At 60.2% G+C, this 55,073-nt stretch carries 59 protein-coding genes and 1 tRNA gene (2 of these 60 only partly in view); 32 read left to right on the plus strand and 28 right to left on the minus strand.

Translation table 11 applies throughout. From position 1 onward, the window contains the following. From HGP14_RS01695 to HGP14_RS01715, 5 genes are all read right to left on the minus strand, one after another. Positions 1-143 carry the beginning of a GNAT family N-acetyltransferase gene (locus tag HGP14_RS01695; protein ID WP_168828115.1) on the minus strand. The gene continues 733 nt to the left of window position 1, outside the view, so only the first 143 of its 876 coding nucleotides appear in the window; its start codon is at positions 141-143; the stop codon falls past the left edge of the window. A 102-nt stretch (positions 144-245) separates the two neighbouring features. Further along, a complete protein-coding gene (locus HGP14_RS01700) occupies positions 246-2,483 on the minus strand; it encodes a hybrid sensor histidine kinase/response regulator (protein WP_168828116.1) in 2,238 nt (745 codons plus the stop codon). A 55-nt stretch (positions 2,484-2,538) separates the two neighbouring features. Further along, on the minus strand, positions 2,539-3,042 hold the full coding sequence (gene lspA / locus HGP14_RS01705; RefSeq protein ID WP_168828117.1) for a signal peptidase II: 504 nt from the start codon (positions 3,040-3,042) through the stop codon (positions 2,539-2,541). Next, positions 3,039-3,899 (minus strand): TrmH family RNA methyltransferase, encoded by an 861-nt coding sequence (locus HGP14_RS01710; RefSeq protein ID WP_168828118.1) that lies wholly within the window; start codon positions 3,897-3,899, stop codon positions 3,039-3,041. Before HGP14_RS01710 ends, lspA begins: the two co-directional genes overlap by 4 nt. Then, complete coding sequence (locus HGP14_RS01715) at positions 3,896-4,993, minus strand: class I SAM-dependent methyltransferase (protein WP_168828119.1); 1,098 nt, start codon at positions 4,991-4,993, stop codon at positions 3,896-3,898. The genes HGP14_RS01710 and HGP14_RS01715 overlap by 4 nt, the downstream gene beginning before the upstream one ends. Before the next feature lie 116 nt (positions 4,994-5,109). On the opposite strand from HGP14_RS01715, the gene HGP14_RS01720 reads away from it, so the two are divergent. After that, complete coding sequence (locus HGP14_RS01720) at positions 5,110-5,562, plus strand: SRPBCC family protein (RefSeq protein WP_168828120.1); 453 nt, start codon at positions 5,110-5,112, stop codon at positions 5,560-5,562. Positions 5,563-5,583: 21 nt separating this feature from the next. Then, complete coding sequence (locus HGP14_RS01725) at positions 5,584-6,042, plus strand: N-acetyltransferase family protein (RefSeq protein WP_409527055.1); 459 nt, start codon at positions 5,584-5,586, stop codon at positions 6,040-6,042. A 10-nt stretch (positions 6,043-6,052) separates the two neighbouring features. On the opposite strand, the gene HGP14_RS01730 is transcribed toward HGP14_RS01725, so the two are convergent. From HGP14_RS01730 to sppA, 3 genes are all read right to left on the minus strand, one after another. Continuing rightward, positions 6,053-6,385 (minus strand): LapA family protein, encoded by a 333-nt coding sequence (locus HGP14_RS01730; RefSeq protein WP_168828121.1) that lies wholly within the window; start codon positions 6,383-6,385, stop codon positions 6,053-6,055. A 110-nt stretch (positions 6,386-6,495) separates the two neighbouring features. Then, positions 6,496-6,795 carry an integration host factor subunit beta gene (locus HGP14_RS01735; protein ID WP_160007056.1) on the minus strand — a complete coding sequence of 100 codons (300 nt, stop codon included), beginning with the start codon at positions 6,793-6,795 and terminating at the stop codon, positions 6,496-6,498. Between the two features lie 29 nt (positions 6,796-6,824). Continuing rightward, a complete protein-coding gene (gene sppA / locus HGP14_RS01740) occupies positions 6,825-7,775 on the minus strand; it encodes a signal peptide peptidase SppA (RefSeq protein WP_168828122.1) in 951 nt (316 codons plus the stop codon). 217 nt (positions 7,776-7,992) lie between these two features. Between sppA and lptC the strand changes: the two genes are divergently transcribed. The 6 genes from lptC to ptsN all read left to right on the plus strand — a co-directional run bounded on the left by lptC (position 7,993) and on the right by ptsN (position 13,166). Continuing rightward, positions 7,993-8,658 carry an LPS export ABC transporter periplasmic protein LptC gene (lptC, locus tag HGP14_RS01745; protein WP_168828123.1) on the plus strand — a complete coding sequence of 222 codons (666 nt, stop codon included), beginning with the start codon at positions 7,993-7,995 and terminating at the stop codon, positions 8,656-8,658. Positions 8,659-8,672: 14 nt separating this feature from the next. Then, positions 8,673-9,284, plus strand: coding sequence for an LptA/OstA family protein (locus HGP14_RS01750; protein ID WP_168828124.1), 612 nt, complete (start codon positions 8,673-8,675; stop codon positions 9,282-9,284). A 15-nt stretch (positions 9,285-9,299) separates the two neighbouring features. Then, positions 9,300-10,112 carry an LPS export ABC transporter ATP-binding protein gene (lptB, locus tag HGP14_RS01755; RefSeq protein WP_168828125.1) on the plus strand — a complete coding sequence of 271 codons (813 nt, stop codon included), beginning with the start codon at positions 9,300-9,302 and terminating at the stop codon, positions 10,110-10,112. A 155-nt stretch (positions 10,113-10,267) separates the two neighbouring features. Then, complete coding sequence (rpoN, locus tag HGP14_RS01760; protein ID WP_168828126.1) at positions 10,268-11,800, plus strand: RNA polymerase factor sigma-54; 1,533 nt, start codon at positions 10,268-10,270, stop codon at positions 11,798-11,800. Between the two features lie 253 nt (positions 11,801-12,053). Then, complete coding sequence (gene hpf, locus HGP14_RS01765) at positions 12,054-12,629, plus strand: ribosome hibernation-promoting factor, HPF/YfiA family (RefSeq protein WP_168828127.1); 576 nt, start codon at positions 12,054-12,056, stop codon at positions 12,627-12,629. A gap of 72 nt (positions 12,630-12,701) precedes the next feature. Then, the gene (gene ptsN, locus HGP14_RS01770; RefSeq protein ID WP_168828128.1) at positions 12,702-13,166 is read left to right on the plus strand and encodes a PTS IIA-like nitrogen regulatory protein PtsN; all 465 of its coding nucleotides are present in this window, start codon (positions 12,702-12,704) and stop codon (positions 13,164-13,166) included. 74 nt (positions 13,167-13,240) lie between these two features. On the opposite strand, the gene HGP14_RS01775 is transcribed toward ptsN, so the two are convergent. The 3 genes from HGP14_RS01775 to HGP14_RS01785 all read right to left on the minus strand — a co-directional run bounded on the left by HGP14_RS01775 (position 13,241) and on the right by HGP14_RS01785 (position 17,983). After that, positions 13,241-15,583, minus strand: a complete 2,343-nt coding sequence (locus HGP14_RS01775; protein ID WP_168828129.1) for a methyl-accepting chemotaxis protein — start codon at positions 15,581-15,583, stop codon at positions 13,241-13,243. Positions 15,584-15,809: 226 nt separating this feature from the next. After that, the gene (locus HGP14_RS01780; RefSeq protein WP_168828130.1) at positions 15,810-16,709 is read right to left on the minus strand and encodes a ribokinase; all 900 of its coding nucleotides are present in this window, start codon (positions 16,707-16,709) and stop codon (positions 15,810-15,812) included. Positions 16,710-16,759: 50 nt separating this feature from the next. Beyond that, positions 16,760-17,983: a DNA recombination protein RmuC gene (locus HGP14_RS01785; RefSeq protein WP_168828131.1), complete on the minus strand. Its 1,224-nt coding sequence runs from the start codon at positions 17,981-17,983 to the stop codon at positions 16,760-16,762. A gap of 206 nt (positions 17,984-18,189) precedes the next feature. On the opposite strand from HGP14_RS01785, the gene HGP14_RS01790 reads away from it, so the two are divergent. The 4 genes from HGP14_RS01790 (at position 18,190) to truA (ending at position 22,127) form a co-directional block, all read left to right on the plus strand. Next, positions 18,190-19,686 carry a globin-coupled sensor protein gene (locus HGP14_RS01790; RefSeq protein ID WP_168828132.1) on the plus strand — a complete coding sequence of 499 codons (1,497 nt, stop codon included), beginning with the start codon at positions 18,190-18,192 and terminating at the stop codon, positions 19,684-19,686. A 97-nt stretch (positions 19,687-19,783) separates the two neighbouring features. Beyond that, on the plus strand, positions 19,784-20,299 hold the full coding sequence (gene def / locus HGP14_RS01795; RefSeq protein WP_168828133.1) for a peptide deformylase: 516 nt from the start codon (positions 19,784-19,786) through the stop codon (positions 20,297-20,299). Between the two features lie 86 nt (positions 20,300-20,385). Then, positions 20,386-21,321: a methionyl-tRNA formyltransferase gene (fmt, locus tag HGP14_RS01800; RefSeq protein WP_168828134.1), complete on the plus strand. Its 936-nt coding sequence runs from the start codon at positions 20,386-20,388 to the stop codon at positions 21,319-21,321. Next, positions 21,321-22,127 (plus strand): tRNA pseudouridine(38-40) synthase TruA, encoded by an 807-nt coding sequence (gene truA / locus HGP14_RS01805; protein WP_168828135.1) that lies wholly within the window; start codon positions 21,321-21,323, stop codon positions 22,125-22,127. The genes fmt and truA overlap by 1 nt, the downstream gene beginning before the upstream one ends. 23 nt (positions 22,128-22,150) lie before the next feature. Here the strand turns inward: truA and HGP14_RS01810 are convergent, their stop codons facing one another. From HGP14_RS01810 to dapD, 3 genes are all read right to left on the minus strand, one after another. Further along, entirely contained in the window at positions 22,151-22,747 is a 597-nt protein-coding gene (locus tag HGP14_RS01810; protein WP_168828136.1) for a hypothetical protein, read from the minus strand. After that, entirely contained in the window at positions 22,734-23,927 is a 1,194-nt protein-coding gene (dapE, locus tag HGP14_RS01815) for a succinyl-diaminopimelate desuccinylase (RefSeq protein ID WP_168828137.1), read from the minus strand. Before dapE ends, HGP14_RS01810 begins: the two co-directional genes overlap by 14 nt. Positions 23,928-24,028: 101 nt before the next feature. Continuing rightward, positions 24,029-24,889, minus strand: a complete 861-nt coding sequence (gene dapD, locus HGP14_RS01820) for a 2,3,4,5-tetrahydropyridine-2,6-dicarboxylate N-succinyltransferase (protein WP_168828138.1) — start codon at positions 24,887-24,889, stop codon at positions 24,029-24,031. A gap of 189 nt (positions 24,890-25,078) precedes the next feature. Here dapD and HGP14_RS01825 point away from each other — a divergent pair, with 189 nt between their 5' ends. Then, the gene (locus tag HGP14_RS01825) at positions 25,079-25,945 is read left to right on the plus strand and encodes an LOG family protein (protein ID WP_168828139.1); all 867 of its coding nucleotides are present in this window, start codon (positions 25,079-25,081) and stop codon (positions 25,943-25,945) included. 47 nt (positions 25,946-25,992) lie between these two features. Here the strand turns inward: HGP14_RS01825 and HGP14_RS01830 are convergent, their stop codons facing one another. Continuing rightward, positions 25,993-26,637 (minus strand): EF-hand domain-containing protein, encoded by a 645-nt coding sequence (locus HGP14_RS01830; RefSeq protein ID WP_168828140.1) that lies wholly within the window; start codon positions 26,635-26,637, stop codon positions 25,993-25,995. A gap of 110 nt (positions 26,638-26,747) precedes the next feature. Then, positions 26,748-27,455 (minus strand): pyrimidine 5'-nucleotidase, encoded by a 708-nt coding sequence (locus HGP14_RS01835; protein ID WP_168828141.1) that lies wholly within the window; start codon positions 27,453-27,455, stop codon positions 26,748-26,750. A gap of 102 nt (positions 27,456-27,557) precedes the next feature. On the opposite strand from HGP14_RS01835, the gene HGP14_RS01840 reads away from it, so the two are divergent. Both HGP14_RS01840 and HGP14_RS01845 read left to right on the plus strand, forming a co-directional pair. Then, positions 27,558-28,637 (plus strand): bifunctional transcriptional activator/DNA repair enzyme AdaA, encoded by a 1,080-nt coding sequence (locus tag HGP14_RS01840; RefSeq protein ID WP_168828142.1) that lies wholly within the window; start codon positions 27,558-27,560, stop codon positions 28,635-28,637. Continuing rightward, positions 28,634-29,407, plus strand: coding sequence for an isocitrate lyase/phosphoenolpyruvate mutase family protein (locus HGP14_RS01845; RefSeq protein ID WP_168828143.1), 774 nt, complete (start codon positions 28,634-28,636; stop codon positions 29,405-29,407). The genes HGP14_RS01840 and HGP14_RS01845 overlap by 4 nt, the downstream gene beginning before the upstream one ends. A 6-nt stretch (positions 29,408-29,413) precedes the next feature. Here the strand turns inward: HGP14_RS01845 and argB are convergent, their stop codons facing one another. Beyond that, positions 29,414-30,301 (minus strand): acetylglutamate kinase, encoded by an 888-nt coding sequence (gene argB / locus HGP14_RS01850; protein ID WP_168828144.1) that lies wholly within the window; start codon positions 30,299-30,301, stop codon positions 29,414-29,416. Between the two features lie 144 nt (positions 30,302-30,445). On the opposite strand from argB, the gene HGP14_RS01855 reads away from it, so the two are divergent. From HGP14_RS01855 to HGP14_RS01865, 3 genes are all read left to right on the plus strand, one after another. Beyond that, positions 30,446-30,985 carry a sigma-70 family RNA polymerase sigma factor gene (locus HGP14_RS01855; RefSeq protein WP_168828145.1) on the plus strand — a complete coding sequence of 180 codons (540 nt, stop codon included), beginning with the start codon at positions 30,446-30,448 and terminating at the stop codon, positions 30,983-30,985. Beyond that, entirely contained in the window at positions 30,982-31,701 is a 720-nt protein-coding gene (locus tag HGP14_RS01860; RefSeq protein ID WP_168828146.1) for an anti-sigma factor domain-containing protein, read from the plus strand. Before HGP14_RS01855 ends, HGP14_RS01860 begins: the two co-directional genes overlap by 4 nt. A 107-nt stretch (positions 31,702-31,808) precedes the next feature. Continuing rightward, on the plus strand, positions 31,809-32,363 hold the full coding sequence (locus HGP14_RS01865) for a fasciclin domain-containing protein (RefSeq protein ID WP_168828147.1): 555 nt from the start codon (positions 31,809-31,811) through the stop codon (positions 32,361-32,363). 47 nt (positions 32,364-32,410) lie between these two features. Here the strand turns inward: HGP14_RS01865 and yihA are convergent, their stop codons facing one another. From yihA to rpmH, 5 genes are all read right to left on the minus strand, one after another. Beyond that, positions 32,411-33,076 carry a ribosome biogenesis GTP-binding protein YihA/YsxC gene (gene yihA / locus HGP14_RS01870; RefSeq protein ID WP_168828148.1) on the minus strand — a complete coding sequence of 222 codons (666 nt, stop codon included), beginning with the start codon at positions 33,074-33,076 and terminating at the stop codon, positions 32,411-32,413. A 31-nt stretch (positions 33,077-33,107) separates the two neighbouring features. Further along, complete coding sequence (locus HGP14_RS01875) at positions 33,108-34,019, minus strand: DMT family transporter (RefSeq protein ID WP_168828149.1); 912 nt, start codon at positions 34,017-34,019, stop codon at positions 33,108-33,110. 128 nt (positions 34,020-34,147) lie between these two features. Further along, positions 34,148-35,935, minus strand: a complete 1,788-nt coding sequence (gene yidC / locus HGP14_RS01880) for a membrane protein insertase YidC (protein ID WP_168828150.1) — start codon at positions 35,933-35,935, stop codon at positions 34,148-34,150. Beyond that, on the minus strand, positions 35,935-36,333 hold the full coding sequence (rnpA, locus tag HGP14_RS01885) for a ribonuclease P protein component (RefSeq protein WP_168828151.1): 399 nt from the start codon (positions 36,331-36,333) through the stop codon (positions 35,935-35,937). The genes yidC and rnpA overlap by 1 nt, the downstream gene beginning before the upstream one ends. 21 nt (positions 36,334-36,354) lie before the next feature. Continuing rightward, complete coding sequence (gene rpmH / locus HGP14_RS01890) at positions 36,355-36,489, minus strand: 50S ribosomal protein L34 (RefSeq protein WP_168828152.1); 135 nt, start codon at positions 36,487-36,489, stop codon at positions 36,355-36,357. 453 nt (positions 36,490-36,942) lie between these two features. On the opposite strand from rpmH, the gene HGP14_RS01895 reads away from it, so the two are divergent. From HGP14_RS01895 to HGP14_RS01905, 3 genes are all read left to right on the plus strand, one after another. Continuing rightward, entirely contained in the window at positions 36,943-38,943 is a 2,001-nt protein-coding gene (locus HGP14_RS01895; protein WP_168828153.1) for a methyl-accepting chemotaxis protein, read from the plus strand. A 147-nt stretch (positions 38,944-39,090) separates the two neighbouring features. Beyond that, the gene (locus HGP14_RS01900) at positions 39,091-40,599 is read left to right on the plus strand and encodes a HAMP domain-containing sensor histidine kinase (RefSeq protein ID WP_168828154.1); all 1,509 of its coding nucleotides are present in this window, start codon (positions 39,091-39,093) and stop codon (positions 40,597-40,599) included. Positions 40,600-40,720: 121 nt separating this feature from the next. Next, positions 40,721-40,797: transfer RNA gene (locus tag HGP14_RS01905), tRNA-Arg, on the plus strand. A 172-nt stretch (positions 40,798-40,969) separates the two neighbouring features. Here HGP14_RS01905 and HGP14_RS01910 read toward each other — a convergent pair. The 3 genes from HGP14_RS01910 to HGP14_RS01920 form a co-directional block, all read right to left on the minus strand. After that, the gene (locus tag HGP14_RS01910; RefSeq protein WP_168828155.1) at positions 40,970-42,166 is read right to left on the minus strand and encodes a succinylglutamate desuccinylase/aspartoacylase family protein; all 1,197 of its coding nucleotides are present in this window, start codon (positions 42,164-42,166) and stop codon (positions 40,970-40,972) included. Between the two features lie 310 nt (positions 42,167-42,476). Beyond that, complete coding sequence (locus HGP14_RS01915; protein ID WP_168828156.1) at positions 42,477-42,947, minus strand: aminoacyl-tRNA deacylase; 471 nt, start codon at positions 42,945-42,947, stop codon at positions 42,477-42,479. Between the two features lie 180 nt (positions 42,948-43,127). Beyond that, positions 43,128-43,541, minus strand: coding sequence for a MerR family transcriptional regulator (locus HGP14_RS01920; RefSeq protein WP_168828157.1), 414 nt, complete (start codon positions 43,539-43,541; stop codon positions 43,128-43,130). A 76-nt stretch (positions 43,542-43,617) separates the two neighbouring features. Here HGP14_RS01920 and HGP14_RS01925 point away from each other — a divergent pair, with 76 nt between their 5' ends. The 4 genes from HGP14_RS01925 (at position 43,618) to HGP14_RS01935 (ending at position 45,068) form a co-directional block, all read left to right on the plus strand. After that, positions 43,618-44,022 carry a mercuric transporter MerT family protein gene (locus tag HGP14_RS01925; RefSeq protein ID WP_168828158.1) on the plus strand — a complete coding sequence of 135 codons (405 nt, stop codon included), beginning with the start codon at positions 43,618-43,620 and terminating at the stop codon, positions 44,020-44,022. A gap of 14 nt (positions 44,023-44,036) precedes the next feature. Continuing rightward, the gene (locus HGP14_RS01930; RefSeq protein ID WP_281408066.1) at positions 44,037-44,381 is read left to right on the plus strand and encodes a heavy-metal-associated domain-containing protein; all 345 of its coding nucleotides are present in this window, start codon (positions 44,037-44,039) and stop codon (positions 44,379-44,381) included. Continuing rightward, positions 44,378-44,611 (plus strand): GDCCVxC domain-containing (seleno)protein, encoded by a 234-nt coding sequence (locus tag HGP14_RS35380; RefSeq protein ID WP_246704339.1) that lies wholly within the window; start codon positions 44,378-44,380, stop codon positions 44,609-44,611. The genes HGP14_RS01930 and HGP14_RS35380 overlap by 4 nt, the downstream gene beginning before the upstream one ends. A gap of 142 nt (positions 44,612-44,753) precedes the next feature. Further along, the gene (locus tag HGP14_RS01935) at positions 44,754-45,068 is read left to right on the plus strand and encodes a hypothetical protein (protein WP_168828159.1); all 315 of its coding nucleotides are present in this window, start codon (positions 44,754-44,756) and stop codon (positions 45,066-45,068) included. A 47-nt stretch (positions 45,069-45,115) separates the two neighbouring features. Here HGP14_RS01935 and HGP14_RS01940 read toward each other — a convergent pair whose 3' ends face one another. Continuing rightward, a complete protein-coding gene (locus tag HGP14_RS01940; protein ID WP_168828160.1) occupies positions 45,116-46,027 on the minus strand; it encodes an SDR family NAD(P)-dependent oxidoreductase in 912 nt (303 codons plus the stop codon). Positions 46,028-46,244: 217 nt separating this feature from the next. Here HGP14_RS01940 and HGP14_RS01945 point away from each other — a divergent pair, with 217 nt between their 5' ends. From HGP14_RS01945 to HGP14_RS01975, 7 genes are all read left to right on the plus strand, one after another. Next, positions 46,245-46,913: a class I SAM-dependent methyltransferase gene (locus HGP14_RS01945; RefSeq protein WP_168828161.1), complete on the plus strand. Its 669-nt coding sequence runs from the start codon at positions 46,245-46,247 to the stop codon at positions 46,911-46,913. Between the two features lie 15 nt (positions 46,914-46,928). After that, entirely contained in the window at positions 46,929-47,564 is a 636-nt protein-coding gene (locus HGP14_RS01950; RefSeq protein ID WP_168828162.1) for a TetR family transcriptional regulator, read from the plus strand. Positions 47,565-47,736: 172 nt separating this feature from the next. Continuing rightward, positions 47,737-48,615: an aldo/keto reductase gene (locus tag HGP14_RS01955; RefSeq protein ID WP_168828163.1), complete on the plus strand. Its 879-nt coding sequence runs from the start codon at positions 47,737-47,739 to the stop codon at positions 48,613-48,615. Between the two features lie 536 nt (positions 48,616-49,151). Further along, positions 49,152-50,405 carry an alpha/beta hydrolase gene (locus tag HGP14_RS01960; protein ID WP_205926995.1) on the plus strand — a complete coding sequence of 418 codons (1,254 nt, stop codon included), beginning with the start codon at positions 49,152-49,154 and terminating at the stop codon, positions 50,403-50,405. A 73-nt stretch (positions 50,406-50,478) separates the two neighbouring features. Beyond that, the gene (locus HGP14_RS01965) at positions 50,479-51,729 is read left to right on the plus strand and encodes an FAD-binding oxidoreductase (RefSeq protein ID WP_168828165.1); all 1,251 of its coding nucleotides are present in this window, start codon (positions 50,479-50,481) and stop codon (positions 51,727-51,729) included. 10 nt (positions 51,730-51,739) lie between these two features. After that, complete coding sequence (locus HGP14_RS01970; RefSeq protein WP_168828166.1) at positions 51,740-52,450, plus strand: SDR family oxidoreductase; 711 nt, start codon at positions 51,740-51,742, stop codon at positions 52,448-52,450. A gap of 16 nt (positions 52,451-52,466) precedes the next feature. Further along, the gene (locus tag HGP14_RS01975; RefSeq protein ID WP_168828167.1) at positions 52,467-53,504 is read left to right on the plus strand and encodes a 4-hydroxyproline epimerase; all 1,038 of its coding nucleotides are present in this window, start codon (positions 52,467-52,469) and stop codon (positions 53,502-53,504) included. 106 nt (positions 53,505-53,610) lie between these two features. On the opposite strand, the gene HGP14_RS01980 is transcribed toward HGP14_RS01975, so the two are convergent. Both HGP14_RS01980 and HGP14_RS01985 read right to left on the minus strand, forming a co-directional pair. Next, the gene (locus tag HGP14_RS01980; protein ID WP_168828168.1) at positions 53,611-54,087 is read right to left on the minus strand and encodes an RbsD/FucU family protein; all 477 of its coding nucleotides are present in this window, start codon (positions 54,085-54,087) and stop codon (positions 53,611-53,613) included. After that, positions 54,071-55,073: the 3' portion of an ROK family transcriptional regulator gene (locus tag HGP14_RS01985; protein WP_168828169.1), read on the minus strand. 245 nt of this gene lie beyond the right edge of the window; only the last 1,003 of its 1,248 coding nucleotides appear in the window; its start codon lies off the right edge, out of view; its stop codon occupies positions 54,071-54,073. The genes HGP14_RS01980 and HGP14_RS01985 overlap by 17 nt, the downstream gene beginning before the upstream one ends.

Genomic DNA, 55,073 nt, shown 5'->3' on the forward strand with positions numbered 1-55,073 from the left:
GCATCGATCTCGCGCGCGTTGCGGGCGAGGCGGGTTTCGAGGTTGCCGATGCGGCCCATGACGTCGCCTTCCTTTGGCGCGACAGGCGTTGCAGGCGGAGCAGCCTCCGCCGTCGTGTCGCGATTAAGGATGTCGATAGACATGCTGATTCTCCGGTTGCCGGCTCATGGCGTGTCATAAAACACTTCTATGCGACAGGAAAGTGACATGGAGTTTACGGAAAAACGTCGTTTTTGTCACCCCGCTCAGAGCGCTTCGGCACGGCGGGCGGAAAGGGCTGCGACGGCATGGATTTCCGTCAATAGCCGGATTGGGTCGACAGGTTTCAGCATCACACGATTTGCACCGGCCAGCAGTACTTGGCGGCGCGACTCGTCCCGGCTATCGGCAGTCAGCACGATCACCGGCACCGGAACGACCTGCAGCCGCCGTTCGTGACCTCGCAACCGGCCGATCATTTCAACGCCTTCGCCGCCGGGCATCGTGAGATCGCTGATGATAATGTCCGGCCGGGTGCTGCCTTCGGCAAGGGCGCAGTCGAGCAGCGTTTCGAAATCTTCGACGTGGTGAACGCGGTGTCCGCCCTTTTCCAGCATGGCACGGATGAGCATCGCATTGATCGGATCGTCCTCGCCGAACAGGACACTCAGCCCTCCTTGCACATTCGGCTCGGGAACGGCAGCCGCGAAGCCGGGCTGGTTGTCGTTCAGCGCGTCGCGCTTCTCCATTCCGCGCATGCGGCCGCGCAGCACGTCGATCAGCGATTGCTCACGAAGCGGCCGGATGAGCCAGGCATCGAAAAGATCAAGCGGGTGGGCATTGCGCTCTTCCGGGTTGACGAGAAGGGTCTTGCGCAGACCGAGATCAGCAATTTCGACCCGGTCGGCGAGGTGCCTGGTAAATTCCGCAGACATGCGGTGATCGACAATAATGTCCGTCGGGCGGTGGCCTCTCGCGGCGATCGCGAGAAGCGTTTGCCGCGCCTCTTCGCCATCGCCCACCAAATGACATTCGCCGCCAAGTGCGACGATCGTCTCGGCGATGGCGGCGCGCGCCGCACCGGCTGGCGCCAGAAGCAGGACAATATTGCCGGCAAGCAGCAATTTGCGCCGGCCACGGCCGTCTTCCGGGATTCCGGCGGGAAAGCGGATCGTGAATTCACTGCCCTTGCCCTTTTCGCTGGCGACGGTGAGCGATCCCCCGAACTCACGCATGATGCGGGCGGAAATGGTTAGGCCGAGCCCGGTGCCGGCGCTCTTTTCCATCATGGTTCCTCCCTGCTCGAACTCACCGAAGATCCGCGCCTGCTCGTCCGCCGTCATACCCGGACCGCTGTCCGACACGGTGGTCATCAGGTCGTCGCCGTCCAAGGACACGCGGATGAACACGCCGCCGGCCTGAGTGAATTTCACTGCATTGCCGATGACGTTGAAAAGCACCTGGCGCAGCCGGGCAGGGTCGAAACTCATGAATTCCGGCACGTCGGAGGAAACCGTCGCGCCGATCTCGATGCCCTTCTCATGGGCGCGGTGGGCGAGCATCTCGACGACACTTTCGAGAAGCTGCCGCAGCGATTCGCTACGAGGACGAAGCTGGAAGCGGCCGACCTCGATGGTTGAGAAGTCGAGGAGGTCTTCGACGAGCTGGACCAGCGCGTGACCGGACTGGCGGATGCCGCCAACATAATTCTGCTGCTCCTGGGTCATCTGGGCCTGCTCCAGCAGGTGCGTCATCCCGAGAATGCCCGATAGCGGCGTTCGGATTTCATGGCTGACGGTCGCAAGCAAGCGGGATTTGGCGGCGCTGTTATATTCGGCCTTTTGGCGTGCCTCCTCGCGTGCCTGCGTAGAAAGGCGCTCCGCAGTCACATCGCTGGCGACGCTTTGAATCAGCAGGCGGCCGTCTGCGGGATCGCGCGTGACAACGTCATGCCAGACGAAGACGCGCTGTCCTTCCGGCGTCGAAATCTCGACATCGAAGCGGTGCGGATCGGCGCTCGGGCGAAAGGCAATGCCGATTTCCTCGCATGTCTGTCCTTTAGGCTTCGGACGTCCTGTCAGGCGGCAAAAGGTGGCGTTGGCGCCGACGATCCGCCGGTCGATCGTGCGGGTTACGGTGATGTCGCCAAGTGCGTCGTGAACATTGGCGAAGAGCTCCGCCGCGTGGCTTGCCTGCAGCGGATTGCCGCTCCCTTGCCGAGGCTTTGTCCGGCGGCCTGCCGCGTAACCGAAGAGGGCCATAGTGAGAACGGCGAAGCCGATGGCGAACAGTTCGAGCCCACCGGCCTGCCCGAGCATGACCAGCGCGATAGCCACGCAAAAGCCGAAGCCACCGAGCCAGTAGGAGAGAAGGATGCGGAGCGGCCGCCTTCGGTTTGCAGTCACAGGCTGTGCAGCATCATCTGCTGCCCGCGGATCATGCGGCTTGGCAGCAGCGCCAAATGCGGCGGCAAGTCGTTCCTGCATCTGAGCCAGACTGTGCATAATCTCTGGCTAACATAGCCGCCGTTCCGAATGCCTTCAGGAAAAGCGTAAAGTTTTAGCCTTTCGCCTTTTTCGGCTGCAGAAGCTCGTCCAGGATGACGCAGCCGGCACCAACCGTGATGAAACTGTCGGCAAGGTTGAAGACCGCGAAGGACCAGGTCTGGGTGTGAAAGAGAATATAATCGATCACGTGCCCGTAAAGAAAGCGGTCGACCAGATTGCCTAACGCGCCGGCAATAATCAGCGCAAAGCCTGTATGCGCGATCCATCGATCGTTCGAGGTGCGATGCCAAAGCCAGATCACGAAGGCAACGATGATGAGCCGCATGCCGACGATGAACCAGCCGTCCATGCCCGACAGCATCGAAAAGGCGACGCCGAGATTGTAGGTGCGATAGAGCGCCAGCATCGGGATGACCGGCACCACCTCGTGTAGCGGCAGATAATGATCGACGGCGATCTTGACGATCTGGTCGATAACGACCGCGACGAGAATGAAGATCAGGATCGGCAGCGGTCGCGAGAAGAGCGCAGGACGGTCAAGCGGCTGTTCGGTCATTTGCCCTCGGAAAGTGAAAGGAGATGGCGGCGCGCTTCGAAAAGCATGACAGCGCTGGCAATCGCGAGGTTGAGGGAGTCCGCACGCCCCTGTTGCGGTATCCGCGCGAGCGCATCCGCCTCCCTTGCCAGCTGGTCCGGCAGGCCGGACTGCTCATTGCCCATCAGGATGACGACCGGTTTCTTCCTGTAGTCGATCGTGCGGTAATCGACGGAGCCGGCAAGGTGTGTGGCAACGACCGACACGCCTGCAGATTTCTTCCAGGCGATGAACTCTTCAGGCGTCGCCTTGGCGACGGGCACGGCAAAGACGGAGCCCATGGTGGCGCGCACGGTTTCGAGCGAGAAGGGGTCCGTGGTCTCCCCGAGAAGGATCACGCCGGAGGCGCCAGCGGCATCCGCCGTTCTGATGATCGTCCCGAGATTGCCGGGATCGCGCACGCGGTCGAGCGCAATCCACGTCTCTCCGTCCTTCGGGCGTATTTCCTTCAGCGGCTTCCAGCGTTGCTCGAAAATTCCGACGACCATTTGCGGATTGTCGCGGCGGGTGACGGACGAAAGCACCTTTTCGCTGACCTCAAGCACGAGGCCGCCCGAGGCGACGGTCTTGGCCGCCATCTGCTCGACAAGCGGCTTGCCTTTGACCGCCTTGGCATAGACCAGCGTGCGGATCGCCCAGCCGAGTTCGATCGCATCGATCACAAGCTTCAGGCCCTCGGCCATGAAGGTGCCGCTCTCCTCGCGCGACTTCTTATTGCTCAGCGCTTTGATGTCCTTGATGATCGGATTGGCAAGCGAGGTGACCTCCTTCACATGCCCGACCTTGTGCGGGCCGTGGCCCCGATGTTCATGGCTCATTTCGGCACCCAGCGGGAGAAGAGAGAGGTCGATAGCGCGCGGCCCGGTGTCTTGCCGTCAAGGCCCGCCTCGCGGATCACGAGTTCGCCGGATTCGACCACCCCGCCGGCGCCGCGCATCGTCTCGCGCATCAGCTCATGGATCGAATAGAAGCTGGCGCGGATCGAATAGGCGGTCAGCACCAGGCCGAGTGCCTGTGGCGAAAGGATTTCGCGGCAGATGTCGAGCATCAGCGGCAGGTGTTCGAAGAGATGCCAGACTTCGCCGTTCGGACCACGGCCGAATTTCGGCGGATCGGTAAGGATGATGTCGTAGGTGTTGCCGCGGCGTTCCTCGCGCAGGATGAATTTCATCGCATCTTCGCAGATCCAGCGGATCGGCAGTTTTTCCATCCGGCCGAGCGCCTGATTTTCACGCGCCCAGCCAATCGCCTTCTTGGAGGCGTCGACATGGGTGACTTCCGCGCCAGCCGCCGCCGCGACCAGCGACGCGACGCCGGTATAGCCGAAAAGGTTCAAGACTTTCAGCGGCCGGCCCGCTGCCTCCACCTGTTGCTTCATCCAGCTCCAATGGACGATCTGTTCCGGAAAGACGCCGACATGGCGGAAGGAGGTAAAACGTCCATAGAAATCGACGCCGAGAAGATGCAGCGGCCAGATTTCGCCGAGCGCCTCCTTCGGAAAGCGCCAGCGGCCGGTTCCCTCCTCATCGGTATCGCCGGTAAAAACCGCATCGACCTTTTCCCAGACATGGGGTGCCAGCGACGGCTGCCAGAGCGCCTGGCCTTCCGGGCGGACGATGCGATAGGGGCCGTATTGTTCGAGCTTCAGGCTGTTGCCGCTGTCGATGAGGTGGAAGTCGCCCGCTCCGGAGGATTCCAGAATGACCGGAACGCGCTCCAGGGGGCGGTCGCCGGTGCGGCTCTTCAGAGGCCGCTCGTTCGCTCCGGGCACGGTCGCTTCGCGCATGGTCTCCCGCGCAGTCGCGGGCTTGGCCTCCGCTTTTGCCGGGCGGCTTGGACGCTCGTCACGGCGGTGATGGCCGGGGGAACCAGCGGGCGGCTTGTGGCCCGACCGGCGCTCTTTCTGTCTCAACGTGTTTTCCGCGTCTCAAATTTTGATAGAGCCCGTGCAAATAGCATCCCCTGTCACCTTGGCAAAGTGCTTTCCCGCTGTGATAAGTTGGAGAATTGAAACGGGAGGACCTGCGCATGGACATGACTGGCGAAGAACGCATCAATGCCCCTCGTGACGTAGTGTGGGCGGCCTTGAACGATCCGGATGTGTTGAAGCGATGCATTCCTGGCTGTCAAAGCCTCGAAATGAAGTCGCCGACGGAGCTTGCCGCAATCGTCAAAGTCAAGATAGGGCCGGTGTCGGCCACCTTTAACGGTGAGGTGACGCTCACCAACGTCAAAGCGCCGGAAAGCTACACGATCTCGGGTGAGGGTAAGGGCGGGGTCGCAGGCTTTGCCAAGGGCGGAGCCGATGTTGCCTTGAACGAGGATGGGGCGGAGACCGTGCTGCAATATGCGGTGAAAGCGCAGATAGGCGGCAAGCTGGCCCAACTCGGCGCCCGGCTGGTGGATACGACGTCGCACAAGCTTGCGCAGCAGTTCTTTGCAAATTTCAATTCAGTCGTGAGCGAAAAGGCCGCGCAATAGCGGCCTTCGAAGGTGCGGCCGATGACGTCCTATCACTCACCTCCCTTGGAGTGCGCGGTCAGACATTCCCGTGCGTCGGACAGCGAACTGCTCGGCGACATTTACCTTAGTGTGCGCAAGCAGACGTTCACCTGGGTCGATCCCGGCAGTTTTCGCCGCGAGGATTTCCTCGCGCATTCGCAGGGCGAAATGGTCTGGGTTGCCGAAGCGCGGGATGGCGAGATCGCCGGGTTCATGACACTCTGGGCTGAGGACGATTTTATCCACATGCTCTACATCCGGAAGGAATGGCAGGGCAGGGGCGTTGGAACCGCGCTTTTGGAAGCCCTGCCCGAGTGGCCGCGCCGAAAATACCGATTGAAATGCCTGACCAACAACCGGAACGCCAAGGCGTTCTATGCCCGTCACGGTTTCGTCGTGACTGGAAACGGCACGTCCGCCGAAGGTGACTACGAAGAACTGAGCTTTATTCCTGCCTGAGGGCGGCCGGTCAGTGGGAAGGCAACTGGCCGGTCATCTCTTCGGCCCGCGTCTTATGACGATCGGCCTCGCTCTGCCAGCGAATGGCTTCCTTCGCCTCGATTTTCGCGCGCTTGCGGTGTTTGCCCTGAGTAAACCACGTGACGGCGGAACCGATCAGCATGCCGATGATCAAGGCGATGAAGAGGAAAATGAACAACGGCGCCGAGACGGCGAGAACCTGGTCTTGCGGCTGGAAGGGGTTGAAAGCCAGCGTCACACTCTGCCGGTTGGCAACGCAGAAGACGATGAGAATGATGCCCAGCGGCAGCAAAATCAAAAGGTTGATGATCTTCTTCGCCATCCCGGCCTCCGCGCTTGGTCGCGCCGGCTCGACGCGGCGCATGATCGCTCACCAGAATAGAAAGGTGTGCGCGAAGTTCAAGCGCGGTTTCGTCGCAACCCGGATCAGCCTCAGTCTTCCTGATCCGCCTGGCCGGGATTCAGCCGCTCGCGCAACTCCTTGCCGGTCTTGAAGAAGGGCACCCACTTCTCTTCGACGAAGACGGTGTCGCCCGTACGCGGATTGCGGCCGGAGCGCGAAGGACGATTTTTGACGGAAAATGCGCCGAAGCCGCGCAGCTCCACGCGGTTGCCCGCTGCGAGCGCATCGGTGATCTCGTCGAGAACCGCGTTGACGATGTTCTCGACATCCCGGTGATAAAGATGCGGGTTGCGCGCTGCAACAATCTGCACCAGTTCCGACTTGATCACGGTCTCCCCCTTAAATTATTGATTTCTTATTAATCCCGGCCAAACTGCCAAACTGAAACGAGCCCGTCAAGGAGCAACTTTTGGGGGAGAATTGCGGCGATGTCCTGACCCTTCACGAGATCGCCATACCCGAACAACACTGCGACCCTGGAAACAGCGTCAGCGAGCAGAAAAGGTGTGCTGCTCTTCTTGTTCCAATCGACGATCGGCAGATCCTTGCTGACATTTCGCCCGGCAAGATAAGTGCGGATCTCGGCATCGCCGCCGATCTGGTCAATGAGCTTTAGCTTTACCGCCTGACGGCCGGTAAAGATCGTGCCGTCCGCCAGCTTCAGCGCTTCATCGCGTGGGAGTTTGCGGCGATCGGCGACGAGATCGACAAACCAGCCATAGCTATCCATGACCATGTTTTGGATCATCGCCTTGGCCTCTTCGCTGGCCGGATGGAAAGGCGACGGCTCCGCCTTCAGCGGCGACGATTTAATCTCCTGTAGCGAGACCCCCAGCTTATCAAGCAAAGGCTGGACCTGAGGGTACTGAAAAATCACGCCGATCGAGCCGGTGAGCGAGCTTTCTCCGGCAATGATCGTATCGCCGGCGGTCGCGATCATGTAGCCAGCGGAAGCCGCCAGCGTTCGGACGTCGGAGACGACCGGCTTCTTCGCTGCGATTGCCCGGATCGCCTTGAATATCTTTTCGCCGCCGTAGGTCGTACCCCCCGGGGAGGAAATGGAAACGATAACGCCTTTGACGCGATCGCTCTCCTCGATCTTCTTGAGCCGCTCAAGGAGTTCGTCGTTGTCGGTGATGAGGCCGGAAATCGTGACATGAGCGATGTGCGGCCGTCCTGTCTCGATGTCGCCCGCGACAAATTCGTAGAGCGCGAAGCCGAGCGCGACAAAAAGCACGACCGCGGCGATGCGCCAGAAACTAAGTTTGCGGCGAAGCCTGCGGCGATCCGCGATCGTCGAACTGTCCATAAAGTCCTCCAGAGCCGCGGGGGCGGCCACATGCAACACGGCATCAGATAAGGCGGCGCTCCGCCTTCGGAAATGCCGGTGTGCCTCGTTTTCTTGCCTTATTTGCTTGTTGCAAAAAAAAATCCATATTGGCAAGCCAGTGTAATAATGCGAAACGATCTGTGATCGGCTGAAGCACTTCCTATATACAGGCCCCGATCACCGACACGGAAACGCAATGCTCAACACGCTAAACAGCAGCGGGACGCCTGCCTTTGCCAGGCCTGAACGGAGCGCCTACACGGCTGCGCTTTTCCATTCCGCGCGCGTCCGGCGCCTGAAGATCCTGTTGCCTGTCGCTGCCGTCATGGTTTCGCTGGCCTTCATTGCAGTCTCGATGGTCCGCGCTTACCTGCCGGAAAACCTAAAAATCGAAGGCGCCAAGATCGAAAACGGGAAGGTCGTCATGGAAAAACCGGCAATCGCCGGACGCAATTCCGATGGCATCAACTATTCGATGCTCGCTGAGCGCGCGCTGCAGGACATCAAGAATCCCAATCTCATCACGCTCGAAACGATCAAGGCGGCAGTGCCGGTCCACGACGATCTGATTGCCCGCGTCGAGGCCTCCACAGCCGACTACGACCGCGCCACCGACAATCTTGTGATGAACGATCCCTTCACCATTCTGCTCAGTAACGGTCTGACGGCGAATTTCCAGTCTGCCAAGCTCGATATCAAGGGCGGCAAGATGACGACGGATACCCCGATCCACATTCAAAAAGACGGCGCATCGGTTGTTGCGGATTCGCTTCAGATGACGGATAAGGGGCGCGTGATCACATTCGAGGGGAACGTGCGCATGAATGTCGATCCAACCGTCATTCGCAAACAGGGCACCTAACAGCCGGGTCACTCATGACAAAAGATAGTCACTCTTCAATTCGCAAGTCTGGCTTAGCGCTCAGCGGCTGCGCCTTGGCGCTTCTGGTGACCGCGGGGGCAGCTTTCGCACAAGCCACAACGAGCCAGATGAATGGCTTAAAGCTCGACAGCAACAAACCGATCCAGATCGAAAGCGATAAGCTTGAGATTCACGACCAGGAGCACAAGGCCGACTTTACCGGCAAGGTAAAGGTCGTGCAGGGAACAACAACCCTGGAGGCCGGCCATATGACTGTCTTCTACAAGGCACAGCCAGATGGTTCAAAGGCGCCGGCAGACGGTTCAAAGCCCGATGCAGCTGCCGCCTCCATTTCATCCGGCAATGCCGATATTGACCACATCATCGTTACCGACAAGGTTTTCCTGAGCTCAGGCACCCAAACGGCAACAGCCGACGACGGCTCCTTCGACATGGCCAAGCAGCTCTTCATCCTGAAGGGCGACAAGGTCGTGCTGACCGATGGGCCGAACGTCTTCACAGGCTGCCAGCTCACCGTTGAGATGCAGACCGGACACGCGCAACTGGATAGCTGCGGGGGGCGCGTCCAGATTCAGCTCGATCCGCAATCCCAGAAAAAGAACTGAAACCGGCCTCCCGACGTGAAATTATTTTCGTTTTTAACCGCGTTCGGCAAGTCCGGGCCGCAATCCGCAGCGGATCCCGGTGCCGGCGGGGACAAGAGTCGCTACCAGGGGACGCTGATCGCGCGCGGCCTCACGAAGACCTATGGGACGCGGCGCGTTGTCAATGGCGTGTCGCTGGTCGTACGGCGCGGCGAAGCCGTCGGCCTCCTAGGGCCTAACGGCGCCGGTAAGACGACCTGTTTTTACATGATCACAGGTCTGGTTCCGGTGGACGAGGGCACCATCGAAATCGACGGCAATGACGTGACGACGATGCCGATGTATCGCCGGTCGCGCCTCGGGGTCGGCTATCTGCCGCAGGAGGCTTCGATCTTTCGTGGCTTGACGGTCGAGGAGAATATCCGGGCCGTGCTCGAAGTCCACGAGAAGAACAAGGCAGAGCGCGAGAAGAAGCTGGATGAACTCCTGGAAGAGTTCCATATCTCCAAGCTGCGAAAGGCGGCGGCGGTTTCGCTATCGGGTGGTGAGCGGCGCCGTCTGGAAATCGCTCGCGCCCTTGCAACCGATCCGACTTTCATGCTGCTGGACGAGCCGTTTGCGGGCGTTGACCCTATCTCGGTCGCTGACATCCAGAACCTCGTACATCATCTGACGGCGCGTGGCATCGGCGTTCTGATTACCGACCACAATGTGCGCGAGACCCTCGGTCTCATCGATCGCGCCTATATCATCCATGCTGGCGAAGTGCTGACTCACGGCCGGGCGAACGACATCGTCAACAATCCTGAAGTGCGCCGGCTCTACCTGGGCGATAAATTCAGCCTTTGACAGGATCTAAGGCGATCGAAATTCGCCTTCCTGTCATACTTGCGCTTGACCAAATAGGATAAAAAAGCAATTTTTGGGCCAAGTTGGTTTCCGCGGCCCGGACGATTGTTCAGGCGTGGTTTCCCGGGAAAATGAACGGGAGTTTCGCGTCGGCTATGGCTTTGTCAGCCAATCTTTTCCTGCGACAAAACCAGTCGTTGGTCATGACGCCGCAACTGATGCAATCCATCCAGTTGCTGCAGATGACGCATGTCGAACTGGTCCAGTTCATCGCCCAGGAAGTCGAGAAAAACCCGTTGCTCGAATTTCCGTCAGATGACGCGGAAACCGGCAGTGATTACGACCCGCAGGATGAGGCGCACGGACGCCAGCCGGATGACGACCGCGCCGATGCGCTTTCCGGAGACTGGTACGACAACGGTACCGACGGTAACGGCAGCCGGCTGAAAGAAGAGCTGGACGCCAATTATGCCAACGTCTTTCAGGACGATGGAGCGCCGGCGCGGGTTGATGCACCGGAGCTGATCAGTCAGTGGAAGTCGATGCCGGGAAGCGGCGACGGCGAGAATTACGATCTCGACGATTTTGTTGCAGGGCAGGTTTCGCTCAAGGATTACCTCGCGCAACAAGTTCCATTCATTCTGCCGGATATGGCTGACCGGTTGATCGCACAGCAGATGGTCGACCAGCTCGATGAGGCTGGTTATCTGCAGGGCGACGTTGCTGAGATCGGCGGCAGGTTGAACGCCGATCCCACGACGGCCGAACGTGTTCTTGCCGCGCTGCAGACGCTCGATCCGCCCGGCGTTTTCGCGCGCAACCTTGCCGAGTGCCTGTCGATCCAGCTGAAGCAGAAAGATCGCTTCGATCCCGCCATGCAGGCGCTCATCGCCAACCTCGAGCTGCTGGCACGGCGAGATTTTGCGACGCTCAAGCGGCTTTGCGGGGTTGACGAGGAAGACCTGCTCGACATGCTCGCGGAGATCCGCCAGCTGAATCCGAAGCCCGGCAGCAGCTTCCAGACGGGCGTTTCCGAAGCGATCATGCCGGATGTGGTCGTGCGGGCGTCGTCGGATGGCGGCTGGCTGGTGGAGTTGAACCCCGATACACTCCCCCGCGTGCTGGTCAACCAGTCCTATTTCGCGAATGTGAGCAAGAACTCCAGCGAATACGCATTCTTGTCGGAATGCCTTCAGAACGCCAACTGGCTCACGCGCAGTCTCGATCAGCGCGCAAAGACGATCGTGAAGGTGGCCAGCGAGATCGTTCGTCAGCAGGATGCCTTTCTGATGCATGGCGTCGACCATCTGCGGCCCCTGAATCTGAAGACCGTTGCCGATGCGATCAAAATGCATGAGTCGACGGTCAGCCGCGTCACCTCGAACAAATACATTCTGACGCCGCGTGGCCTTTTCGAACTCAAATATTTCTTCACGGTATCGATCAGTGCGGTGGAAGGCGGTGAAAGTCATTCGGCCGAGGCGGTTCGCCATAGGATCCGCACCCTGATCATGCAGGAAGGTTCGGATGCGGTCCTCTCCGACGATGACATTGTCGACATCCTGAAAAAGGAGGGCATCGATCTCGCTCGCCGTACGGTTGCAAAATACCGGGAAGCGATGAACATACCCTCTTCCGTTCAACGGCGGCGTGAGAAGCGAGCTTTGGCGAAGGTTGCCGGCTTTTAGAAAGCCATGCCAGATCAACCCTTATCAGTGCATCCAAATATGTGACACGCCCGGCCGTTGACTTTTTGTTAACGTGCCGCTAGAAGGCCGCCGCAATTAGCGCTGTGAAGCGTTCAGACTTATCCCCATCATCCTCAGGGCGCTTGAAGCACGCAACTTAAGCCGATCTTGCTTGAGTTTGCGCGAAGTGCTTGGATGAGCTGTAGCCTTGGCGTAAACTGGTGCCGCAACCACTTATAAGAAGGGAAACTCCATGAGTGTGCGTGTATCCGGTAAACATATGGAAATTGGTGACTCGTTTCGTCAGAGGATCGAGGACCACATGGACACGGCCATCACGAAGTACTTCGACGGAGGATATTCTGGGCAGGTGATTGTCGAGAAATCGAGTGCGCGCTTTTCCGCCGATTGCAAGCTTCATCTCGATAGCGGGGTGGTTTTGCATGCAGCAGGAGAGGCGATGGATCCGCAGCTGGCATTCGAGGCCGCTTCGGAGCGTATCGAGAAGCGTCTGCGCCGCTACAAGCGCAAGCTCAAGGATCACCATGCCGGAAACCATCTTAACGGGTCAGCCGAAGTCGCCTATACGGTGATGGACGCTGTCCCGGACCATGAAGAAGAGGTTCCCGACGATTTTGCCCCGGCAATTGTTGCCGAGAGCACGAAGCAGTTGAAGACCATGTCCGTTGCGACCGCCGTCATGGCGCTCGATATGACAGACGAGCCGTTGCTTCTGTTCCGCAGCCCGGGCAAGGAACATTTGAACATCGTTTACCGCAGGCATGACGGTAATATTGGCTGGATCGACGCAGCCAATATCAAGAGCTGACATCCGGGTGATGGGTAGCGGCGGCGGCGCCGTTTCCCAATCATCCGGTTTCGGCGACAAAAGGAAAAAGAAATGGCATTGGCAGATCTGCTGCACCAGGATGCGATCATTCCCGCCCTAAGGGTAAATTCCAAGAAACAGTTGCTTCAGGAGCTGGCCGCAAAGGCCTCCAAGGTTACAGGCCTTTCCGAGCGGGAAATTTTCGACGTCGTTCTGCAGCGCGAGCGTCTCGGCTCGACGGGTGTCGGTAACGGCATCGCCATTCCGCATGGCAAGCTTCCGAGCGTACGCTCGATCGTAGGCGTCTTTGCGCGGCTGGAAAGTCCGGTCGATTTCGAAGCCCTGGATGATCAGCCGGTCGATCTGGTGTTTCTTCTCCTTGCTCCAGAAGGGGCAGGGGCTGATCACCTGAAGGCGCTCTCGCGCATTGCACGCGTGCTTCGCGATCAGGACCTCGTCGCGAAACTGCGCGCCACCGATTCCGCGTCGGCGATCTATGCCTTCCTTAACGAAGAGCAGGCATCGAACGCCGCCTGAGTGGCAGCTGATGGCTTAAACGAAGAGAGGCGCCTGAGCTCAGGCGCCTCTCTTCGTTTGCGGAAGCTGATTGCTCAGAATTCTTCCCAATTGTCCTGTGCAATGGCTGCCGAGCCGTGTGACTGCGGAAGAGGCCGGCGCGGCGCTGGAGCCGCGGAACGGTAGGCAGGGGCAGGCGCTGCAGCGGAGCGCATCTTCTGTGCCGTCGAGCGTAGCGTGCTCGCATTGCTCTGACCCGACACGCGGAAGCGGAGCACGAGAGCGTTGAGCGTCTGCGCTTCGTCGTTTAGCGCAACGCTGGCTGCCGTCGCCTCTTCCACCATTGCCGCATTCTGCTGGGTGACCTGGTCCATCTGGTTCATGGCCTGGTTGATTTCCTTGAGGCCGATCGCCTGTTCGCTTGCGGAGGCTGAAATCTGCCGGATGAGCCCGTTGATATTCATGACCTGCTCGGAAATCTTGTGCAGCGTGCCGCCGGCGCGGCCGACGAGTTCGACGCCTTCCTTCACCTGGACGGCCGAGGTATTGATCAGCGTCTTGATCTCCTTGGCGGCATTGGCGGACCGCTGTGCCAGCTCTCTGACTTCCTGTGCGACCACTGCGAAGCCCTTGCCTGCCTCGCCGGCACGGGCGGCTTCGACCCCGGCATTCAGCGCCAGGAGGTTTGTCTGGAAGGCGATCTCATCGATAACGCCGATGATCCGAGAGACCTCCGTCGACGATTGCTCGATGCCCTGCATGGAGGCAATTGCCTTTTGCACGACTTCGCCAGACTTTTCCGCGTCTTCGCAGGCGAGGTTGACATTATCCGCGGCCGTACGTGCATTCTCCGCACTGAAATTGACCTGCGCCGTCAGCTCGTTGAGGGCGGCGGCGGTCTCTTCCAGACTTGCCGCCTGCTGTTCCGTACGCTTGGCAAGATCCGAGGCGCTGTTGCTGATTTCGCTCGTGCCCGAGCCGATGTTCACGACGCTGAGGTTCATCGTGTTGACGGTTTCCTCGAGGCTTGCGAGGGCAGCGTTGAAATCCTCCTTCAGCTTGGCGTATTCACCCGGGAACTCTACCGTGATGCGGTGGCCGAGGTTGCCTTGCGACAGTTCGGAAAGACCGGCGCCTACAACCGACACGATCTGCCGCTGGAGAGCGACGGCATCCTGGCGTTCGGCTTCCGAGCGGCTGCGCTCGCTTTCGGCGGCATGGCGCTGATCATTGGCTTCTGCTTCCAGGCGCTGCGTATCGGCAAGCGCGAAGCGGAAGCCTTCGAGGGCCTTGGCAACCGAGCCGATCTCGTCGGCACGATCCTGACCGGCCACCGGTTCCTCGTACTTGCCGTTGCTGAGCGCGCGAACACTGGCGACGAGGCCGCCGAGCGGGTTCTGAACAAGACCGCGCACGGCGAAATAGAGCGCCAGCAGGACTGCGCCGAGGACAACGATGCCGGCCGCGATCATGATGTAAGTCTGAGCTTGGACTTGTGCATTGATGGCGCTATGCGGCACGTCGACAAGCACTACCCAAGTCGCATTGAGGCCGGGGACTGCAAACGGATAGACGACCCGATCGAAAGGTTCGTTGCCATTAAAAGTCAGGTTTCTGACGACACCGGCCGTGTTCGAGGAAAGGGCTGCCTTCACCTCGGTCGCGCCATCGCCTTCGCCGTAAGGCTTGGACATGAGATCGGGCTGCGGCGCAACGATCCAGTTACCGTTCTGGGCGAGAAGGTTGACGCGTCCTGAACCGAAGGGATGCAGGGCTTGCAACTTGTCGGTCAGCGATTTCAGCGAGATATCGACACCTTCGACGCCGACCATCTTTCCGCCGGATATGACCGGATACGCGATTGAGGTCAGCAGCGTCGGGACGTCCGTGCCCTCTGCAAGATACGGCGCCGTGATGGCGCCCTTGCCGCTCTCAGCGGCAAGCTTCCACCACTCGGCTGTATAATCGTTGTCAAAGGTCGAAAATTGGATCGCACCGTCCTTCGTCTTCGACCAGTAGGGCGAAAAGGCACCATTCTTGTTCGTGCCCTCGTCGAGGTTGTTGGCGATCTCCGTCGTCTTGCCGTCCAAAGCCCCAAGTTGCTCGCAGAACCAGCTGCCGAAGGCGAAAGCGTTCTGCTCGAGATTGGCCTTGAGAACATTGATCATGCCCTTGCGATCAAAGTCCTTGCCGTCGAGACCGCGGCCGAGGACGCCCGACATCGAGCGGGCCGCGCTGCCAAGTTCGCCGACAGCGCCGGCGATCTCGTTGGCAATCGATTTTGCTTCGAGATCGGCCTGATCCATCGTCAGCGTCTGAACGCGATCGCGGGTTTGATCGATCAGGTAGAGATTGAAGACCAACAAGACGAGCGCGATGGCCGCGCCAGTGATGAGGATGAGCTTTGCGGCTAGCGACTTCATGCGAAAGATGAACATGGTGCCTCGGCAGGAGCGACGCACCGGAGGCGCATTCTCCGGCACAGGCATGGATATGCCGCGCCGTCATGGAGCAGCCCTGAGTTGCCGGGCTGCTAGAAGAGGCCCGGCGATCGACAGAATGATGGCCGGAAACCTCTTAAATTTGAATGAAACTCTATGGATTCAGGCTGCTAGTGCCTTGATTGGACTCGCTTTCTGCGAGTGGGGGTTGAAACAGACAAGGCTATATCTTGTTTGCGACTTCGGCAGACAGTGGAATGGACGGCTGCGCTCCAGCCTTGAGGCATGCAAGCGATCCGGCGACCGCTGCCCGGCGCAGTGCTTTGTGAAAATCCACGCCCTCATCGAGGCTTGCGGCGAAATAGCCGCAGAAGGTATCACCGGCGCCGACCGTGTCCACGGGTTCGATCTTGAGCCCCTGTGCCCGCAGGATTTTTCCGTCCCGGATGGCGATGACGCCCTCAGCGCCGAGGGTTACGATCAAGGTCTGACCGGTCTCCCCGTGCAGGAGCTTCAGCGCCGCCTCGCGGTCGGCTGCGTTCATGCCGTCCTGACCAGCCAGGCGCTCGAACTCCGTTTCGTTGGCAATGACGATATCGGCAAGACGTCCGAGACGCGGGGCGTCGACAGTGAGGGGAGCGAGGTTGAGAATAGTGGTTACGCCTTTCCCGCGCGCGGCGGCAAGTGCGTGCTCGACGGCCGAACCTGGCACTTCCAGCTGCAAGACAAGAATATCGCCCTCGCGCATCGCGTCGAGCGCACGATTGGCGTCCGAGGCGGTAAGGGTGCCGTTTGCACCCGGGACAACGGCGATCATGTTCTCGCCGTCTCCGCCTACGAGGATCAGCGCCGTGCCGGTCGGCCCGTCGACATGCTTGACGCCCGCAAGCTGCGTCCCTGCCTGATCAAGAAGCGCCAGCGCCGGAGCGGCGAACTCATCCTTGCCGACCGCGCCGACCATATGCACCACCCGTCCGGCGCGTTGTGCTGCCAGTGCCTGATTAGCTCCCTTGCCGCCGGCTGCCGTCGCGAACCCGTTGCCCGCCACCGTTTCACCGGGCTTAGGCAGCCGGTCGGTCGTGGCGATAAGGTCCATGTTGATGGAGCCGAAAACTGTGATCATAAGGGTGTTCCGTCCAAGCCTTTATTTGGACGCGACAGTGCCCGATGGCCTCACTCCTCGTCAACCACTCTCAGCTTCAGGAGACCGGTGCGACTTTCGACCGACTTCGCCGCAGGCGCGCTTTCACGTTCCTCCTTGAGCGCTTCCGCTCCCTCGAATTCCAGCGCCTCGATCTTGGCGCCACGTTTCGTGAGCTTATCGGTCGATGTGATGATCTGATCAACATCCCGCTGCGCTTGCGAAAAATGGGTCTGCAGCTTGCGAACACGCTCGTCGAGGCGTCCCAGATCATCCATGAGGGTGGCGACTTCGCCCTGAATGACGTGCGCCTGCGCGCGCATGCGCTGATCCTTCAGGACGGCCTGGATAACCTGGATCGACAACATCAACAGCGAGGGAGAGACGATGACGATGCGGGAACGATGCGCCTTCTGCACGACCGGTTCGAAGTTCTCGTGGATTTCAGCGAAGATCGACTCCGAGGGAACGAAGAGAAAGGCAGTGTCCTGCGTTTCGCCCTGGATAAGATATTTTTCCGAGATATCGCGGATATGAATTTCCATGTCGCGGCGAAACTGCTGCGAGGCAAGCTTGGTTGCCTCCGGATTGCCCGCGTCGCGAATGGCATTCCAGGCCTCGAGGGGAAACTTAGCATCGATGACCAGCGGCGGCGCGCCGTTCGGCATGCGCACGGTGCAGTCGGGGCGGGAGCCGTTGGAAAGCGTCTGCTGGAAACCATAGGCGCCCATCGGTAGCCCATCGGCAACGATGGTCTCCATGCGCGACTGTCCGAAAGCGCCGCGCGTTTGCTTGTTGGAGAGGATGGCTTGGAGTCCGACGACATCCTTCGCTAGGGTTTGGATGTTATTCTGAGCCGCATCGATGACTGCCAGCCGCTCCTGCAGGCGCTGGAGGTTCTCATGCGTCGACTTCGTCTGCTCGCTGATCGTCGTGCTCACACGCTGCGACATGCCGTCGAGGCGCTGATTGATAGCCTGGTTGAGCTCGGCCTGGCGAGTCCCGAAGACCTCGGCCATGGTCGAGATACGTCCCTGCATCTCGGCCTGGATCTTCAGAAGTTCGGCCATGCGGGCGTCCGCCTCGGCCGCCCTCATCGCCGCCTCCTCAGTTTGTTCGCGGCGGAGGCTGCTGCTTCTGAAAAGCAGGACAATCAGCGCTAAAACGATGGCGGCGATAGTGCCACCTGCGAGGGCAAGCATGGCTGGGCTGAGCCCAGCGAGCGAAATTGTCAGCGAGTCGGTAACATTGTTCATGCCGGCACAATAACAAACTCGGCAGCAATGGCTAGATCAAAACGTGAACAGATCCACAGCGCAGATTGCGATGCAAAATATCGCAGGGTCTGCGAGGTGAAGCTCTTTGAAATATTCGTCTGGGTTAACGAATGCTCAACTATATTTTCGAATTGTCCTTTTGACACAAACCTTTATCGCGCCCAAGCGCCAGACAGAGATACATCATGACCAGTCAGCAATCCGAAAACGCACTCAAGCAGCGTCTCGATTTTATCGGCCTCGACGGCGAGGCACGTAAGATGATGCGGGAGTTGCGGCCGGTGATCGGCGAGCTGGTCGGCGGTGCCCTGGAAAAGTTCTACGGAAAGATCGCAAGGACGCCTGCCGTCGCCAGCTTCTTTTCCGATAAGGCGCATGTGAACCATGCCAAGAAGCGGCAGGAGGATCACTGGGCGAACCTCGCCGGCGGCAATTTCGACGATAGCTACGTGAACGGCGTCAAGGCAGTCGGCAAAACGCATGCCCGGATTGGCCTGGAGCCGCGCTGGTATATCGGCGGCTACGCAATCGTCATGTCGGAACTCGTCAAAGGCATCATGGAAAAGCAGTGGCCGTCACGCTTCGGCCGCCAGCAGGGCAAGGTGCTTGCGGAAAAGCTCACCGCCGTCATCAAAGCCGGCATGCTCGACATGGACTATTCCATCTCCGTCTATCTCGAGACGCTGGATGAGAAGCGCCGCGCGCTGGAAGAGGAGCGTGCCAAGGCGGAAGAGGACAAGGCAATTGCGCTTGCTCACCTGCGCCGCGGACTGGAAGCTCTCTCGAATGGCGATCTCGAAGCGACGCTGCCGGCGGACCTTCCGGGTCAATTCGGCCAGATGGCGGAGGATTATAACCGGGCGGTTGCGGCTCTCCGCGTCTCGTTCGCCTCGGTACGCAGCAGTTCGGGCGAGATCAAGAGCGGTGCGGACGTAATCTCCAAGGCAACCGACGATCTGGCGCTTCGTACGGCGCAACAGGCCGCCGGCGTTGAGGAAAGCTCCGCCGCCCTCCAGCAACTCTCCGTTAGCGTTGCCCAGACGGCGGCAAATGCCGAAAAGGCGTCCGGCGCGGTGCGCGAGACGCAGCAGAAAGCGAAGAGCTCCGGCGAACTGGTGACGAGTGCCGTGTCGGCTATGGCGGGCATCGAAAAGTCGTCCACCGAGATTGCTAAGATCATCGGTGTAATCGATGAAATTGCCTTTCAGACGAACCTTCTGGCGCTCAATGCGGGTGTCGAGGCTGCGCGTGCGGGCGAGGCGGGCAAGGGCTTTGCCGTCGTCGCGCAGGAGGTGCGTCAGCTTGCGCAGCGTACGGCCGATGCCGCCAAGGAGATCAAGAACCTGATCTCCGAAAGCTCCATGCAGGTGAATGAGGGCGTCGGCATCGTCAGCAGCACCGGCGAAGCTCTCAGCGATATGATCAGCCGCATCGACGTCATCAACCGCTTCGTCGCAGATATCGCGGCGGCTGCGCGGGATCAGGCAACGGGGGTCAACGAAGTCAGCATCGCGATCCGCAACATGGATACGATCACCCAGCAGAATTCCGGCATGGTTGAAAATACGTCGGCAGAAACCCGGCGGCTGCGCGCTGAGGTCGACAACCTCGTGGCGCTGTTGCAGCGCTTCAATATCCGCTCGCAGGAGCGCCGGGCGCTGGCATCCCGCCGCGCCGCTTGACCGAATTACGGCGAAATTCCGGAGGGCTGCGTAAAAAAGCGCCTTCCGTGATTTCAGAATAATTCCCTAGCCGGAAAAGATAGGCTATGGGAACGCCATGACCATCAAGCCACTTATCATTCTTCCCGATCCCGTTCTCCGACAGGTCTCCAAGCCGATCGAGCGAGTCGACGCCGATCTCAAGCGTCTTGCCGACGACATGCTGGAAACGATGTATGACGCGCCTGGCATCGGCCTGGCCGCGATCCAGATCGGCGTACCGCGCCGCATGCTGGTGATCGACGTCTCCCGCGAGGGCGAGGAAAAGCAGCCACAGGTCTTCATCAATCCGGAGATCATCACGTCTTCCGACGTGCGATCGGTTTACGAAGAGGGCTGCCTCTCCATTCCTGATTACTATGCCGAGGTTGAGCGCCCCGCTGTTGTAACGGTCAAGTATCTCGATCGTGACGGCAAGGAACAGACGACGGAGGCCGATGGCCTTCTCGCCACTTGCCTGCAGCACGAGATAGACCATCTGAACGGCGTCCTCTTCATCGATCATATCTCGCGCCTGAAGCGGGAGATGGTGATCAAGAAGTTCACAAAGGCTGCCAAGCCGAAGGTGCTCTAAAGCAGCCCGGTCAAAATTTCGGCCAAGCGTGCTCATTGGTCTTAGGCTGTTGGAAAACGGCTGAACCTTTTAATTGGCGAGAAAAGATGTCGCTTCGCATCATTTTTATGGGAACGCCGGACTTTTCGGTCCCGACATTGCGGACGCTGGTGGACGCCGGACAGGAGATCGCTGCGGTCTATACCCAGCCGCCGCGGCCGGGCGGGCGGCGCGGTCTCGACCTGCAGAAGTCGCCGGTCCATCAGGCTGCTGAACTGCTGGGGCTGCCGGTCTTCACGCCGGTCAATTTCAAGGCGCCGGAAGAGCGGGAGCGCTTTCGTGCGCTCAATGCCGACGTAGCGGTTGTCGTCGCCTACGGACTGCTGCTGCCGGAGGCGATTTTGAGCGGAACGCGCTATGGCTGCTACAATGGCCACGCCTCTCTGTTGCCGCGCTGGCGGGGCGCAGCGCCGATCCAAAGAGCGATCATGGCAGGCGACAAGAAGACCGGCATGATGGTGATGAAGATGGACAAGGGGCTGGATACCGGCCCCGTCGCCCTTACCCGTGAAGTCGAGATCGGGCCGAACATGACGGCCGGCGAATTGCACGACAGGCTGATGCAGGTCGGCGCCCAGGCGATCGGCGAAGCGATGCTCAAGCTCGAAATGGGCGATCTGCCGCTGACGCCGCAGCCGGAAGATGGTGTCCTTTATGCCGCAAAGATCGATAAAGGCGAGACGCGGATCGATTTCACAAAGGCGGCGCAAGACGTGCACAATCATATCCGCGGGCTGGCGCCATTTCCTGGCGCCTGGTTCGAGGTCGAGATTGGCGGAAGGCCGGAGCGGGTGAAGGTGCTGGGTTCGGAACTTGCGAGCGGGCACGGTGCTGCTGGTGAGGTGTTGACCGACGATCTGGCCGTTGCCTGCGCATCTGGAGCTGTGCGGCTTACCAAGCTGCAGAAGGCGGGCGGCAAGCCGCTGCCGGCAGCCGATTTCCTGCGTGGCACCCCGCTTGCGCGCGGCACGAGGCTAGGCTGATGCCGCGCTACCGGATGACCGTCGAGTATGACGGAGCGCCCTATGTCGGCTGGCAGCGCCAGGAAAATGGCCCCTCCGTTCAGGGCGCGATCGAAGGTGCGATCCTCTCGCTGAGCGGCGAGACCGTGTCGGTCCGCGGTGCGGGGCGTACGGATTCCGGCGTGCATGCCATGGGTCAGGTGATACACGCCGATCTGTCGAAGGAATGGCCGGCCTTCAAGCTGCAGAATGCCTTGAACGCGCATCTGAAGCTCGCCGGCGAACGCGTGTCCATTCTTGATGTTCAGGCAGTTACTGAATTCTTCGATGCGCGTTTTTCCGCCGAGCGACGGCACTATCTTTATCGCATCATCAGCAGACGCGCACCGCTGGCACTCGAAGCGGGCAAAGCCTGGTGGGTGCCGAAGGCACTTGACCACGAAGTGATGCATGCGGCGGCACAGATCTTGGTCGGCAATCACGACTTCTCCACCTTCCGATCCGCGCACTGCCAGGCGAACAGCCCGATACGCACGCTCGACCGCCTGGACGTGACGCGAAACGGCGAACTCATCGAGATCCGGGCAACGGCGCAGAGTTTCCTCCACAACCAGATCCGCTCGTTTGCGGGAACGCTGAAGCTGGCGGGAGAAGGCAAGTGGACGCCCGAGGATGTGCGTGCCGCGCTCGAGGCGCGCGACCGCAAGGCTTGCGGTCCGGTGGCGCCGCCTGACGGGCTCTATTTCATGCAGGTCGATTACCCGGCGGTGATTACCGATCGCCGCAGACGGGCCGACGAGAACGGCCAGGATGACGATCTGTCATAGCCGGCTTGTGGCAGGTCACGCACCTACGCCGGATAAATGCCGAGGAAGCGCTGGAGATATTCGCCGAGCATCATCGTCGGCACCAGCAATGCGAGCGTCAGCGCGCCGACCATCAAGCCGTGACCGTGGAAGATCATCCGCAGAATCCGCGCCAGCATGAAGACCTGCGCCATCATGAAGAAGAGCAGCAGGAGCGACACAAATCCCACGGTACCGGGAATGAAGAAGACCAGTGCCAGCAGCAGGCCGTTGATGTAGGAAAGCGGCACGCCGAGCCAGTTTACGCTGACGACCACGGCCGCAAAGCGGTCACCCATGCGGAAGGCGAACAGCAACAGGCCGGCAAGGACAAGGGGCACGAACCAGTTGGCCATCTCGACCAAACCCAGACGGAAATAGAAGGGCAGACCGACATCCATATCCGGCGGCATCGACTGCAGGAAGGCCTGACGCCACCAGAGCCACGAAATGCCCATCGGCGGCAGGCACCAGGCAATCGCCCAGAAGGATCGGTTGATGCCGCGGTCCGACATGTCGAGAAACCGGAAGCCGCGCTTATCCATGCGGATCAGCAGCCACAGGCCGGCCAGATAATATTGGACTTCCCTAAGCCCCGGCATTCTCGAACCAGCGCGCGATGAAGGTTTCGTAGATCTGCGTCAGCGTTTCGAGATCAGAAACGGCAACGCGCTCGTCGATCATGTGCATGGTCTGCCCGACGAGCCCGAATTCGACGACGGGGCAATAATCCTTGATGAACCGCGCGTCCGACGTGCCGCCGGTGGTCGAAAGCTTCGGCGCCTTGCCGGTAATGCCTTCAACAGCAGAGGAGAGCGATGCGATCAGCGCATTGTTGCGGGTGAGGAAAACATGGCTCGGCCGATCGGCCCAGACAAGGTCATATCTCACTGCCTCGCGCCCGGAACGCAGCGCACCATCTGCCGCCGCGGCGTCAAGACGCCGCAGGATTTCCGCCCGCAGCGTCTCTGCCGTCCAGGTGTCGTTGAAGCGGATGTTGAAGCTTGCCGTCGCCTTCGCCGGTATGACGTTGGTGGCCGGATTACCGACATCGACCGTGGTCACTTCCAGGTTGGATGGCTGAAAGTTTTCCGTTCCGTTGTCGAATGGAGGGTCCATCAGCGCGCTGGTCAACTGCAGCATGCCGCGCACAGGGTTGTCTGCGAGATGCGGATAGGCCGCATGGCCCTGAATGCCGTGAACGGTGATCTTGCCGGAGAGCGAACCACGGCGGCCGATCTTGATCATGTCGCCGAGTGCATCGGGATTGGTCGGCTCGCCGACGAGGCAGGCATCCCAGCGTTCGCCGCGTGCCGCCGCCCATTGCAGCAGCTTGATCGTTCCGTTGATCGACGGGCCTTCTTCGTCGCCGGTTATCAGGAAGGAAATCGAGCCCTTCGGATTTCCATGCTTTTCAATGTGCCGGGCCACGGCCGCCACGAAGCAGGCGATGCCGCCCTTCATGTCGACGGCGCCGCGGCCGAAGAGTTCGCCGCCGGCGATCTCGGCAGCAAAGGGCGGGTGCGTCCAGGAGGCTTCATCGCCCGGCGGCACAACGTCGGTGTGCCCGGCAAACATCAGATGCGGGCCAGCGTCGCCCAGACGTGCATAGAGGTTTTCGACGTCCAGCGTGCCGGCTTCCGTCGCCTTTACCTTGTCCACTTTGAAGCCGAGCGGCGAAAGCATGGCATCAAGCGCTGAAAGCGCGCCACCTTCGGCGGGTGTCACCGAAGGGCAGCGGATGAGGGTCTGGAGATTGGCGACGGGATCGGTGGCGGTCATGACGGTCGAATTATCCGGCGGGAATGGCAAAGACAAGGCAAGGCGGCGAACCGCCTCGCTGAAAAGAGCGTCTGTTTACCGGATCGAAGCCGGGCTGTCACTTAGTCGCGCAGCAGCTCGTTGATCCCGGTCTTGGAGCGCGTCTGCTCGTCAACGCGCTTGACGATGACGGCGCAGTAGAGATGCGGAGCCGGCTCGCCGTTCGCCATCGTCTTGTTGCCGCTCGGCATAGAACCTGCGACGACGACCGAATAGGGCGGCACTTCGCCATACATGACTTCGCCGGTGGCGCGATCGACGATCTTGGTCGACTTGCCGATATAGACGCCCATGCCAAGCACCGACCCCTCGCGGATGATGCAGCCTTCGACGACTTCCGAGCGGGCGCCAATGAAGCAGTTGTCCTCGATGATCGTCGGCCCGGCCTGCATCGGTTCCAGTACGCCGCCGATGCCGACGCCGCCGGAAAGATGCACATGTTTGCCGATCTGCGCGCAGGAACCGACGGTCGCCCAGGTATCGACCATAGTGCCTTCCCCGACGTAGGCTCCGAGGTTGACGAAGGACGGCATCAACACGACGTTCCTGGCAATATAGGCCGAGCGGCGAACCACGCAGTTCGGCACGGCGCGGAACCCAGCGTCACGATACTGGTTCTCGCCCCATCCTTCGAACTTGGAGGGGACCTTGTCCCACCATGTGGAATTGCCCGAGCCGCCCTTGACGACTTCCATGTCGTTAAGGCGGAAGGAGAGCAACACGGCTTTCTTGAGCCACTGGTTGACCGTCCAGGTGCCGTCTGTGCTGCGCTCGGCCACGCGTGCCTTGCCGCCATCGAGAAGGTCAAGCGCGGTTTCGACTGCATCGCGAACTTCGCCTTTCGTCGACGTGTTCACGCTATCGCGGTTGTCGAAGGCGGCTTCGATGGTCTTTTCGAGGGAGGAAAGGTCGGTGGCGCTCATGGGAAATCCTTAAACTTCGAACTCTATCGTGAAGACGACAAAGTCTCCGGGAAATGTGATCGGCTGGACGCGATCTGCTCTATCGCATGAGCGGCTAAAATGGAATGATTTTTCGAATTAGATCGCTTCTGGATTCAAGGCGATAGACATACCGGCAAAGTTGCTGGCAGACACCGAAGGGCATTTGGAATGACAAGAGGAAAGAACGGCAGGCTGAGGCGCAAGAACGGAGTCTGGGCTCCGCTGAAGTCGAGCGAGATCGACAGGGAACGCGCACTCGCCGTGCCGAAGACACCGCAAACGCTCTCGCCGTCCTATCGCCTCGCCTATGCCGATGATGACTTTCTCTGCCGCGAGGAACTGCGGCCGATCCGCCTCCAGCTCGAGCTGCTGAAAGTGGAGATGATTCTGACGGAACGGGACATCAAGTCCACCGTCGTCATGTTTGGCGGCGCGCGCATTCCCGCACCAGGCCAGAGTGCATGGGCTGCCCGCAACGAGGTGCAGCGCGAAAACCTGGAGGCAGCATCCGTCTATTACGACGAGGCGCGCAAATTTGCCCGACTCTGCTCAAGATATTCGGCCGGCTTCGATTTTCATGAATATGTGATCGTCACCGGCGGTGGTCCGGGCGTCATGGAGGCTGGCAACCGCGGCGCGGCCGACGAGGGAGCGCCCTCGATCGGTCTCAACATCGTTTTGCCGCACGAGCAGGCGCCGAATCCCTATGTCACGCCGGAACTCAGCTTCAACTTCCACTATTTCGCGATTCGAAAGATGCATTTCATGGTGCGCGCCAAGGCCATTGCGGTCTTTCCGGGCGGTTTCGGCACCCTCGACGAATTCTTCGAATGCCTGACATTGATCCAGACCGGACGCATGGAGAAGATGCCGCTGATCCTTTTCGGTGAAAAGTTCTGGCGGAGCGTCATCAACTTCGATGCGCTTGCGGAATTCGGAACGATCGCACCCGATGACGTGAAGCTGATCAGCTTCGCCGATACCGCGGATGCCGCCTGGAAGATCATCGAGGACTTCTACGAGCACCAGGAATAGAAAGCCCGCCACGGCCGGCGGCGGGTCTCATATTCGTAAGTAATCGCTTACAGGAATGGCCGATCGGGCATGTCGTCGATCGAGATGACGCCGTCCTTGCTGCGGTCCATGCGGGTGAAGAACACTTCGAAGGCGGCCTCGGCTTCCTGTTGGGAAATCTGGCCGTTCTCGTCCGTGTCCACTCGGCGCATCATCGAGGCGAACATCATCATGCCGCCCTCGCGCATCCCCAGAGGGCGATCGCCGCGGCCCCGATCGCCGTCGCCGCGGCCGCGATCACCGTCAGCGCGCTTCTGAACCTTCGGTTGGTCGCCGTTGTCGCCCGCCTGCGGAGCGTTGGCGCCCATCTGGTCAGCCGGCGCCTTGCCGTCCTTCATCTGGGCTTGATGATACTTGCGAATCTCGCCCGGCGTCAGCGACCCGTCGTTGTTCGTATCGATCGCGGCAAAGACCTTCTCCATGCCGTCCTGGCCTTCCTGCTTGGAAATCTGGCCGTCCTTGTTGGTGTCGAACTGCTTCAACATCCGAACGAAGGCAATTTCGCGCATTGCTTCGGCGCGCATTCCGTCGCCCATCATCTGGCGTGGCGGCTGGCTTGCCTTGTCGCCGGGCGCCGCAAAACTGGCGCCGGCTGCAGCACCGACGATCATGACGGAGGAAAGTGCGGCCAGTAGCAGATTGTTACGAGACATCGTATTTCTTTTCGGGTTCGCAATCTCGCTGGGATCACGCTCGAAAAGTAGAGCCGATGCATCAATTTGACCAGATTAAACATCGGTCTGCTGGATGAAATCTTGGTAATCTAGCCGGCGATCTTGTCGAGAAATGCAGCGAGATCATCGGTGACGAAATCGATGTGATCCTCATCGCCGCTCGTCTTCTCCCACCACTCGACGACGGTTTCCTCAAGATTGTTCGGCACCAGAAGGACAGTCTTCATACCGAGTGCCTTGGGGACCACGAGGTTGCGCGGCAGGTCCTCGAACATCGCCGCTTTGCCGGTCTCAACGCGCTTCAGCGCCTTGAACTTGTCATAGGTTTCCTGGGCCGGCTTCGGCACGAACTCTGCGGCGACGATGTCGAAGATGTCGTCGAAATGCTCGAGGATGCCGAGCGCACCGGCCGCCATCTCGGCATGCTTGACGCTGCCGTTGGTGAAGATGAACTTCCGGCCAGGCAGGGCCTTGATCGCGGCGCCCAGTTCAGGCTGTGCCGTGAGGCTAGAATAGTCGATCGCGTGCGCCTTTTCGAGGAAGTCGTTGGGATCGATCCCGTGATGGATCATCAGCCCCTGCAGCGTCGTCCCGTGGTCAAGGTAATATCGCTTTTGCAGTTTGCGCGCCTCGTCATGCTCCATTTGCAGGAGCGCCGAGACATAGGCCGTCATGTTCTTGTCGATCTGCGCGAAAAGGTTGATGTGGTGCGGATAAAGCGTGTTGTCGAGGTCGAAGACCCATTCGGTGACATGCGCAAAATCGGCTTTGGTCGGAGTACGATCTATCTTGGTCATGATGGCGTTATGGCATGGCTGGCCGGTCAATGAAATTGTCGAATTAAAATCGGCGCCCGTTTTCGGGCGGACGGCGTGGCGGCGGGGTGCTAGAAAGGCACAATGCTGTTTGACCTGCCCGATGACGATGCGCTTTATGGCGCCCTGATTGCCCGGAGCTCCGATTATGAGGGGCTCGCCTATGCCTGCGTCAAGACGACCGGCGTCTTCTGTCGGCTGACCTGCCCGGCGCGCAAGCCGAAGCGGGAAAACACGATCTTCTACGATTCGATTGCGACCTGCATGCAATCCGGCTTCCGGCCGTGCCAGCGCTGCAGGCCGCTGGAGCAGGCCGGGCGCGAGCCGATCGTCGATGAGCTCTTGAAATCCCTCGACCGCGAGCCGATGGCGCGGTGGACGGAGGAGGATCTCGTCCGCCTCGGCTACGACCCCTCGACGGTGCGCCGCGCCTTCAAGCGGTCGCTCGGCATGACCTTCCTCGACATCGCCCGCTACCGGCGGCTGGGGCAGGCGGCCAAGCAGCTGGCGGAAGGTGCTCGCGTGATCGATGCCCAGCTGGAGGCCGGGTATGAATCCGCCAGCAGTTTTCGCGCTGCCTTCCAGCGCATGATCGGCACGGCACCGGTGATGGCGCAGCACCGCGAACTGCTCTTCGCCGATTGGTTCGACACGCCGCTCGGGCAGATGGTGGCCGTCGCCGACCGCACGCATCTGCATCTCCTGGAATTCCACGACCGCAAGGCGCTGCCGAAAGAGCTTGAGGCTCTGCAGCGCAAGACGCGCTCCACCGTCGCCGCGGGGAGAACGCCGGCGATCGACCGGATCGAGGCGGAGCTCAAGGCCTACTTCGAGGGCCGGTCGACGGAATTTGAAACGCCGCTGGCGCTCGGCTTCGGCACGGCTTTCGAGCGGGAGATCTGGTCGCGCCTCATGCGCATCCCGCCGGGCGAGACGCGCGCCTATGGGGATATCGCCCGCGACATGGAAAATCCGCAGATCGTGCGCGCAGTCGGCCGGGCCAACGGCGCCAACCAGATCGCAATCGTCATTCCCTGCCACCGGCTGATCGGCGCCGACGGCTCGCTGACCGGCTATGGCGGCGGGCTCTGGCGCAAGCAGTGGCTCCTGAAACACGAAGCGAAGATGCGGGCGCAGCTGCCCGCCATGGAGGAGGCATCATGAACCAGGCAGAAAAGGCGAAGGCGTTCGGGGCGCTACACCGGAAGGGCGATCCTGTCATCCTCTACAACATCTGGGATGCCGGAACGGCGAAGGCCGTGACGGATGCCGGAGCAAAGGCGCTTGCGACCGGCAGTTGGTCGGTTGCCGCAGCCCAGGGCTATGCCGACGGCGAGAAGATCCCGCTGGAAGCCCTTGTTGCAACGGTGCGCTCGATCACCACCGTCTGCGACTTGCCTCTCTCGGTTGATTTTGAAGGCGCCTACTCGACCGAGCCCGCAGGAGCCGCCGCCAACGTCGCCAAGCTGATTGACGTCGGCGCCGTCGGCATCAATTTCGAAGATCAGGTGGTTGGCGGCAACGGGTTGCATCCGGTCGAGAATCAGGCGGCCCGCATCGGCGCCATTCGCGAGATGGCTGAGGGAAGGGGTATTCCGTTCTTCATTAATGCCCGCACGGATCTTTTCCTGCGCGAAGGCGACCAGTCGAGGCATGCGGGATTGGTGGACGAAGCAATCGAGCGCGGCAGGGCGTACGCTGCAGCCGGTGCCAGCGGCTTCTTCGTGCCGTGGCTTATTGATCCAGCGTTGATCGAGAAGATTTGCGGCGCGTCAACCCTACCCGTCAACATCATGATGAGACCGGGCGCGCCGGATGTGAGGACGCTCGCAAGACTTGGTGTCAGCCGCGTCAGCTATGGGCCGGGACCCTACAGGATAATGATGGAAAAGCTGAAAGAGGCCGCGGCAGCGATTTACGCCACCGCGTTGTAGCAGCGATCAAGGCACGATCAGCGTACCCGCACCATGCTCGGTGAAGATTTCGAGCAGCACGGAATGGGCGGTCTTGCCGTTCAGGATGACGACGCCCTGGACGCCCGCCTTGATGGCTTCGATGCAGGTTTCCACCTTCGGAATCATGCCGCCGGAAATCGTGCCGTCGGCGATCAGCCCACGCGCTTCGGAGACGGACAGCTCCTTGATCAGGTTGCCCTGCTTGTCGAGCACGCCCGGCACGTCCGTGAGGAAGAGCAGGCGTGTAGCGTGCAGCGCGCCGGCAATGGCGCCGGCGAAGGTGTCGGCGTTGATGTTGTAGGTCGCGCCGTCGCGGCCGGGAGCGACCGGGGCGATCACCGGGATCATCTCTGAACGGGCGAGCAGATCGAGGAGGGTGCGGTCGACTTCGACCACCTCGCCGACAAAGCCGAGATCGAGCACGCGCTCGATGTTGGAATCCGGATCCTTGACGACTTTGCGCGCCTTTTCGGCAAAGACCATGTTGCCGTCCTTGCCGCAAAGGCCGATCGCCCATTCGCCGGTCTGGTTGATAAGAGCCACGATTTCCTTGTTGATCGAACCGGCAAGGACCATTTCGACGATTTCAACCGTCTTGGCGTCCGTCACCCGAAGGCCGCCCTCGAACTTGGATTCGATGCCCATCTTCGTCAGCATCGCGCCGATCTGCGGACCGCCGCCGTGGACGACGATCGGGTTGACGCCGGATTGTTTCAAAAGGGCGATATCGCTGGCAAAAGCCTTGCCGAGCTCGGGATTGCCCATGGCATGGCCACCATATTTTACGACGATGGTCTTGTTCTCGTAACGCTGCATGAAAGGCAGCGCCTGTGCGAGAAGGCGTGCTTGGGTTTCGCTTTCGGACTGACTCATGGCATACCCCGCAGAATGGATCGCGGCCTTTTATCTCAAGTTTTTGACAGAGGGAATAATGCGCTCCGTATTAGTTGCTATCCCCTTGTCAATTTGAACAGCGCGCCTTTATTTAGAACAGTGTAAAGTAGATGGACTGCGGGTATGACGAGCGATGGAATCGGAGAACTGATTGCTCGCGTGGCCATGGCTGACCGGAAGGCTTTCAGGGACCTCTACAACGAGACGAGCCCGAAACTCTTCTCAATATGTCTGCGTATCTTGAAGGATCGCGTGGAAGCCGAGGAAGCATTGCAGGAGGTCTATGTAAAGATCTGGCAGCGCTCCAAAGGGTTCGTTGCCGGTCAAGGCGCTCCGTCTTCTTGGCTTGCGTCGATCGCCCGCAACCAGGCGATCGACACCCTGAGGGCGCGAAAGCCAGTCGCCGACGAGTTGGACACCGAGTATGACCTTCCCGATTCCGGCCTCGACCCCGAAAAGCAGGCCGTCTTATCAGATGAAGGAAGGCGGATTGACACCTGCATGGAAGAGTTGGAAGCTGATCGGGCGGCAGCGGTGAGGAAGGCTTATGTTGAAGGGCTGAGCTACCAGGAGCTGGCCGATCAGTTTGGCGTTCCCCTGAATACGATGCGCACATGGCTGCGACGCAGCCTTTTGAAACTGAGAGAGTGCATGGAGCGATGACAACGCCGGATCAAAGCAAGGGAGGCCGCTCCCGCGACGAGGTGCTCGCCGGCGAGTACGTGCTTGGTGTTCTCTCCTATCAGGATCGCAGGGTCGTTGAGGAGCGGATGCGCAGGGACCGGCAGTTTGCCGCGATTGTCAGCCGATGGGAAACGAACCTTTCCGCTTTCGCCGACGAGTATGAAGTGGCCGCAAGTCCGGGCCGCGAAACATACAAGCAGATCGAGGCGCGGCTGTTCGGCGAATCGGAGCGGTCCTTCTCGCGCGGGCTTTGGAATTCCGCCGCCTTCTGGCGCTCGTTGACGTTCGCTTCGCTGGTCGTCGCGGTTGGGGCCATTATTTTTGCTTCCGGCACCGTTCAGCCGCCGAAGCGGCCGGCGCCGCTGATTGCCGAATTGTCGTCCGCCGACAACAGCAAGGTCAATCTGCTTGCTTCCTTTGACAATCAAAGCGGCCTCTTGAGCATCGTCCCTGTTGCTGCCGGCGGGGCTGACAAGAAGTCCTTGGAGCTCTGGCTGGTGCCGGGAAGCGGCACTCCAAAGTCGCTCGGAGTTTTCCCGCCGGGTGAAAACGGCGAGCTTGCCATTCCCCCTAATCAGCGCGGCGATCTCGCCGAGGGCGCAACGCTTGCTATCAGTCTAGAACCCTTCGGCGGTTCGCCGACTGGAGCACCGACTGGACCGGTTATCGCCAGCGGCACGACGCACCGCCGCTGAACAAGATCGTCTTCCCTGAAACTCTTTCTTGATCGTTTCGTACATCTCGATGTCCGGGAGGGGCGAGGCATTCCGCACGACCGGCACCGGACGCAAGGAGAACGATCATGATGAAATCAGCTTTGCGCACCACCGCGCTTGCCGCCATGTCTGCAATCGCCTTCACCGCGCAGGCCGCCACCCCCATGGTGGGCGGCGCTCCCATGTATCCAACGAAGAACATCATCGAAAATGCCGTCAACTCAAAGGATCACACGACCCTGGTTGCGGCGGTCAAGGCCGGCGGGCTCGTTGGCACGCTTGAAGGAAAAGGCCCCTTCACCGTTTTCGCTCCGACGAACGAAGCCTTCGCAGCCCTGCCGAAGGGCACGGTCGAGGCGCTGCTGAAGCCGGAAAACAAGAATAAGCTCGTCAAGGTACTGACCTGCCACGTCGTCGCGGCTGACGCGATGGCGAAGACCGTCGAGAAGATGATCAAGGACGATGGCGGCGAACACGACATCAAGACAATCGGCGGCTGCGTGCTGAGGGCCAAGGAAAGCAAGGGCTGGATCACGCTGACCGATGAAACCGGCGGTACGGCCCATGTGACGATTGCCGACGTCAAGCAGTCGAACGGCGTCATCCACGTGATCGACAAGGTGCTTCTGCCGAAGATGTAATTATTTGCAGTCAGAAGCCGGAGAGGCGTCCTTTCGGGCGCCTCTTTTCATTTCCAGTTCGGGATCCCGACCGTTTCGGCAATAGCCTGGCGCAACTCGTCCAGCCCTTCGCTCTTCTCTGAAGAGGTCGCGACGACAAACGGATAGGCTGCCGGACGCTTCTTGATCTTCTCCGCGGTTTCAGCGAGCAGTTTGATAACCGCGGGGGGCTTGATCTTGTCGGTCTTGGTCAAAACGATCTGGTAGGAAACGGCAGCCTTGTCGAGAAGCGTCAGAACCTCCTCGTCGTTCTTCTTGATGCCGTGGCGGCTGTCGATCAGGACATAGACGCGCTTCAGCGTTGCGCGGCCGCGCAGATAGTCGAACACGAGCTTCGTCCAGGTGTCGACCTGATCCTTTGGGGCCTGAGCGTATCCGTAGCCGGGCATGTCGACGAGCGCCATCGGCGGCAGGTCGCTGCCTTCGCCGGAGTAGCCCTCAGGCACGAAATAGTTCAGCTCCTGAGTCCGGCCGGGCGTGTTTGAGGTGCGCGCCAGGCCCTTGTGCCCGACGAGCGCGTTGATGAGCGACGATTTGCCGACATTCGATCGCCCCGCAAATGCGACCTCGAGTGGTCCTTCCGGCGGCAGGAATTTCATGGAAGGCACGCCGCGGATGAAGATCCACGGCCGCCCAAAGAGTGGTTTTTCGTCTGCTGCTGTCGGTCCGGTCATGTTTCTGGCTTCGGGGTTTTGGCCGCGAAAGTCAAGCGCGCCGCTGTCGCCAGAGCTCGAGGCCGAGGTAGCCGAGCAGGGCGGTAAGGACGATGACGCCGCCAACTACCGTCCGTGCGCCGGGCACCTCGCCATGAATAACGGCGACCCACAGCGGGCCGAGCACGGTCTCGGCAGTGCCGAGCAGGGCGGCAAGTGCCGAGGGAATAAGGCGCGCGCCTGTGACGAACAACGCAAGGCCAAGGCCGAAATTGAGCGCACCGAAGACGATGAGGATGCCAAGTTCGCTTGCTGTCACGGCAAGACCGGAGGCCTGGCTTGCCGCCGTGCCGCCTGCAATAACGGCGCCGAGAAAGGCGGCGGGCGTCATGCGCACATGGGCGAAGCGGCGGGTGATGATGGTCGCGGTGGCAAAGGCAAAGGCGATCAGGATAGCAAGCGCATCGCCGATCATCGAGATGCTGCCGCCGAGCGATGCCGAGACCATGATGGCTACGCCCCCGAGCACCGCCGCGATGGCGAGCCAGGTATGGGCAGCGATCCTCTCGCGGAAGAACAGCCATGCCATCAGTGCCGCAATCAGTGGCACACTGGCCTGGATGAGCACGACATTGGCGACGGTCGTGTAGGCGAGTGCGAGGATGAAGGAAGTGGAGGCCGTGGCAAAACAGACGCCGACTGCAACGCCGGCAAGTCCCATGCCCTTGAAGAGCTGCGTCGCGCCGCGCGGCCCGTCGCGCACGAGCATGAAGCCCAACAGGAAGAGGGCGCCGAAGAACGACCGCCAGAAGACGACCGTCCAGCCGTCGTTCAAATGGAAGAAGCGGGCGATCGCGCCGCCGAAGCTCCAGAAGAACGCCGAGCCAAAGACAAGCGCGGCACCGATACGCTCGCCCGCTGGCGCAATGCCCGCAGCCACTGCCGTCGTCAGCTTGTCGCCCATGTTGCGCCCCTCCCTTTGTCGGTCAATTTAACGGCCAAGCGCGCTGGCCGCAAACGACGCAAACGACATGTCCGTCGTCGGCAGCGCCGGCGGCAATAAAAAAGCCCCGCCGAAGCGGGGCTTTTTACTCATTTTGATGGAGCCGGTTTTCGCCTGAAGAGGCCTTTCAGGTTGTCGAAGAGCTCGATCTTCACGCCATGCCGCTTCATGATGACCGACTGCTGGATGACCGAAAGCGTGTTGTTCCAGGCCCAGTAGATGACAAGACCGGCCGGGAAGCTTGCCAGCATGAAGGTGAAGACCAGCGGCATCCAGGTGAAGATCATGGCCTGCGTGGGATCGGGCGGCGTCGGATTCATGCGCATCTGCACGAACATCGTCACACCCATGATCAACGGCCATACGCCGAGATGCAGGAAGGTGGGCGCGTCGAAGGGAAGCAGGCCGAACAGGTTGACGATCGTGGTTGGGTCCGGGGCTGAAAGGTCCCTGATCCAGCCGAAGAACGGTGCATGGCGCATTTCGATGGTGATGTAGATCACCTTGTAGAGCGAGAAGAAGATCGGGATCTGCAGCGCGATCGGCCAGCAGCCGGCGATCGGATTGATCTTCTCTTCCTTGTAGAGCTGCATCATTGCCTGCTGCAGGCCCATCCGGTCGTCACCGAACTTGGCCTTGAGCTCTTCCATTTTCGGCTGCATGCGCTTCATGTTCGCCATTGAAGCATACTGCTTGCTCGCGAGCGGGAAGAAGAGTGCCTTGACGACGATGGTCGTCAGCAGGATCGCGACGCCGAAATTGCCGAAGTAGCGGAAGAAGAAGTCCATCAGTTTGAACATCGGCTTGGTGATGAAATAGAACCAGCCCCAGTCGATCAGGCGGTCGAAGCGCGGGATCTCGTACTTGGCTTCATAGCCATCGATGACCGGAACCTCCTTGGCGCCCGCAAAGACGAGATTCTTGAGCTCCAGCGACTGGCCCGGTGCAACCGTCACCGCGTTCTGCTTGTAATCGGCCTGGAAGCGCGGCTGGCCATCGGTGAAGTGCGTGAAACGCGCATCGTAGGGTGTCTGCTGCGGCGGGATGATCGTCGCGGCCCAGTACTTGTCGGTGATGCCGAGCCAGCCGCCGGTTGCCGTTTCAGGCGTCACGGCTTCCTTCTCGACCGAAGCGTACTTGCTCTCGATCAAGCTGTCGCCGATCACGCCGATGAAGCCTTCGTGCAGAACGTAGGTCGAAGCGACTGCCGGCTTGTTGTAGCGCGTGACGCGACCATAGGACGACAGAGCGGCGGGCGCCTGGCCGGCATTGGTGATCTTGTCGGTGACGGTGAACATATAGTGTTCGTCGACCGAGATCGTGCGTGCGAAGGTTATGCCCTTGTCATTGGTGTAGGTCAGCGTGACCGGCGTCTTCTCCGTCAGCTTTGCACCTTCCGGGGCCGTCCAGACAGTCGATGGGCCTGGAACGCTGCCAGTGGCATCGTCGCCGATATAGCCGAGTTCTGCGAAGTAGCCGTCCTTGGTTTCAGACGGGCTGAACAGGCTGATGATCGGGCTGCTCTTGTCGACCGTTTCGTGATAGCCCTTGAGCTTCAGGTCATCGAGCCGGGCGCCGACGAGGTTGATCGAACCTGCAAGTGCCGCAGTATCGATCGTAACGCGCGGGTTCTTGGCAAGTGCCTCTGCGAGCGAGGCCGTCGCTGCTGCCTGCCCGGTCGGGGCGGCGCCGTTCGTCTGGACGGGCTGAGCGCCTGCGGCTGGCTTTTGCGTCTGCTCTGTGGTCTGCTGCGCCTTCTGAGCTTCCTGCGCCTTGCGCTGAGCTTCGATGCGCGGATTCATGTAAAGAAACTGCCAGCCGAGAACGATCAGCACCGAAAGAGCGATCGCAATGAAATAATTGCGGTTGTTTTGCATCATAGGTTCCTGGCGCGGCCGTCATTCTGCCGCTTGTGTTTCGGCTTGCTTTCGACGCGCGTTTTAATCTCCGCGCTCAATTCCTTGAAGGACGCCGTCAGGCAGTCTCGTCGCGCGACAATGACATAGTCGTGTCCGGGCTGCATTGCAAACCCCGCATGAAGCCGCACCGCCTCTTTGAGACGGCGGCGCATGCGGTTCCGTTCGACCGCGTTTCCATGTTTTTTGGTGACGGTGAAGCCGACGCGGGCTTCGGTGTCGGCTTCTCTTCGGTCGAGAACCTCGAGCAGGAAGAGGCCGCCCTTGCGTTTTTCGCCGTTGCGAACAGCAAGAAACTGCGGGCGGTTTTTCAGCCGCCCTACAGTCTTTTTCTTAGTGGTCGTCAATTCGCCCGCCATCTCTTATCGGGCAATTCGGCCTTAAGCCGAAAGGCGCTTGCGGCCCTGGGCGCGGCGAGCCGTGATGACCTTGCGGCCGCCCTTGGTAGCCATGCGCGCACGGAAGCCGTGGCGGCGCTTGCGGACAAGCTTGGATGGTTGGTAAGTACGCTTCATTTATTTAAACACCGCGGAGTGCGGCCCTTCTTGAGTTTGCATATTGCAAGGAGCGTTGTTTTCGAACGGGCGCGGCCGAAGGCCTATTTGACCGAACGTGCGGCGGCTTATACGGATGAAGCTCCGAGAAGTCAATTATAGCCAGGTAACTCACCTGTCAGCTACTTGGCCCCCTGCAAAAAATCGCACTCTGATATTAACGATTGGGCAGAACGCAGCGGAAGGTTGCATTTCGCGCGTTTGTTCTCCGCGATCATCGATCTTAAGTATTTTTCCCGCAAGGCCATGCAATTTTTCGAGGAAAGGCTCGCGTGTATCCTCAAAAGAATGGATAATTTTTCGTAGCTCTAAACAATAGTATTCGAAATCTAGCGTTAAGAAATTTAGTCGATCCTCTTGTCTCGGCTGGGATCTGCTTTCCAGACTCTCATCAGGCTCAGGAGGGGCATTGCGTTGAATATCCGCGGCAAGATCAATTTACTCGTTACTATTATGGCAGGAGTTGCAATCATCATCGGCGCAACCGCCCTCCTTGCGATGAATGAATACAGCAACAAATTCACTGCTTTTAAAAGCGCCTCGCAGCGTGCCTATGCCGGTGAGCGGCTGAACCGCTTCGTGACTGCGACGGTTATGGAATCGCGCGGGATCTACGTGGCGAAAGACACCAAGGATGCCGGCGCCTTCGCCAAAGGTCTGATGGCGGATCTCGATGAGATCGACAATGTCATCACCACATGGGCGCCACTGGTTCCGGAGGACCAGAGGGAAAGCTTTGCAAATCTCGTCGCTCGCGCCAAGGAATTCCGTACCTTCCGCTCGGAAACGGCTCGCCTCGGCACCGAGGTCAGTCCAGACGCCGCAAACGCTCAGGGCAACAATGAAGCAAACCGCGCGAACAGAAAGGCCTTTCAGGCCGACATCGATGCTATCGTAAAGGCCGACAAGGCCGAACTGCAGGCGGTTGATGCGGAGATCGAAGCTTTCCGCAACTCGGTGTTCTGGCTCGTGCTCGCCATCACGGGTATCGGCATATCTGCTGGCCTCGGCATGGGCTTCTACATCGGCGCAAGCCATCTTAGCCGTCCCATCAAGCGCGTAACGACGGCGATCAACGAAGTTGCGAGCGGCAATTTCGACGCCGAAGTGCCCTATGCCGGGCGCAACGACGAAATTGGCCAGATGGCTGCCGCCGTTGCCGTCTTCAAGGAAAACGGCCTCGCCATCAAGCGCTTGAATGCGCAGGAAGCAGCCATGCGCGCCAAGAGCGACGACTTGCAGTCCAGCATGTCTGTCGTGGTTTCGGCCGCCGCTGCCGGCGATTTCGGCTGCCGCATCGAGAAGGATTATGAAGACGAGAACCTCAATCGGTTCGCGGGCAACATCAACTCGCTGCTATCAAGCGTCGATGCCGGCATCGACGAAACCCGCCGCGTCATCGCAAGCCTTGCCGATGGTGATCTGACGCAGACCATGCGCGGCGACTTCCAGGGCGCATTCGCCGAGTTGCAGCAGAACGTCAACAATACCTTCGCGACGCTGCAGGCGGCGATGCGCGAAGTCCGCGAGACGACCGAGGCGATCAACGGCAACACCAACGAGCTCCGCGTCGCCAGCGACGATCTCTCCCGGCGCACGGAACAGCAGGCGGCCGCCCTCGAGCAGACCTCTGCCGCTCTCGACCAGATCACGGCGGTTGTGCACAATTCGACCGAACGGGCGCAGGAAGCGAGCGTCATGGTTTCCGAAGCGAAGGAAAACGCGGGCAAGTCCGGCGTCGTCGTTCGCAACGCAGTCGACGCCATGGGCCGTATCGAACAGGCTTCGCGCGAAATCAGCCAGATCATCAACGTGATCGATGACATCGCCTTCCAGACCAACCTGCTGGCCTTGAACGCCGGTGTCGAAGCTGCTCGCGCCGGTGAAGCAGGCAAAGGCTTCGCCGTCGTCGCCCAGGAGGTTCGGGAACTCGCGCAGCGATCGGCGACGGCCGCCAAGGACATCAAGGCGCTCATCACCAAGTCCGGCGATGAAGTGAATGTCGGCGTGAGGCTGGTGCAGGCCACAGGCGAGGCGCTTGGCGAGATCGAAACCCGCGTCATCGCGATCAACGATCACATTCAGTCAATCGCAACCGCTGCCAAGGAACAGTCGACCGGCCTCAAGGAGGTCAATACCGCCATAAACCAGATGGATCAGGTGACGCAGCAGAACGCGGCGATGGTGGAGGAGACCTCCGCCGCGACGCACAAGCTGGCGGCAGAAGCAGACGGTCTCGTGCGCCTTGTCTCGCGCTTCAGGACGTCGAATACGGCTGCCGCGGCGCCGGTCGCTGTTGCACGCCGCGAAGAACACCGCCCGGTCGCATCGCCGGCCCGCAGGGCAATGAACACGGTCGCGCGCGCCTTCAACGGCAATGCGGCGGTTGCCCAGCAGAACTGGGAAGAGTTCTGAGGCACTCTTCCGTTAGCTTGAAAACGCCGCCTCAGTGCGGCGTTTTCTTTTGTGACGACTTGCCGCTGCTCGCGAAGATTTGAAAGCGGAGTTCCATCGTCTATTATAAGCGTCTCGTTCCAGGCGCTTCGCCGATCGGAAAAGACCATGCCGCTGCAACATCAGGGCGAACACTCGACTATCGATAAGACCGCGGACAGCGCATACGGCCGTCCGGTGGGCTGGTTCGGCGGTCTATCGGGCAAGCTGCTTTGGCTCACTGTCTTGTTCATCATGCTCGCCGAAGTGCTCATCTTCTTCCCCTCGATCGCGACCATGCGCATTCGCTGGCTGGAGGACAGGTTGAACACGGCGGCGGCGGCGGCCATCGTCATCGATGGCTTGCAGCCTGTCGAACTGCCGCACACGCTGCAAAAGGAGACGCTGGAAGCAACCGGAACGAAGGCGATCGTGCTTCGCAAGGAGGGTACCTCCCGCCTGCTTGCGATGAGCGACATGCCGACCTCTGTCGACGAGCAATATGATCTCACCAAGACCACGCTGCTCAGTTCCATGGATGACGCGCTGGATACGATGCTTTTCGGCGGCAAACGGATGATCCGCGTCTATGGCCCGGTCGGAGAAACGAGCACGGGCGTCGAAGTCGTGATGAAGGACAAGGCCCTGCGCACGGCGATGTTCGCTTATGCACGCAATGTCCTCTATCTCTCCGTTCTGATCTCGCTCTTCACCGCGACATTGATCTTCTTCGCCATCAACCGCATCCTCATCCGCCCGATCCGCGAACTGACCGGCAGCATGCAGAAATTTTCCGCCGAGCCGGAAAACCCGCAGAATGTTTTCGTTGGCGACGGCGGCCGCGACGAGCTGGCGGTCGCGGGGCGGCATCTGACGTCCATGCAGATGGAGCTGCAGAAGACGCTAAAGCAGCAGAAGAATCTCGCCGCACTCGGCCTTGCTGTCTCCAAGATCAATCATGACATGCGCAACATCCTCGCCTCCGCGCAATTGATGTCGGATCGCCTGGTGAGCGTCGATGATCCGATGGTGAAGAGCTTTGCGCCGAAGTTGCTGCGAACCATCGATCGGGCAGTCGGCTATACCAATGAAGTGCTCTCCTATGGCCAGGCAAGCGAATCGGCACCGCGCCGCCGGCGCATCAGGCTCTACGACCTGACGCAGGACGTTCGCGACATGCTGGCGATCGATCCGCAGAGCGGAGTGGAGTTTGCCGAGCAAATGCCGGTTGACGTCGAGGTCGATGCAGACAACGAGCAGCTCTTCCGCGTGATCCACAATCTGTGCCGCAACGCGCTGCAGGCTCTGATGATGCCTGGCGAAACGGGTATGGATGGAGTCAAGCGGATCACGGTTTCGGCACAACGCGTCGGCAGCGTCGTCAGTATCATCGTTGACGACACCGGGCCGGGAATGCCGGTGAAAGCCCGCCAGAACCTCTTCACAGCCTTCCGCGGCTCTGCCCGCAGCGGCGGCACGGGCCTTGGCCTGACGATCGCGCGCGAGCTGGTGCTTGCTCATGGCGGCACGATCGCCCTCGTCGAAAAACCCACGGCTGGCACGCAGTTCCGCATCGAGATCCCCGATCGTCCTGTTTCGTTGGACGACTATCGCTCTCGTCTGCATGCAGAAAAGTGATGCAAATTCCGCACCTCAGCCATCCGCAGCCAAAGTCGCGATTTTTTTCGAATTGCTATTGCATTCGCCTAAAGGACGCTTTAGAGGATCGCCCACGCAAGCGGCACGGCCGCTTTGACACGCACCCGTAGCTCAGCTGGATAGAGCACCAGACTACGAATCTGGGGGTCAGGAGTTCGAATCTCTTCGGGTGCGCCATTTCACCATTCCAGCCCAAAATGGGCGTCAAGCTAAGCTTTTGACGCGATGAGACCGTTCGCGTCTCTCGCGCGTGAGCTAGCTGGCTAGGCGGACACCGGCCCTCGCCGCGCTCGCAGGGAGTCGCTAACGCTGGACTCCCGAGACAAGCAAAGATCGCTCACAGGGCTCTTTACTCGGGATATACCTCTGCGCCCTCCGGCGTCGGCTTGCTGAAAAGGATGAACACCAAGGGGTTGCCGGGCTCGGACATTGCGTCGCTGCGCTGGCCCGTTATCTCTCCAGCCACGCCGCTTGTATACTCCGCGACCACCTCGCCGAAACTGTTGCGCTGAATGGCCACCTTCTGTCCGGCTTCGACCTTGTCGTTCAGCTTGACCAGATGCTCGACGAGCCCGCCCGCGGTGGCAAGAATCGGAAGGGCGCTGTTCCCGACAAAGACACTCACGTCCTTGCCTGTACGTCCCATCGACCCGGCAACGATGCCGTGATGCTTGAGGACGTTCATTGTGCCTTCCACGAACAGCGAGATCATCTCGAGGTCCAGGTGGCGGGCAGCCCCGATCTCCGGGCAGAAGGACGGGATGCCCGCGGCGATAAACGCGTTATGCAGTACACTGGGATATGTAGGGTTATCGAAGATTTGGCCGATGGGGTAGAGCTCCACCATCGCCTTGATCTCGGGTACGTCCATCTCTGCAATATTGAATGCGCTGACCTCGAATCCGGTCGTTCCGGTATGGAAGTCGATTGCGAAGTCGGCATTCGGCCGGAGGAGCCGGTTGAACAGGAGCCCGGCGTGTCGGCTGGCCGCGGTGGCGCCGTTCTCGTTCCCGGGCCACTCCCGGTTCATATCGGTCAGATCGCTGCCCCTGCCCGAATTGGGCCACCTGCGCTGCATGCCCTCGATGGCCGGGCGGGACACGTCCGTGACCGCCATGACAGTCCCCGACATCGCCGCCGGATCGAGTTGGTTCATCACAGTCTGGACCGTATGCATAGAACTCATTTCGTCGCCATGCACACCACTGACCAGGACGCCGCGCTTGCCCGGCTTCGCTCCCTTGGCGACCGTCACTGACACATACCAATGCTGTCCGCTGGGCATCTCGACGCCCTGAAAATACAAAAGGTGCTTCTTGCTGGGCTCCAGGTCGTTGACGTCAAGCGCGCTGACGACTTTCTTCCCTTCGATGACATCGCCAACGTAGACTGTCTTCTGTGACGTCGAGTTGGCGGCGGACCCAGCATTGTCCTGCGCGTTCGCACCTGCCGCACTGACGGCGAGGGCAGCCGACGCGCCGACCGTGGCAATGGATGCGATTATGAAATCACGGCGATCGAGGCCTTCCTTAAGATTATCCGACATGATGGAGATCCCTTGTGATATGAAAAGCTACGTTAGAACAACGGCATGCATATCGTTCACAAGAACCCCTGCGACTTAAGCCACAACCATGTTCGCTAAACTTGCAAAGTTGCAAGAGTTCTGCGGAGCTACGGAGCTATGTCGGGGCTTGCGATCTTGCGGTGTCTTTCGGCAGGGTTCGGAGATTGCGCAACGCAGACCTGCCGCTCAGAAATAGAAAGCGATAACAATCATATACGAGTTAGCAGTTTCATCTCGTCCGGTTTGCCATTTCCTTTCAGGGATGATCGTGGATCTTCGGATTCCGTATTCACGACGGGCGGCTGAAGCGGGCAACCTGCGCATCCTTCATCAGGTTGCGGAAATTCGGTCCGCTCATATGCACCAGCGTCCGGTGATCGCCACCTTCGAAATAGACGTCAGCCGCGTCGTTGAGGCTCTCATCGAGCAGCATAGGCACGTTGTAAGCCGATCCGACAGGAGGGACAGCGCCAACTTCGCAATCGGCGAAAAGCGAGCTGACCTCATCCTCCGACGCAAGCCCGAGGCGCCTGTTCATGACGCTTTGCAGCAACGAAAGCTCGACCTGGTGTGTGCTCGGAACAACCGCCAGTGTGTAGCCCGTTTCATCGTGAATGAGCACGGATTTGGCGAGGCGGCTGCCGGGGACATGGGCTGCCTGAGCCGACTGGCTGGTGGTTGCCGTCCGGTGATGCGGGACGGTTTCATAGGCGATTCCGACGCCGTCGATATAGTCCTGAAGTTTCCTTGCGATCGTCATCGTGAGCCCCTTTGTGCTGTGGGGTGGACGCATGGGAAACATTTTCCTCTCATCACTTGTGAAGTCAACGACAAATGGACAGCCACAAATGCAAGCGGTGGCTCCGTTCGTTTGACCGGATGTCTGGCCCCTGTCATGGGAGACCGTGCTGTGACCGCCACCGATACAAATGAGCGAGATCTACATGGTCAGCACATCCAGCATGGGACACTGCGGAACAGCCGCTCCGCTGCACTTGGCCGAAGTCTCGGCGAGAACTCTCTCAATTCTCTTGAGGTCTGCGATTTTGGTGCGGATGTCGGCCAAGTGCCTTTCCGTCCTCTCTTTCACTTCGGCGCAGGTTTGAGTGCCGCCATCGACCAAATTCAGAAGTCCGCGAATGCCGTCGATCGAAAAGCCGAGTTCCCGGGCGCGGAGAATAAAGCGCAGGCGCTGGACGTGCCCTTCCTCGTAGAACCGGTATCCCGTCCTGCTTGGCCGCGGGTCTGGCATCATGCCGATTTTCTCGTAGTAGCGAATGGTTTCGAGATTGCAGCCGGATCGCCGAGCCAGGTCCGCGCGCTGCAATCCCTTCTCGGACTTGTGATCGCTCATGCGCAAAGTCTCCCTTGAGTCTGTAGATCCTACAGACTGTAGCTTCGATTCATAGATGTTTCGAGGTCGGGATCGCATGCGTGACATGGAAACTGGAACTGTCTCTATTGAGGTACCGCCGCCGTATACCGCGAATCGCGGCAAAGGGTGGTTGGCCGCCGGAGGCTTGATCGGCGCGGTTCTGGCTTCGACGTGTTGTGTTGGGCCGCTGGTTCTGTTGATGCTCGGCATTTCCGGAGCGTGGATCGGCAACCTGACGGCACTCGAACCCTATAAGCCCCTATCAGCCGCTATCGCGCTCGGCTTCATCGGTTTCGGCTTCAGGCAGGTTTATTTCTCAAGCAAGGTTGTTGTTTGTGCCGAAGGCGCCTATTGCGCACGACCCGCATCGTCGTTGGTCGTCAAGACCACGCTTTGGCTCGCGACCGGGCTGGTCGTTCTTGCCCTGACCGTCGACTGGTGGGCGCCAATTTTCTACTAGGAGAACCCTCAGGGATGAAACGATCCTTCTTCTTTAAGGCCATGGCAGTCACTATAGGTGCGATTGCAATCGAGGCCGCCACCCCGGTGGTGCTACTTGCGCAGCCGCTCGCCACCAAAGGTGTGGCCATGCAAACAGCGACCTTTGCCATAGACAACATGACCTGCGCCCTTTGCCCGATAACTGTGCAAGCGGCGATGCAGGCCGTCAAAGGCGTGGGCTCGGTTGATATAGACCTCCAAACGAAAACAGCGACGGTCGCATTTGATCCTGCCCTCACCACGACCGAGGCAATTGCTGCTTCATCGACGAACGCAGGCTATCCGGCATCCGTTATGAGCGAAACCGGGCCATCATGACAATTTTCCACAGGTCGACAATCACCTGCCCGGAATGCGGCCATCGGGCCTTGGAGGCCATGCCCACCGACGCCTGCCAGTATTTCTATGACTGCAAAGGATGCGGCGCTGTGCTGAGGCCGAAAGTGGGCGACTGTTGCGTCTATTGTTCATACGGAGACATCCCATGTCCGCCTGTCCAGGCGGCACGCGACAATGAAATTGATGCGGGAAATTGTCACTGCTGTTGAGGAGCAGTTGACCATTTCCCGGTTTCATTCTGTTGTCGTGCCATTCGTCTTTCTGCACTCCGTCATCGCATGCTTAGCTTCGCGCAATCTTGAAGCGGTACCTATTCTGTGCCGCGGTCGGCGCGGAGCACAGGAGAAATGCATGAAGGCGAGGATGAGGATTGCGATTTCAATAGCGGCAGCCGCAGCCATTCTTGCCGGGTGCGTCCAGGACCCCAGCCAGCCGGTTCTTTATCCTGTCGGCAGCCCGGTCAATCCGCCATTCCTTGCCAACCTCATGTGCAACGGTGAAGGCAATGCGATGTACCGCGAGGGGATGCAGCAATACAGGCTGAACGCGCAGATCACCGGTCACTATGACGCCGCCGAGGCAGATGCGCTGGCGCGCAGCGCGGCGCACAGGAAGTACATCACCTGTGCTTCGTCCGAAGGATATCGGGCCGTTTACCCTCAATAGGGGGACCAGATCTTGGGCGTCGATGATCCTGTCGAGGCTCACACCCGTCATGATGTGCTCTCTTGGTTGAATGCGTACCGCACGGACGTCAGGCTCTCGGCTGCCTGCCAGAGCTGTCGTCGCAGCTGTCCGTCGTTGGCTTGTTTCGGGACGGCGATTGCGCCTGGCGATCCGCGGGACTGGATGATTCTGGTCGGCCCGATATAGGCGCCCGCCTTCGCCATCGTTGCCGCGAAGGTCACCGTGTCGGCGACGCGATCGAGCGGATAACCGATTAGGCTTATCAAAACCTCCGCCGCCCGGCGCAGAACCGGCGAGGTGTGGCGCTGCAGGGCCGTTTTGGCTGTTCCGGGGTCCACGGCGAGGCTGGTCACGCCCGTTGCGGCGGCGCGCTTGCTGAGTTCGAGGGCAAACAGAATATCGGCGAGCTTCGACAACGCATAGGCGCGCATCGGCCGGTAATCTCCTTGCGATTGCAGGTCGTCGATGTCGAGAGGATACCAGCTGGCCGCGCGGGCGCTGACTGTGACGACGCGGCCGGACGCTGCCTCGATCGCCGGAAAAAGCCGGCCGGTCAGCGCGAAGTGACCGAGGAAATTTGTGCCCATATGCATCTCGAAGCCGTCCGCCGTGAGCGTGCGTTTGGGGATCATCATGACGCCGGCAACATTGAAGAGATGATCGAGAGGCGCTCCGCTTTCGAGCACGGCTTCTGCGAAGCGGGCGATTGAAACCATATTGCCGAGGTCGAGAAGGCCGAAAGAAAAGCTGGCCTGCGGCACGAGCCTGCGCAGCTCGGCGACCGCGGCGATACCCTTGTCTTTATCCCGTCCCGCGATCAGCACATCTGCGCCCTTCAGCGCCATTGCCTGGGCAACCTGGAAGCCGATGCCGGACGCTCCGCCTGTAACAATGACCTTTTTTCCGGTCTGTTGCGGCATGTCTTTCGCCGTCCACATATGTTTCGATTCCTGTAGCAGATTGCAAACAAATATTGCGTCAATTGCAAAAATGCAATAAATATAAAATTGCAACTGATAAAGGATTTGTGAGATGAGGCCGAACGAAATCGATGGAAGTGCCGCAAGCTGCATGAGAATGCCTTGGAATTGCCATTCTCGACGCGATGGTCGTGCGGGTACTCAAGCGACATTTCAGTCAGGTGGGCCAATCAAGATGGTTGCAGGCATTGGACACTCGGATTACCTGCATTTTTTCCGCTCATGGATCAGCAACCCCCTCCGCGTGGCGGCGATCGCTCCGTCCGGCACTTCGCTGGCGAAGCTTATGACACAGGAGATTGCCGCGCTTGACGGACCGATTATCGAGCTCGGACCCGGCACGGGTGTTTTCACGCGGGCGTTGCTCGAACGCGGCATAAGGGAAGAGGACTTGACGCTGATCGAATATGGTCCGGAATTCATCAGCAGCCTCGCGTCCCGCTTTCCGCATGCGCGCGTTCTGCAAATGGATGCCGCCCATCTCGGCCAAGCTGGGATATTCGAAGGCGAGCCGGTGAGGGCAGTCATCAGCGGTTTGCCGCTGCTTTCCATGTCGCCGCGCAAAACCACGGCCATTCTCGTCAGTGCCTTTGCGTATATGCGGCCTGGCGGTGCGCTTTATCAGTTCACCTACGGGCCTCGCTGCCCGGTGCCGCGCCCGATCCTCGACAGATTGGGGCTTAAGGCAACGCACCTCGGTGGTACTGTGCGCAACTTGCCACCGGCCGCAGTGTATAAAATTTCACGCCGTAAGCCGCTTGAGCTCTCGCGGGATCGGTTCAAATACCGTACCAGGGAAGCGGAGACGGGCACGGCCGCCGTTCCGGGAGAGACCCGCGGCTGATACAATCGGACGCAGATGGTTGAATTGAAACAAAGCGGCGCGGCGGAAGGCCGGCGTGAGCGCAAGCGGCGGGAGACGCGTGAGCGTATCGAGCAGGCGGCAATGACGCTGTTCCTCGAGAGAGGCTTCGACGCAACGACGATCGAGGACATTACCGAAGCCGCCGATGTCTCCAAGCGCAGCTTTTTCGATTATTTCCCTTCGAAAGAAGAGGTCGTCTTCGCATGGCAGGATTCCTTTGCCGATCGGCTGATGGCGGCCATCCTCGCGAGGCCCAAGGGCGAGCCGCGACTGAAGACCGTGGAGGAAGCGCTCATAGAAACCATCGTCGCTTCCGCCGATGAACGCGGTCTTGCCGTGGGCGAACTCGTCCGCTGCACACCGGCGCTAAAGGCGCGTGACCAGCTGAAATATGCGAAACTCGAGCTGAAACTGACGGACGCACTGGTGCTAAGAGCCGGCGACAGCAAGGAAGCGCGTATTCGCATGCGGCTTCTCTCGGCAATCGTCATTGGCGCATTGCGCGTGGGCGGCGAACTCTGGCAGGAACGCTCACCAGGGGCGCCGCTCGAAGCTTTCGCCAGGAGCATTTTTGCCGATCTGTGGACGGTCCTGTCGGAATTCGGCGAGACGGCAAAAGACCGGCTTTAGAGATTAACCCCTTCCGTTTGCGGCGGCCGATGGTGGTTTGAGGGCAAATGTCTTCGGCCTCGTGACTGTCATGCAGGCCATGATGCCCTATGTACGCAAGCGTCGCCGAGGCCGCACCATCAACGTCAAGCTCCACCGACTTTGAGCTTTTTGATCAACGAGAGGAAAGACCATGCCCGCCTTGAACGCAGCAAAATCCGGCACCTTCAAGATCGACGGTGATATCGAGGTCAATCGCCTCGGCTTCGGCGCAATGCGCATCACCGGCGAAGGCATCTGGGGTGATCCGGCAGACCACGACGAATCCATCCGTACGCTGAAGCGCCTGCCGGAACTTGGCGTCAACTTCATCGATACGGCCGATTCCTATGGCCCGGATGTTTCCGAGCTACTGATCAGGGAAGCGCTTCATCCTTATAGCAAAATGATTGTCGCCACCAAGGGCGGGCTCACACGGCATGGCCCCGACATCTGGCTGCCGCTCGGCCGTCCGGAATATCTGATCCAGCAGGCGCACAAGAGCCTTCGCAATCTCGGCGTCGAGCAGATCGATCTCTGGCAACTTCACCGCATTGATCCGAAAGTGCCGGCAAAGGAACAGTTCGACACGGTCAAGTCGCTGCTCGATGCAAAGATCATCCGGCATGCCGGTCTCAGTGAAGTCTCGGTTGCCGACATCGAGGCGGCTTCGAAGCACTTCAAGGTCGCCACCGTGCAGAACCGTTACAACCTCGTCGACCGTACCAGTGAGGATGTGCTGGACTATTGCGAAAAACACAAAATCGGCTTCATCCCCTGGTATCCGCTGGCCGCCGGCGATCTCGCAAAGCCGGGATCGCTGCTCGATACGATCGCGAAGAAGTACAATGCGGCGCCAAGCCAGATCGCGCTGGCCTGGGTGCTGAAGCGCAGCCCCGTGATGTTGCCCATCCCCGGCACTTCCAAGGTGAAGCATCTGGAAGAGAATGTCGCTGCCGTGGATATCGCGTTGTCCGACGAAGAGTTCAAGGCGCTCGACGGCGAAGGCAAGAAGCTCTTCAGGGCTGCCTGATCTGCTCCGCCAATCTCTGAATCGGCCGCGGCTTTCCGGGGCCAACTCTATTTTACCCATCTAGAAGCCGCGGGCTGGTTGGCAGAGCGGCAAGATATCGACTTTGTGCGGTCATATTTTGCGCAATGATTTAACCCCTGATCCAAAATTGCTGCAAAATGAGGCGGCTTTGCAATACTGCTCCATTAAGCCATGCGAGAAATGCATTGCTGCGTTGCGGTAATGTCTCTATTCCCGATGAAATTAATTGGGTATTCATAGCTTCGTAAGCAGCGCACTCCTCCTCCCAGCGCTCCTTACTTCGACTGGTAACACTCCTCCTCCCAGTTACCAGTCAGGATCAAGAGCCCGGTGCACCTCCTCCCGCGCCGGGCTCTTTTCTATTTCAGCCTCCAACGTCAGTTTGAACCCGCGAGGCTATTGTCTGGGCGGCTGCCTTATTTGACTCCCACTGCGTCCGCTGCTTATTAGCCCGCCATCCAGCGTCCGGTCAGGCGCTGATGTTTGAGGTAGGGATGTTTGACGGATTGGCGGCCATGCGGAAGACGCTTGTGAGCGTAACGCTCGCCGCCTTCTTGTTGTCAGCCTGCGGTGGGCGGCATATCGGGGTGATGACGCCGGTCGGATCAGCGCAGCCCGGCACCTCCGAAGTCGATCTTCTCGTCGCAACCACCCGCGCACCGGACAAGGATCCGGCCGTTCTCTTTTCCGGCGAGCGCGGTACTGGTCTGATGTTGAACGCGGTGGAGGTCTCTATCCCGCCGGATGCCAACCGCAAGGTCGGTCAGGTGCAATGGCCGAAGCGCCTGCCGGCAGATCCGCTTCGCGATTTTGTCACCGTGTCGGTCGACCCGTTGGAAGGTGAAAAGCCCGGCGAGGTCTGGCTGAAGAACCATATGCCGAAGAGCCGCCGCGTGCTGATCTTCGTCCATGGCTTCAACAATCTCTACGAAGATTCGGTCTACCGCTTCGCGCAGATCGTTCACGATTCGCACGCGGACGTCGCCCCGGTCGTCTTCACCTGGCCTTCGCGCGGCAGCATCTTCGACTATAATTACGACAAGGAAAGCACGAACTACTCCCGCGACGCGCTGGAAGAGCTGCTCCACCGCGCTGCCCAAGATCCTGCGGTCGGCGATATCACCATCATGGCCCATTCGATGGGCACCTGGTTGACGGTCGAGGCGCTGCGCCAGATGGCGATCCGCGACGGGCATGTTGCAAGCAAGATCAACAACGTCATCCTTGCCTCGCCTGATCTCGACGTCGACGTCTTCGGCCGCCAGTTCGCCAGCCTTGGCAAGGAGCGGCCCCACTTCACCATCTTCGTTTCGCAGGACGACCGGGCTCTTGCGCTGTCACGCCGCATTTCCGGCAATGTCGATCGCCTTGGCCAGATCGATCCTTCCGTGGAGCCTTATCGCAGCAAGCTCGAGGCGGCGGGTATCACTGTCCTGGATCTCACCAAGCTCAAGGGCGGCGACAGGCTGAACCATGGCAAATTCGCTGAAAGCCCGGAGGTCGTGAAACTGATCGGCGACCGGCTGATTGCCGGCCAGACGATTACCGATTCGCGGGTAGGCCTCGGGGAAGCGGTTGGCGCTGTCGCGATCGGCGCGGCCCAAACCGTCGGAAGTGCGACGAGCGTCGCTGTCAGCACGCCGATTGCGATTTTTGATCCGCGCACGCGCCGTAACTACAATGCCCAGCTGAAACGCCTCGGTCAGTCCATGGAAAATACCGCGGGCTCGGTCGGAGATACGGTCGGCGCCGGCTTGCCGACGCAATAAATTTCCCATAGGCATTCGTGCAGTTCTGATATATCACAGCGGCCCGAAGCCGTTGCCTCTGATGGATGATGACATGAGCAATGAAATCAGGCCGACCGTGGCCGTTGTCGGTGCGGGCGTGATCGGCGCTTCGATCGCTTTCGAACTGCAGCGGCGCGGCTTCCAGGTGACATTGATCGATAAAGGCGAGCCCGGCCGCGGCACCTCCTACGGCAACATGGCCAGTATTGCGCTTGACTTCGCCGCGGGCTCCGGCCCGGCGACGTGGAAGAGAATTCCAGGCTGGCTGATGGACCCCGAGGGGCCGGTCTGGCTGCGTCCATCCTACGCGCCGAAAATGCTGCCTTGGTTCCTGCGCTTCATTGCGGCCGGACGTCCATCCCGCCTTCGCGAGATCGAAGATGCAGGCATGAGCCTGACCCGCCAGGCACTTGGCGATTTCCGCGCCATGCTTTCTGCGATCGGCGCGCCGGAGCTCATGACGGAGGAGGGCTGCCTCGCGATCTATGAGACCGAGGCCGAATTTGCCGCCGATCGCGGCCATATCGAGATGATGCAGCGCTACGGCTTCGATTTCGAGGTGCTGAACGGCGGCGCGATCCGGCACTACGAGCCGGAACTTTCGCCGTCGATCGCAAAGGCCGTGCTTTTGCCGGACAACAAATCCATCCGCGATCCGTACCAATTGGTTGTCAAATTGGCGGATGCCGCCCAGGCGGCAGGCGCGCGCTTCGTCTCCGGCGCGGTGCGCAATATCGAACGCAAGCCGGGTGGGGCTGCACTCGTGTTGCTCGAGGATGGCAGGGCCATCGAGGTGAATTCGGTCGTCCTGGCAGCCGGGGTGCACACGCGCGTGCTTGCCGAAAGGCTCGGCGAGCCGATCCCGCTCGAGACTGAGCGCGGCTATCATACGCAGGTCATGAAGCCCGGCATCTCCATGCGCTATGCGGTCATCTGGCCGCATCGCGCCTTCATGGTAACGCCGACGGCAGGAGGCATTCGCGTCGGCGGCAATGTTGAACTCGCGGGTCTTGCAGCACCACCGGATTTCCGCCGGGCGCGAGTGCTGGTGCGTCATGCACAACGCGCGCTGCCGGGTTTGAAAATTGAAGAAGCGACCGAGTGGATGGGCCACCGCCCCGCGCTGCCGGACACGATTCCGATTATCTCGCCTTCATCGAAGATGCCTGGCGTCTGGTATGCGACCGGCCACGGCCATCTCGGCCTGACGCTTTCGGCAACGACAGCGCGGTTGATCGCCGATATGGTGACAGGGGCCGAACCTGCGGTCGGCATGACCCCTTTCCGCATTGATCGATACTAGGAGGAAACCGATGCCGGATAATGCGAAACCCGTAGCGCTGATTACCGGTGGCGGCCGGGGCATGGGCGAGGCAATCGCCCGCGAGCTCGCCGCGCAAGGCTACCGCCTGGCGCTGATGTCGCCCTCCGAGAGCTGCGAAAAGCTGGCAGCGGAGCTCGGCGGCGTCGCCTCCCGCGGCGTCGCGGAAAAGGCAGAGGACATTCAGGCGATCTTCGACCTGACGATGGGGACCTATGGCCGCATCGATGCGGTGGTGAACCACACCGGCCATCCGCCCAAGGGCGACCTCCTCGACATCACCGACGAGAACTGGACGCTCGGGTCCGACATGATGGTGCTTTCGTTGGTGCGCATGGCGCGGCTCGTGACACCGGTGATGCTGAAGCAAGGCAAGGGCGCCTTCGTCAACATCACGACCTTCGCCGCCTACGAGCCGTCGCTGATATTCCCTATTTCCTGCACCTACCGCGCAGCGGCGGGCGCGTTTGCGAAGCTCTATTCGGATCGCTATGCGGCTGACAACATCCGCATGAACTGCATCCTTCCCGGCTATATCGACAGCCTCAACCACAAGCCGGAAACTGCCGAGAAGATCCCGATGAAGCGCATCGGCCACATGGAAGAAATCGCCAAGACTGCGGCCTTCCTGCTCTCTGACGGGGCCGGCTACATCACTGGCCAGAATATCCGCGTCGATGGCGGCATCACGCGCCACGTTTGATTTTGGAGTTTGAACGATGAGATGGAAGCGCACGATCCAGCTTCTGGATGTCCATGCGGAAGGCGAAATCGGCAAGGTCGCGATCGGCGGCGTGCCGAAGATCCCTGGCGAGACCGTCGCCGCGCAGCTTGCCTGGTTGAACAGCGATCCGAAGGGGCAGGAGCTTCGCCGCTTCCTCTGCCTGGAGCCGCGCGGCGCCCCGATCGGCTCCGTCAACCTGCTGCTGCCGCCGAAGCATCCCGATGCGGACGCTGCCTTCATCATCCTGCAACCGGATCAGGCGCATGCGAGTTCCGGTTCGAACTCGATCTGCGTTACCACAGCGCTGCTCGAATCCGGTATCGTCGAAATGCAGGAGCCGGAAACCGTCGTCACGCTGGAAACAGCGGCCGGCCTCGTCAAGGCTGTCGCGACCTGCCGCGACGGACGCTGTGAGAAGGTGAAGCTCACCATGGTGCCCTCCTTCGTGCATGAACTCGACGTGTCGGTCGAGACGCCGCATTGGGGCACGATCAAGGTCGATATATGCTATGGCGGCATCTTCTATGCGCTTGTCGATGTCGGCCAGATCAACCTGACGATCGAGAAGGCCAATGCTGCGGCCCTTGTCCAGGCCGGCATGATCCTGAAAGACCTCATCAACCGTGCAGTCCCGGTCGTGCACCCGGAAATCCCGGCCATCTCGGGCGTTGCCTATGTGATGTTCCGCGACCTCGAAGCCGACGGCACGGTACGCACCTGCACGACCATGTGGCCCGGCCGGGCCGACCGCTCGCCCTGCGGCACCGGCAATTCCGCCAACCTCGCCACGCGTTATGCCCGCGGCACCGCCAAGGTCGGCGACGTCTTCAAGTCGCGTTCGATCATCGGCTCGGAATTCGAAGTCGGCTTGCAGGCGGTCACCGAAGTCGCGGGCCGCCCTGCGATCATTCCGACGATCACCGGCCGCGGCTTCACCTTCGGCCTGTCGCAGGTGGCGCTCGACCCCTTCGATCCGCATCCTGGCGGTTTTGCGCTGACGGATGTCTGGGGACCGCAGGCGGGCGAGATTTGAGCGTTAGAGCAATTTCAGGAAAAGTGCGCAGCGGTTTTTTCGTCCGGAATTGTGTGAAAACAAAGAGATAGAGCGGTTCCGTGATTCCGTGAAAAGCTGAACCGCTCTAGTAGTCGAAAGGCTCCGCCGTCGTCTTGACGTCCTCGCCGGGGGCTTTCGGATAGATGACGCCCTTGCGCAGGATGATGTTGGCGTAGAGACGCGGCTCGCTCGTCTGGATAACGGCGTGGGCGGCGCGTACGCGATTGTAGAAATCCTGGCCGACGAGTGGCGTCACTTGGCGATGCGGCTCGTGCTTGGCGCAGCAGTCGATCATCTCCTCGTGGACGGGGTCGAGCTTGTCGCGCTCGGATTTCACCGTCGAGCGGAAGATCGCTTCCGCCACGAAGTCGTCGATCGGCAGGACGCTGAGAACGGCGTCGAGTACAGGCACGATACCGTGACCGTCGAGGCGGATCAGCCGGCGCGCATGCTCGACACCCGGATAATTGCCGTCGACGATGGCGATTTCGTCGCCGTGGCCCATCTCCCGTAGCGTCGCAAGCAATTGCGGACTTAAGAGAGGATCAAGCCCCTTCAGCATTCTCGATCTCCTTGAAGAGTACATTCTGATCGGTCAGATAGCGGGCGAAAATCGGCAGGCTAGCTCCGCCGATGGCGCGTGCCTGGGCCCCGACCGCGCCTTCGATAATCTCCGGCATGACGACGCCCTGCAGGTCAAGCTTCGCCGCTTCCTGGATGGTCGCATGCACGATACGCTTGCGCACCCAGCCGGGGAAGCCGCCGTCGATGACGGCTGCGCTGAAATCGATGATCGAGGCTGCAGCGACGATCGCCTGCGCCAGCGCTTTCGCCGTATCCTGGATCCAGGTTTCCATCGGTTCGCCGAAATCCACCCAGTCGTTGGCGGAATACCAGAGCGGCTGAGGGTCGATGCCCTTCTCGCGCAGCATGTTTTCAAGCACGAAGATCGAGGCGATATCGAGAAGCTGACGGTTTTCACCATTCTTGCCGCGGACCGGGAGAGGGCCAATCGCGCCTGCGGTGCCCGTGCGGCCGGAGAAGATTGCCGAGTTGAGAACGATGCCGCCGCCGATGAAGGAGCCGATGAAAAGATAGACGAAATCTGGATAGGACGGGCCGACGCCGAAAACGAGCTCCGCCCCGCAGGCGCTGGTCGCGTCGTTTTGCAGATAGACCGGATGCGAGACGCGGGCCGCAACTTCCGCCTGCAGGTCGAACCCGCGCCAGACCTCCATCGCGCCCTCCGGGGCACCGACCTCGTCAGCCCAGTTCCAAAGCTCGAAAGGAGCCGCAATGCCCAGTCCAGCGACACGGCTTCGCTGCTTGTCGTCAAGCCTGCATTCGAGTTCCCCAATGCCGGCGATGATAAAATCAAGTATTTCGCCGGGCAATGGATAGGCATAGGTCCGGTGCAGTTGCATGCGGATGCGTCCGACGAAATCCATCAACACCAGATCGGCGCTGCGGCGACCCATCTTGACCCCGAAGGAATAGACGGCGTCCGGATTGAGAAGCATCGGGATCGACGGTTGCCCGACGCGGCCA

Source organism: Rhizobium sp. P32RR-XVIII (assembly GCF_012641395.1).
Classification (GTDB): domain Bacteria; phylum Pseudomonadota; class Alphaproteobacteria; order Rhizobiales; family Rhizobiaceae; genus Rhizobium.

Coding starts and splice junctions, on each gene's coding strand:
- rpoN (WP_168828126.1), top strand. CDS start 10,268: ATGGCTTTGTCAGCCAATCTTTTCCTGCGACAAAACCAGTCGTTGGTC.
- HGP14_RS01855 (WP_168828145.1), top strand. CDS start 30,446: ATGACGAGCGATGGAATCGGAGAACTGATTGCTCGCGTGGCCATGGCT.
- HGP14_RS01725 (WP_409527055.1), top strand. CDS start 5,584: ATGACGTCCTATCACTCACCTCCCTTGGAGTGCGCGGTCAGACATTCC.
- argB (WP_168828144.1), bottom strand. CDS start 30,301: ATGAGTCAGTCCGAAAGCGAAACCCAAGCACGCCTTCTCGCACAGGCG.
- HGP14_RS01730 (WP_168828121.1), bottom strand. CDS start 6,385: ATGGCGAAGAAGATCATCAACCTTTTGATTTTGCTGCCGCTGGGCATC.
- dapE (WP_168828137.1), bottom strand. CDS start 23,927: ATGACCGCCACCGATCCCGTCGCCAATCTCCAGACCCTCATCCGCTGC.
- HGP14_RS01825 (WP_168828139.1), top strand. CDS start 25,079: ATGACAAGAGGAAAGAACGGCAGGCTGAGGCGCAAGAACGGAGTCTGG.
- HGP14_RS01915 (WP_168828156.1), bottom strand. CDS start 42,947: ATGACGATCGCAAGGAAACTTCAGGACTATATCGACGGCGTCGGAATC.
- HGP14_RS01970 (WP_168828166.1), top strand. CDS start 51,740: ATGCCGGATAATGCGAAACCCGTAGCGCTGATTACCGGTGGCGGCCGG.
- HGP14_RS01955 (WP_168828163.1), top strand. CDS start 47,737: ATGCCCGCCTTGAACGCAGCAAAATCCGGCACCTTCAAGATCGACGGT.
- HGP14_RS01950 (WP_168828162.1), top strand. CDS start 46,929: ATGGTTGAATTGAAACAAAGCGGCGCGGCGGAAGGCCGGCGTGAGCGC.
- HGP14_RS01925 (WP_168828158.1), top strand. CDS start 43,618: ATGCGTGACATGGAAACTGGAACTGTCTCTATTGAGGTACCGCCGCCG.
- HGP14_RS01785 (WP_168828131.1), bottom strand. CDS start 17,983: ATGAACAATGTTACCGACTCGCTGACAATTTCGCTCGCTGGGCTCAGC.
- rpmH (WP_168828152.1), bottom strand. CDS start 36,489: ATGAAGCGTACTTACCAACCATCCAAGCTTGTCCGCAAGCGCCGCCAC.
- HGP14_RS35380 (WP_246704339.1), top strand. CDS start 44,378: ATGACAATTTTCCACAGGTCGACAATCACCTGCCCGGAATGCGGCCAT.
- truA (WP_168828135.1), top strand. CDS start 21,321: ATGCCGCGCTACCGGATGACCGTCGAGTATGACGGAGCGCCCTATGTC.
- HGP14_RS01875 (WP_168828149.1), bottom strand. CDS start 34,019: ATGGGCGACAAGCTGACGACGGCAGTGGCTGCGGGCATTGCGCCAGCG.
- HGP14_RS01975 (WP_168828167.1), top strand. CDS start 52,467: ATGAGATGGAAGCGCACGATCCAGCTTCTGGATGTCCATGCGGAAGGC.
- HGP14_RS01700 (WP_168828116.1), bottom strand. CDS start 2,483: ATGCACAGTCTGGCTCAGATGCAGGAACGACTTGCCGCCGCATTTGGC.
- HGP14_RS01965 (WP_168828165.1), top strand. CDS start 50,479: ATGAGCAATGAAATCAGGCCGACCGTGGCCGTTGTCGGTGCGGGCGTG.
- ptsN (WP_168828128.1), top strand. CDS start 12,702: ATGGCATTGGCAGATCTGCTGCACCAGGATGCGATCATTCCCGCCCTA.
- hpf (WP_168828127.1), top strand. CDS start 12,054: ATGAGTGTGCGTGTATCCGGTAAACATATGGAAATTGGTGACTCGTTT.
- HGP14_RS01930 (WP_281408066.1), top strand. CDS start 44,037: ATGAAACGATCCTTCTTCTTTAAGGCCATGGCAGTCACTATAGGTGCG.
- HGP14_RS01830 (WP_168828140.1), bottom strand. CDS start 26,637: ATGTCTCGTAACAATCTGCTACTGGCCGCACTTTCCTCCGTCATGATC.
- HGP14_RS01980 (WP_168828168.1), bottom strand. CDS start 54,087: ATGCTGAAGGGGCTTGATCCTCTCTTAAGTCCGCAATTGCTTGCGACG.
- lspA (WP_168828117.1), bottom strand. CDS start 3,042: ATGACCGAACAGCCGCTTGACCGTCCTGCGCTCTTCTCGCGACCGCTG.
- HGP14_RS01945 (WP_168828161.1), top strand. CDS start 46,245: ATGGTTGCAGGCATTGGACACTCGGATTACCTGCATTTTTTCCGCTCA.
- HGP14_RS01860 (WP_168828146.1), top strand. CDS start 30,982: ATGACAACGCCGGATCAAAGCAAGGGAGGCCGCTCCCGCGACGAGGTG.
- HGP14_RS01960 (WP_205926995.1), top strand. CDS start 49,152: ATGCGGAAGACGCTTGTGAGCGTAACGCTCGCCGCCTTCTTGTTGTCA.
- HGP14_RS01720 (WP_168828120.1), top strand. CDS start 5,110: ATGGACATGACTGGCGAAGAACGCATCAATGCCCCTCGTGACGTAGTG.
- HGP14_RS01920 (WP_168828157.1), bottom strand. CDS start 43,541: ATGAGCGATCACAAGTCCGAGAAGGGATTGCAGCGCGCGGACCTGGCT.
- HGP14_RS01935 (WP_168828159.1), top strand. CDS start 44,754: ATGAAGGCGAGGATGAGGATTGCGATTTCAATAGCGGCAGCCGCAGCC.
- dapD (WP_168828138.1), bottom strand. CDS start 24,889: ATGAGCGCCACCGACCTTTCCTCCCTCGAAAAGACCATCGAAGCCGCC.
- HGP14_RS01845 (WP_168828143.1), top strand. CDS start 28,634: ATGAACCAGGCAGAAAAGGCGAAGGCGTTCGGGGCGCTACACCGGAAG.
- HGP14_RS01710 (WP_168828118.1), bottom strand. CDS start 3,899: ATGAGCCATGAACATCGGGGCCACGGCCCGCACAAGGTCGGGCATGTG.
- yidC (WP_168828150.1), bottom strand. CDS start 35,935: ATGCAAAACAACCGCAATTATTTCATTGCGATCGCTCTTTCGGTGCTG.
- HGP14_RS01900 (WP_168828154.1), top strand. CDS start 39,091: ATGCCGCTGCAACATCAGGGCGAACACTCGACTATCGATAAGACCGCG.
- def (WP_168828133.1), top strand. CDS start 19,784: ATGACCATCAAGCCACTTATCATTCTTCCCGATCCCGTTCTCCGACAG.
- HGP14_RS01910 (WP_168828155.1), bottom strand. CDS start 42,166: ATGTCGGATAATCTTAAGGAAGGCCTCGATCGCCGTGATTTCATAATC.
- HGP14_RS01810 (WP_168828136.1), bottom strand. CDS start 22,747: ATGCCGGGGCTTAGGGAAGTCCAATATTATCTGGCCGGCCTGTGGCTG.
- fmt (WP_168828134.1), top strand. CDS start 20,386: ATGTCGCTTCGCATCATTTTTATGGGAACGCCGGACTTTTCGGTCCCG.
- lptC (WP_168828123.1), top strand. CDS start 7,993: ATGCTCAACACGCTAAACAGCAGCGGGACGCCTGCCTTTGCCAGGCCT.
- HGP14_RS01790 (WP_168828132.1), top strand. CDS start 18,190: ATGACCAGTCAGCAATCCGAAAACGCACTCAAGCAGCGTCTCGATTTT.
- HGP14_RS01835 (WP_168828141.1), bottom strand. CDS start 27,455: ATGACCAAGATAGATCGTACTCCGACCAAAGCCGATTTTGCGCATGTC.
- rnpA (WP_168828151.1), bottom strand. CDS start 36,333: ATGGCGGGCGAATTGACGACCACTAAGAAAAAGACTGTAGGGCGGCTG.
- yihA (WP_168828148.1), bottom strand. CDS start 33,076: ATGACCGGACCGACAGCAGCAGACGAAAAACCACTCTTTGGGCGGCCG.
- HGP14_RS01780 (WP_168828130.1), bottom strand. CDS start 16,709: ATGATCACAGTTTTCGGCTCCATCAACATGGACCTTATCGCCACGACC.
- HGP14_RS01865 (WP_168828147.1), top strand. CDS start 31,809: ATGATGAAATCAGCTTTGCGCACCACCGCGCTTGCCGCCATGTCTGCA.
- HGP14_RS01840 (WP_168828142.1), top strand. CDS start 27,558: ATGCTGTTTGACCTGCCCGATGACGATGCGCTTTATGGCGCCCTGATT.
- HGP14_RS01775 (WP_168828129.1), bottom strand. CDS start 15,583: ATGTTCATCTTTCGCATGAAGTCGCTAGCCGCAAAGCTCATCCTCATC.
- HGP14_RS01940 (WP_168828160.1), bottom strand. CDS start 46,027: ATGTGGACGGCGAAAGACATGCCGCAACAGACCGGAAAAAAGGTCATT.
- HGP14_RS01750 (WP_168828124.1), top strand. CDS start 8,673: ATGACAAAAGATAGTCACTCTTCAATTCGCAAGTCTGGCTTAGCGCTC.
- sppA (WP_168828122.1), bottom strand. CDS start 7,775: ATGGACAGTTCGACGATCGCGGATCGCCGCAGGCTTCGCCGCAAACTT.